Source organism: Solemya pervernicosa gill symbiont (assembly GCF_002020875.1).
GTDB lineage: Bacteria > Pseudomonadota > Gammaproteobacteria.
This window is the reverse complement of the sequence record NZ_MPRL01000026.1, coordinates 1-46,735: the sequence shown is the minus strand read 5'-3', so window position 1 is coordinate 46,735 and position 46,735 is coordinate 1. Positions and strand designations below refer to the sequence as shown.

The window sequence follows — 46,735 nt, the reverse complement described above, 5'->3', positions numbered from 1 at the left end:
TCGGGGCGCCGTAGGCATAAACGGTCGCGTTAAGTATTTGCCGCTTGCTTGGGCTTGGATGCCCAAAACATGCTTCCGCAAAAATAGCGACTCCCCGGGAAAGCTTGGTTGATCTTCTGCAGTCTGCTGTTGATCGATATTTAGCCGGGCTGGCAGCGTTGGAATGTCTGATCAACCTTAAGCTCTCTGCTGTCGGGTGGAAAAGGTGATGCGCCTCGCTCAATGCTTGGACAGTAGAGATCGTAAGTTAATTCGATCTCGTTGATCTCCATCTCCCGGATGCTGCGTTGAAGCAGCTCTCGATGATGCTGCGGGCGCTCACTGTTGGGATTGATATTCTCCATAGGCCTTCGGTATTCACCCTTATAACCAAGAAATTGACATACTTTGGTTGCGGCTGATTGATCTCGCACAAAGTTAACTACAAGAAGATCGGCGGGCCTGTCAGAAAAATATGAGAGGACAAACAGATGGTAATCATTTCTTTGTTCTATCCAGGATTTAATTGCCTCTTTTGATGTGTCCCATTTGGGGCCGGTATGGTAATTCTGGCGTGTCCTCTTTCTGTGTTCTATATGAGCTAAGCGACTGTAAATCCAGCTCTCGAGATCACGTACATTGAGGATGAATTTCGATTTTGGAAATAATTGATCAAGTGCGACCATGTCTATTGGAATGTCATCGCTAAAGCAGTCATATTTTTTCAGTACGGATTGGTTGTTGTGATCCCTCCACTTGTTGCCGTGATAGGAGGGGTGCCCAAGAGATTCAAAGAGTGTATGTAGTGACGTTGAAGCGCTCTTATTGAAGCCGATCGCAAAAACTTTTTTATTTCTGATGCCGTTTCGATTTAAAAAACGACGTATGGTGATAGTTGCCTTTCTGGCAACTTCCTGGAAGTTCATTTGTGTTCCTCTACAGCCGCTAAAGCTTTCATGAATATCTGCTTGTAATAGTTACAGTGAGTTATGGTTTGAGTGATGTATGTCTTGAAAGCGTGGTGGTTGGATGAGGATTGTTTGTGCTTTTTTCTCTGCGACGATTAGAGCGAAGCTGAATCGGCTTGGCAAGTCACCCTGATGTGCATGCAGGTGAGGATCAGCTATTGTTGGCGGATGTAGAGTGTGGCAGTAATGATGAGATAAGATCGCTCTTACCACCTTGCAGGACCTTGAGTAGCTCGGTGCGTGCAACCTCCCGGTTGACATCGTGACTGGCGACAAACGCAATCAGTGCTTCGAATTTATCTCTTTTATCTTCGCCACGCTCTGAGAGATCTCTACGATCACCAAAGAGGTCCATCAGGGTTGAGCCGCAGGGACAGTTCCTGAATACCTCGACGATCAGTGTACCGTCATCGTCCTGAGACTGTTTAAGGCCGGTTTTGGTTTTATGGATGCTCTCTGTCTCGGCGAGGAACTGTTCGGCCGACTCAAACACACGACCACAGGTCTCGCAACGCTTGGGAAATGAGGAGTCTGCGAGGGCCTGTAGTCCCTTGAACAGCTCGTGTGAAAATCGTTCGTCATCGACCATGGGCGCCTGGCTCTCTCACTGTGCATCCACTGAGTATATGCACGATAGCGTGGTTATCTAGTCGAATATTTATGGGTGTATTTTCAATCTTGGTATGAAATCAGCTGTCTGCTGTTGGGTCTACTTACAGCGAAAGGGCCAGATGCGTTTGGCCGTGGCGGGGACAAGAGTGTTGTCTCGCTTGAAATAGGCAACAGGAATCCGCTTTTGGCTGCTGGGTAGTTCGACCATTGAGGGAGTGTCGTAGGGTGGTTGGTCGCGGTAGAAAGCGACAGGATCCATGAAGTAACCATCTTTGGGGGTCACGACGACACCATCGTGTGCCCAATCTGGAGATTGGCTGTAGAGGATAGCGAAGTGGAGTGCGTCTCGGCGCACCCGGCGACCCATTTTTCCGCTGTTGGATATCATGCCGATATCATCGCCCATCTTGACCTTGGTGCCGACAGGCAGCGGCGACATATTGAGCAGGTGGGTGTATTGGGAATAGGTCCAGTAGGGGAGGCCGGTCTGCTCGGGTGTGTGACGAAGCATTACCTCAATCCCTTTGCGATTACCGTCGTTCATAAAGCGGCCAACCACCATGCCATTGGCCACCGCAATGACGAGTGTTCCTCTGGGCTGTGGTATGTCGATTCCTTTATGCAGTGCTGCTCTGCCACCTCGTTTGTAGGTGTAGTCGATTGCCCACTGCTCGCTGTCGATTTCGGGACAGTTACCGTTGTTAATGAAATCGGGTTGCAGCCCCGTCTCAACGACGCCGTGTCTTCTGTATGGCAACGTTCTTCTTGCCGCTGCCACCGCGATACTTACCAACCATCTTGCGAATATCGTCACTGATCTGACTGGCATCAACGTAACCAGGGAGGGATGGACAGATATCACAGGGCGTCAGCACGCGCTTCTTACCCTCTCGTTCGGCATGTACCTGAAATGCAGATGTCATGAGCGTGAGAGCAGCAAGAACAAGGAGGGTTCTCATGTTGCTTCTATGTGGTTCAATCGATCAAGTGCAGGGTATCAACCAGCTCATTGGTATCACCCTCCTTTACAGGAAAGTGCTCGGCGAGAAGTTCGCCGCCGCGAAGAATTCCGTCGCGCAGACCCTGCGCAGGCTGTTTGTTGCTAAAGCCACCGATGATCGTGTCGCATACCGCCTGCCAGTCACTCTGGTTGAGTTTGCTATTGATCGTATCGTCACCGACGACATGCACCATATGCTCGTAGAGTGAGACATAGATCAGAATGCCGGTGGCATCCTCGGTATTGCGAATCTTGAGTTGTTGGAAGCTCTCACGTGCACGCTTCTCGACCTCATCCTGCATCTCAGCTTTTGATATGAGTGGAAGACGCAAGATTGGGAAGTGGCTGGCGAGTGCAATACCGATAAAGAAGGTAACTATCAGTATGAGCAGCACGATGGGAAGGCTGACGATGAGCGCCGGTCCGCTGCTCCACGCCTGTGTCGAATCGCTTATCCCCTGAAATGCGTACCAGCAGCATGAAAGCGACAGAAGAGAGAAGAGGAAGGCGAAGAGATCCTCAGAGCGGTCATATCGACCGGAGACGGTGGCCACCACTGGCACGATCTCGCCGGAGGTCTTCGATTCGACCTCGGCGATGGTCGCCTCGATCTGGCCGATCTCATCCTGGGAGAAGAGTGTTTTTGCGCTTTTTATTGTCATTACCATGATCCTGTTGCTCCACCACCGCCTGAGGAACCGCCACCAAATCCGCCACCGCTGCCTGAACCGGCATTGCGCAGGATGAAGAAGAGCAGCAGGCCGAATGCGACGATCAGTGCCCAGGCCCACCCTTTACGACCGGTTTTAAACAGATTGATGATGAGTAGAACAAAGCCGATCAGACCGCCGATCACCAGCGGCCAGAAGTACCAGGGCGCCGTTGCTTTGGGTAGCCCGAGGCCACGCGCCATCGCATTGAGACCGCGAACGCCATCGGCGATGCCGGTCGGGAAGTCACCGCGTTTGAAGGCGGGAACGATCAGTTCGTCCATCACCTGTTCGGCCTCATAGTCGTGCTGGCCTCCCCAATCTTTTCCCAGTTCAATGCGTGCCTTGCGATCACCCTCGGAGATGAGCAGCAAGATGCCGTAGTTTCGATCCTGCCAGCCGATACCCCAGTGGTCGAAGAGGGCTGCGGCATACTCTTCAATAGTGTGGGTAATGGCATCTTGGGATGAGAGCGAGGCGATGGTGACGACATAGAGTGGTACCTGCTCTTCACTGAGCAGTGCCGAGGCGGTGGCATCGATACGTTCGCCGGTTGCCTGGTTGATCAGGCCTGCACCATCCACATAGTAGTGCTCAGAGGGTGGTTTATCGGGAAAGGTGATGGCCGAGGCGCCGAGCGGCGCGAGGAGTAGAAACAGTGAGGCGAGTGCTGAAACGATGTGCTTCATAGTAGTGATTCCGTTCTTTGCCTTATTGAAGTCGCAGAATTGGTTTTGCTGGGAGAAGCTCAGCTTTGGACGATAACACAACGCCAGAGAGTGGTGAGCCGCGATCTGCGCGGTGTAGGTGGTTACTTTTCAAGGGTGAGATAGAGCGCCTCAACCTTGGCACGAGCCCAGGGTGTTTTGCGTAAGAATTTCAGGCTCGATTTGACCGAAGGATCGCTATTGAAACAGCGAATATCGATCTGTTTACCGAGCGACTCCCAGCCAAAGTGATCGACAAGGGCCGTGACGATCTGCTCGAGCTTGATGCCGTGCAGTGGGTTGTTTGGTTGCGGATGATTCATGACTCGATTGTACCCACAAACGGATGTTTGAGTGCGATATCCGCTAGTGGGTGGCTCGATCACCCCAGATCGACTTCAGAATTTGATCGCGACCGCAGTTCCAGCGGTAGTACTTGTAGCGAACGGGATTGTTCTTGTAGTAGTCCTGGTGGTAACTCTCATCTCCGGCGATGGGATAGAAGGTGGTGACGTCCAGGATTGGGGTGACAACCCTCTTATCGGGGAACTCGGCAATGACCTTCTGCTTTGACGCCACCGCAAGCTTCCGCTCCTCTGCATTGGCGACAAAGATCGCACTCAGGTAGCTCGGCCCCTTGTCGCAAAATTGTCCCCGAGCATCGAAGGGATCGATGTTGACCCAGTAGTGGTCGAGCAGCTGTTTGTAGCTGACCTTGTTCGGATCGTAGGTGATCTCCACCGCCTCGTAGTGGCCGGTGTGGTCGCCGTTGTAGGTCGGGTTCTTCAGCGTGCCGCCAGTAAAACCGGAGACGACATCAGTCACACCCTCCAACTTCTCGAAATCGGACTCCATGCACCAGAAGCAGCCGCCGGCGAGAATGGCCGTTTCCGAGGATGCAGGCAAGGTGAAAACCATGGTTAGGGTTAGCAGTATTGACGCTCTGAGGCTCATATGGTTCTCCTGAAGGTGCCGACAAACATGTGTGTCTCTCCGAAAAAATGGAGGTGTAAAAGATAGACCGCGCGATGCTGAAAAATATTTCACATAATCGACCGCCTATTTATAGATGCGGACGATTATGCGTGCCAGAGAAGCTTGGAAATAAGGGGTGTTCTGTGCTGGATAAGGTGTTCAAGAACCTGCCTTCTCTCATGAAGGTTAAATGCGAGTCGTGAGAAGCCAGAGTAATCGGTGCGGTTGCAGTTCTGGTTTAACCTGAAGCGGATGAATTGTTTACCTAATGCAAGCATCAGTAGGTCTGTGATGGCATCTATATTATTTTCGTGTGTGGGGTTTTGATGTATGGGCGAGCCATCCTTAGAAAGCACCTTGGTGAAATTATAGATGTTGTCGGTGCCGAGAATCTGTCTGCAATCTTCAAGTGCATCTGCGGAGTCGGTGGCAATAAAATAGGGAAGATGGTGCACATTTTGAATGCTCTTGAGTCCGTCAAGATAGTCGGTTGTATAGTCTGTATTGCGGATATGGATGGCAATATAGGGTTGTCCGATTTTTTCAATTCTCTGCGCAAGCTGGATGTTAATTGCGTCGTGAAGATTCAGTCTCAGAAGCGCGTAGATCGAGTCATCTCCACCACCACACTGATCATGAACCACGACCGCGTGTTTGTAGTCGCGATTAAAATCGAAACTAATTAGTGTGTTTGTATCGTCATAATACCCGGAACGAGGACATCTCTTTTCTTGTCTCCGATTGTAGTACCAGAATATGACGCTTTTTCGTTTACGTCGTCTGAACTTGGATGTGTAGTCGTTGATATGGCCAGATAGTGACTCCGGATACACATCGTTCGTGTCGATTTCCCTCGAGACGCTTTCAAAGTCAAGGATCAGGTTTTCGTTTCGTGAGATAAAGTAGTTGGAGAGTCTGTCCTGGAAAGATGTAAGGGCATTGTGGTTAGTATCGACAACGACTTTTCGATTGTATCTCTGGCCATATTCACAGCACTTTTCGATCTGGCACAGCATGTCGTTGAGTCCGCCCTGTGGGCGGCAAAGAACGTATCTTGATTCCATTCTTGTAGTCAGTCTCTATATGGGGTTTTTGTCGTACGAAATTATCACAGGGAGAGGCGCGATTGATGTTTGAAACGCAAAAAAAGCGCCCTTGAAAGTTCAGGGGCGCTTCCTGTGCGGTCTGTGGCCGCTCGTGAGCGGATTAGAGACTACTTGTCGTTGGCGAAGTCGAACGAGTCTGAGAAGAGGTTATCGAGAGAGAGCCCCTTGGCGACGAATGTGTCCTTGGCAGCGTGAATCATTGCCGGTGGTCCGCTCATGTAGACGTCGTGGCCTGAGAGATCGGGGTAGGTCTCAGCGACGGCCTCGTGAACAAAACCGGTCTTGCCTTCCCAGTTGTCTTCGGCCTTCGGCTCGGAGAGAACCGAGGTGAAGGTGAGGAATGCGTACTCATTCGCCCACTTCTCAGCCACATCGTTCATGTAGAGATCTTCTTTGGCGCGCACACCCCAGAAGAGGTGGACCGGACGGCTGTTACTGCTATCGAAGCAGTGCTCAAGGATGCCCTTGAGGGGTGCAAAGCCGGTACCGCCGCCCATCAGGACGATCGGACGCTCATTATCTTCACGCAGGAAGAAGGTGCCGTGTGGGCCCTCAATGCGGATGATCTCCTTCTCTTTCATCTCGTTGAAGATGTAACCGGTGTAGTCACCGCCCTCGACGTGGCGAATGTGCAGCTCAATGCGGCTGTCGTTACGTGGTGCGTTGGCGATGGAGAAGGCGCGACGACGACCATCTTCGAGCAGGATGTCGATGTACTGACCGGGCAGGAACTGCATCTCGTCGGCATCGGGCATCTTCAGGATCATGCGGATGACGTCGTGGGAGAGCTTGTCGAGTGATTCAACACGGCAGGGAACATTCTTAACCTCGATCTCCTTGTTGCTGGTGATCTCCTTCACCTCAAGTACCATGTCGGAGCGCGGTATGGCCTGGCAGGTGAGGATAATGCCGTCAGCCTGCTCGTCGGGGGTGATGGCCATCGGTTCGTTCTCACCGTAGTCGTAATCACCGGAGAGCTTCTTGCACTTGCAGGCACCGCAGGCGCCGTTACGGCAGCCGTAGGGGAAGGCGAGGCCGTTGTTCAGTGCAGCATCGAGGATCGCCTCATCGGCACCGGGAGTGAATTCATGACCGCTGGGTTCGACTGTAACCTTGAAGCTCATCGCAATTCCTTAAATTGGTCTTAGTATGGATTGGCGCGGAATTATCCACCATTACGCTCAGGAATCAAAATGGAGAAGTGTGTCTTTATAGTTGGCTGTGGTTATGTCGGGCGTCGAGTCGCCTCCGCATGGCGTACAGAGAGTGTACATGTGGGCGCACTTACCCACACCGAATGTCGTGTTGATGAGCTTAAAGTGCATGGAATTGCGCCAATTGTCGGCGATCTCGACTCGAGTGCGAGCTTGGAAGAGCTGCCGGTGGAGGATTCACTGCTCTACCATTTGGCACCGCCGCCGCAGATGGGTGAAATCGATAATCGTGTCGGGAATCTGCTGAGCGCAATGGTTGAGAGGTGCCCTGCACGCATCGTCTATCTCAGTACCACCGGCGTCTATGGCGACTGCGGAGGTGTCTGGATTGATGAGCAGCAGCCACTGAATCCTGTGGCTGCCCGTGCAAAACGGCGTGTCGATGCCGAGCAGCGTTATCGGGAGTGGTGTGAAGCGAGAGGTGTGGAGCTGGTGATACTGCGGGTGTCGGGAATCTACGGGCCCGGCAAGTTGCCGGAAGCAAGGATCAGACGTGGAGACCCGGTGCTGGAGGAGGCGAGCTCCCCCTATACCAACCGAATCCACATCGATGATCTGGTGGCGGCTGCAGTGGCGGCAGGTAGAGAGGGTGCATCGGGAATCTACAATGTGGCCGATGGTCATCCCACCACCATGACCGACTACTTCTGTCGGGTGGCGGACCATCTGGGGCTACCGCAACCTGAGCAGCTGACACCCGAAGCGGCAGAGGCGGTGCTGGGAGAGGGTATGAAGAGTTATCTGGCCGAGTCGCGGCGTATCGACAATTCTCGTCTGAAGGATCTGCTAGGCGGCAAGCTCCGTTTTCCCGATCTGGAGCATGGTCTGGCGGGTTGTTGAGGCGGATTCACGGAGTGCGCGATGCTTTATCTGGGCTACGACTGATCGTAGTTGGACCGCTCTACTTCTTACTCTTTTTCGGGCGGCTCTCTTTCGAGTCGAGCCAGTCGATGATCGGCTGCCACTGCTCGCGGTCGTGGCCGGTGTGGGAGGCGGGAAGCTCGAAGATGCCAACGCCCTGTTCAGCGGCACGGATGTAGTTCTGGGTGTCACGCAGTACACCGATGAAGGGAATGCCGAGCCGATCGAGAAAACGGTGCAGGCTCTGGTAGACACGGGTCCGTTCGCGAACCCGGTTGGCGACCACCGCGATGCGGGTGCGAGAGCGAGAGACACGTCCCATCGTTAATAGCTCGGCGATGTAATCGGCGGTGGCGCGGATATCGAACGGTGAAGGTAACACCGGAATCAGGATCGTCTGGGCGAGTTTTACATGGTTTTTCAGCTGCTTGTCACGTACCGAGGCGGGCGAATCCATGATCAGTGCCCCCTTGCCGTGGGGCAGCATCAGTTCACCGACCTTCTCGGGTGCGCAGCGCTGAATCTTCGGCAGCTTCTTGCTGCGTGCCTTGAGCCACGCCTTGCTGCTTCCCTGTGGATCGAAGTCAGCGAGTATCACCGGCTCACCTTGGCTGGCGTAATAGCTGGCAAGATTGGTGGCGATGGTGCTTTTTCCGCACCCACCCTTGGGGTTGAGGACCATAATTCTGCGCATTGGTGCTCTGAATTCCTTGTGGCTGATTAGGGGGGGCTAGTCGTCGAGGATGTCGAGCTCGTCCCAGAGTTGGTCAACCCGCGATTTTACCGCCTCATCCATGACAATGGTGCTGCCCCACTCGCGGTTGGTCTCGCCCTGCCACTTATTAGTAGCATCAAAGCCCATCTTCGAGCCCAGGCCTGAAACCGGCGATGCAAAGTCGAGGTAGTCGATCGGTGTGTTCTCGATCATGGTGGTGTCCCGCGCCGGATCCATGCGGGTGGTCATGGCCCAGATGACGTCGTTCCAGTCTCGCACGTTCACGTCATCATCGGTGACGATCACGAATTTTGTGTACATAAACTGGCGCAGGAAGGACCAGACGCCGAGCATCACCCGCTTCGCGTGGCCAGGGTACTGCTTCTTCATGCTGACTACCGCCATGCGGTAGGAGCACCCCTCGGGCGGCAGGTAGAAGTCGACTATCTCTGGGAACTGCTTCTGCAGGATCGGCACAAAGACCTCATTGAGTGCCACGCTGAGAACTGCCGGTTCATCGGGCGGACGCCCGGTGTAGGTGGAGTGGTAGATCGGGTCTTGGCGCTGGGTGATGCGCTCAATGGTGAAGACGGGGAACGACTCCACCTCGTTGTAGTAGCCGGTGTGGTCGCCAAATGGCCCTTCGTCGGCCATGTCCTCGGGGTAGATGAAACCCTCCAACACAAACTCAGCACTGGCGGGTACCTGCAACTCGGAACCGATGCAGTTGGTGACCTCGGTCTTGGCGCCGCGCAGTAACCCGGCGAAGGCGTATTCGCTAAGTGAGTCGGGCACCGGGGTAACGGCACCGAGAATGGTGGCCGGATCGGCGCCGAGTGCCACGGCGATCGGGAAGGGTTCACCGGGATGTTCCTGCTGCCACTCACGGAAATCGAGTGCGCCGCCACGGTGTGAGAGCCAGCGCATGATGACGCGGTTCTTACCGATCACCTGCTGGCGATAGATGCCGAGATTCTGTCGCTCTTTGTGTGGTCCCCTGGTGACCACCAGTCCCCAGGTGATCAGCGGTCCGGCATCGCCCGGCCAGCAGGTCTGCACCGGAAGCTTGCCAAGATCGACCTCGTCACCCTCCAGTACCACCGCCTGGCAGGGTGCGCCCTTGACCACCTTGGGTGCCATGTTGAGCACCTGCTTGAAGACCGGCAGCTTCTCCCAGGCATCCTTCATCCCCTTGGGTGGCTCTGGCTCCTTGAGGTAGGCGAGTAGTTTGCCGACCTCGCGAAGTGCCTCGACCGACTCCTCACCCATACCGTAGGCGACCCGCTCCGGGGTGCCGAAGAGGTTGGCCAGCACCGGTACGTCGGATCCCTTCGGATTCTCGAACAGCAGCGCCGGGCCACCAGCACGCAGGGTGCGGTCGCAGATCTCGGTCATCTCCAGATTGGGGTCGATCTCAGTGGTGATGCGCTTGAGCTCGCCCTTCTGCTCAAGCTGCGCGATGAAGTCTCGCAGGTCTCTGTATTTCATTCTTTTATATGCCCGTTGTCTGCTGAACGATTATGCGGTGTGGTGGTAGGGCAGGCAAATGGAACGATAGCTGTAGGGGTTATTACCGCTTCAAATTTGTGGGATCTGGTAGTAGGGTTCAAAACCATAATTTCTGGCTGGAGATTGAGAATGGCGATTACCTGGGACGATACCTACAGTGTGGGTATCGAAGAGATCGATAATCAGCACAAGGTGCTGGTAGGTCTGATCAATGAGCTTGATGATGCGCTGCGGGTGCATAGCAATCGTGAGATGGTGCAGGGGGTGATCGATCAGCTGATCGACTACACCAAGCTCCATTTTGCGGTGGAAGAGAGCATTATGCGGTTGTTCAAATATAAGGAGTATGAGCCGCACAAGGCGGTTCATGACGGCATTATCGATAAACTGAATGGGATGAATGAGAAGTTTTCGGGGAGTCGCTATTTTTGCGGAAGCTTGTTTTCGTCGTTCGCTCGCGCTCTCAACTACGAATATGCAGACGGCGTCGACTATCGCGGACTAACCGCCTTCGCTTCGCTATCCATGGCGGTCAGCGATGGCGGGGGATCGTTCGGTGGGTACCGAACTGCTCTTCTTCCTGCAGGAGTGGCTCTTTGACCACATACAGAAGGTCGACAAACAGTACTCAAAACGCTTCCAGAAAATTCTTGGTGGTGGGGTGCTGGGTAAGCTCTTCTAATAAGCTCAGGATCAGACGATATGGCGAGTGATGAACAGTGCGGCCTGGGTGTAGAGCCCGACTACTCCAAGGTGACGATGGTTACCCTTGAGCCGCAGCCTTCGCCTCAGGACTACATCGCTGCGATGGCGCTGGCCGATAGTGAGGCCGAATCGCGTCTTGGTGAGGTGATGTTGATCTCATGGTACGACCGCGATCGCGATTACGAGTCGCCACAGCACAGCAGTGAGTGTCATATGGATAGCGCGGTACCGGGCTATGTCGACTATGGGCTTAACCACGGTGCCACCCTGAAGATCGATATCGAGCAGGGGCGTTTCATCTTTTTCTACCTTGCGCTCGACCTCTAATTCACGCTAATGGCACTGCTCTGGTATAGAAAAGAGGGTGAGTCACGCTATGAGGTGCGTAGCGCAGGTGCCACGCGCCGTCTCTATACCAACGGCGTCTTCCACAGTCAGTACAACCCCAATCGCCCCATCAGTGGCAGTGTCTGGGGCCTGCTGATGTTGCCCGCGCTCTACTACCCCCCGTGGCTCGATAAAACGGGTGCTGCTGCTAGGTGTCGGTGGCGGTTCGGTGATTCGTTTACTTCACCACTACCTGCAACCGGAATCTGTGGTTGGCGTTGAACTCAATCCGATCCATCTGCAGGTGGCACGTGACTTCTTCGAAGCCGAGCAGCCTGGGGTTACATTGGTTGAGGGAGATGCCCGGGCCTGGGTTGAGAGCTATCGCGGCGAACCGTTCGATATGGTGATCGACGACCTGTTTGGTGATACCGATGGGGAGGCGGAGCGTGCTATTACCGCATCGGGTGTGTGGATGGGCAGCTTGGCCAGGCTACTTACCCCTGAGGGCGCACTGGTGATCAACTTCGGCTCGCGTGAGGAGCTGCGCGGCAGTGGTTACTTCACCAACCAGCGTGTAACGCGGCGATTCAACGCCGTACATGAGCTGACACTGCCGCTGTTCGAGAATGCGATTGGGGTGTTTCTCGGTGAGGCGTTGCAGCCCAGTGAGCTGCATACTAGTCTGCAGGAGTTAAGCGGTGTGGGGGCGCTCTATGTAGATGGTCGTCCTAAATATCGTCTGCGCAGAATCGAATAATAAAACTGGGGTCACAATGGATAAACAATCGGGAAATAACCAGATACCACTGCCAACCACCACGCTGTGGGCAATACTGTTTGCCTCCTTCTTCATCATGCTGGGAATGCTCTTCTACCTCTTCGCCAACGTGATTGAGATTGCGCCGATCCCATCGCTGCAGCCGACGCTTTTTTATGGCGGTCTGGCGGTAGCGGCTGTGGTGCTGTTGGTCAGCAAAAGCCTGGCAAATCGGAGTCGACTCGAGGCAGAGGGGCGTCAGGGGAGTGGTAACCCGCTCTCGGCACTGATGTTGCCGATTGCACTGGCCGAGGCGCCGGCGATGATCGGCGCACTGCATTTTCTGCTCGGTGGTGATCTGATGCGATCGCTGTTGCTGGTGGCGGCATCGGTTATCCTCTTTTTGGTGAATAAACCGTAACGCCCTGTTGGTATTGGTGATTTGAACCTGTCTAAAGTTTGCTGGCAGCGCTTCTCCATATCGGTTATTACTAACGCGGTGCGGATTTAACAATCCGTCCCTTTGCATGAGAGGTATGGCAATGGCTGATGAGAACGGAGCGGAGCGGCGCAGGGACGAGCGACATGGGCGGGTCGATCGGGTGACGTTGCGCCCACTTGAATCACCCGAGGGTGCTGAGATTGAGGTTGCGCAGGTCAGTTGTATGACGGTCGACATCTCGGCCGGTGGTTTCTGTCTGCGCTCCAATGAGGCGGTAGAAACCGATCAGCAGGTTGAGATCTGTGCACAGGTATTGGGCAATCCAATTAAGTACTATCTTAAAGGGACCGTACTGCGCTGCACCGCCTTTGAGGATGGCTACGCGCTTGGTATCGAGCTCGAGGAGCGACCGGGAGCCGATCTACGTGGCTGGCAGGCGCTGTTCGAAGAGTAAATGGTGATTGGAAAGGGATGAGACAGAGAGAGCATGGCTGAACCCACTTTCGAGGTTATCTTTCGCGGCAGACGTGTCGAGGGCACCGATCTAATCGAGGTGAAGCAGCGCGTTGCGGCGCTGTTCAAGACCGAGGTTGAGAAGATCAACCATCTCTTCTCCGGTAAGGCGATCGCGATCAAGCGCGGTATCGATCAGCAGACGGCGCAGAAATATCAGGTGGCCATGCGCCAGGCGGGTGCCGAATGTGAGGTTGTGGTCTCAGGCGGTGCAGCGAACAGCCAGCCACAGTCTCCCGCCACCCCGTCCACTCAGGAGCCGGCAGCAGCGAACAGAACCACCAGCCAGCCAGCGGCTGGGCTTGATAGCGCAGAACTGGCCGCCTTTGGCGCGACGCTCTCCGAGAAGGAGCGGGGAGAGACACCGCAGATAGATACCAGTGCCTTCTCGGTGGCTGATGTTGGTGAGACGATTGCCGAGGTGGTCAGGGGTGAAGCACCCGACATCGACACCAGTGCGCTGAGTGTCGGCAGTGTCGGTGAGACCCTGGGCGAGGTGGTCAAGGGTGAGGCACCTGATATCGATACCAGTGCATTGAGTGTCAGTGAGGCCGGTGAGACGTTGACGGAGTTCGAGCGGGGCGAGACGCCACAGATCGATACCAGCTCACTGAGTGTCGCCGAGGTCGGTGAGGTACTGGGCGAGAAGAAAAAGGGCGAGGCACCCGATATCGATACCAGCGCACTGAGCATCGATTCTGACGAGTAGAGACTGCCGAACTCTTTTAGATCGAGTATAATCTGCATCAATCTGACGTGCTGTTCAGAGACAATCCCAGAGCAAGTAACCCACCGGATACCCTATTTTGTACCCCACGATTGAGAAAAACCTGGCCCGTTTTATCGCCTCGGCCAGTGCGGAACTATTGAATAACGGCTCGATCGGGGTGGAGAAGGAGTGCCTGCGGGTTAATGAGAAGGGCAGCATCTCGCAAAAGCCGCATCCGATGGTGCTCGGTTCGGCACTGACCAACCCCTATATCACTACCGACTACTCCGAGGCGCTGCTGGAGCTAATAACCCCACCCGTTGGCGAGATGCAGGCGGTGTTCAAGTTTCTTTGTGATACGCAGCAGTATGTCTATCGCCACCTGGGCGATGAGCTGCTCTGGTCGACCAGCATGCCGTGCGTGGTCGCGGGTGAGTCGAGTATTCCACTGGCGAGATACGGCAGCTCCAACGCTGGTCAGATGAAGAATATCTACCGTCGAGGACTTGGCTACCGTTACGGTCGGGTGATGCAGGTGATCGCTGGCGTCCACTTCAACTACTCATTCTCAGATGCATTCTGGCAGGCGCTACATCGACTCGAGGGCGATAACCAGCCGCTGCAGAACTTTATCTCAGAGCGCTACATGGGGCTGATCCGGAGCCTGCAGCGTGTCGGTTGGCTGATCCCCTATCTGTTTGGAGCCTCACCGGCGATCTGCAAGTCATTCCTCGGTACTGAGCCGACCGAGCTCGAGTCGTTCGATGAGTTTAGCTACTATGGCCCCTACGCAACCTCGCTGCGCATGGGTGATATCGGCTACCAGAACAATAAGGAGAGCGAGAGTGGCATAAAGGCGTGTTACGACTCGCTCGACGCCTATGTTGAGAGTCTCAACTGTGCGATCGACACTCCCTGCCCCGACTACGAAAAGATCGGGGTGAAGGTCGATGGAGAGTATCGCCAGCTCAATGCCAATATTCTGCAGATTGAGAATGAGTACTACAGTACGGTACGTCCCAAGCAGATTCTGAAGGGGAATGAGAAGCCGACCGTGGCGCTTAAGCGTCGTGGTGTGCGATATGTGGAGCTACGCTCGCTTGATGTGAACGCCTTCGATCCTCTGGGTATTAACGCTGAACAGCTTCGATTTCTTGAGATGTTGATGATCTTCTGTCTGTTTGAAGAGTCACCCTCGCTCGCTGCGGGCGAGGCCCAGGAGATCGATGCCAATGAGATGACGGTCGCTCATCGCGGACGCGAACCGGGGCTGACACTTAACCGTTGTGGCGAGTCAGTTAGCCTGAAGCAGTGGGCCGGTGCGGTGTGCGATGCGCTACTGCCAATCTCAGAACTGCTCGATCGCGATGAAGGTGGTCGACCCTACAGCGCGGCTCTGGCAGAGCAGGTTGAAGCGGTTGCCGATCCTGAAAAGACCCCGTCGGCACGCATGCTCAACGAGATGCGCGATAATGGTGAGGCGTTTTTCCACTTCGCCAATCGCATGTCGCAGCAGCATCGAAGATATTTCATGGAGCGTGCCGTTGATGATGTACAGATGGCACTGTTCGATGAGCAGGCGAAGCAGTCGTTGCGCCATCAGCGCGAGATTGAAGAGTCGGACGGTGAGGATTTCGACGCATTTCTAGCGGACTATTTCGCACAGCGCTGATCTTCATATGGGTGGGATCGTAGACGCACAGCGATCCTGATCCCTGTTTGTTGCAGTGCGAACCGGCTAGCTATTAGCCGCGAGTGAAGACCCAATCACTCTCATTCGAGAGCGATTCGTTGAACAGGTAATCCTCCTGTGCAAAGTCACGCAGCGCCTCGGTTTCGCTCAGACGGTTCTGGATAATAAAGCGACTCATCAGACCACGCGCCTTCTTGGCGTGCACACCGATTACCTTGTAACCGTCACCCTTACGCTCCTTGAAATGGGGTGTGATGATTCGGCCTTCGAGCCTCTTCGGTCGAACTGCCTTGAAGTACTCGTTGGAGGCAAGGTTGATCAAGGTCTCGTCACCCTGCTTTTTCAACGCTTTGCTCAGCTCGTTGGTGATGGTGTCGCCCCAGAACTGGTAGAGGTTCTTGCCACGTGAGGTGTCGAGTGAGCGGCCCATCTCGAGTCGGTAGGGCTGCATCAGGTCGAGCGGGCGCAGTAGGCCGTAGAGACCAGAGAGGATACGCAGGTGCTTCTGGGCGAATTTGAAATCGGCCGCTTTGAAACTCTCGGCATCAAGCCCGGTATAGACGTCACCCTTGAAAGCGAGCAGCGCCTGCTTGGCATTCTCCGCAGTGAAGGGGGTGTGCCAGTCGTGAAAGCGCTCGAAGTTGAGATCGGCCAGCTTCATACTTACCTTCATCAATTCTGCGATATCGAGTTCCGAGAGGTTGCGGGCGCGATCGATCAATAGCTGCGAGTCGTCGAGCAGATCGGGGGTGGTGAAGGTTTTGGTCTTCGGCGCGGTCTCATAATCGAGGGTCTTGGCCGGTGAGATGACGATCAACATCGTGTCTGGTTCTCGTTAATTGCAGAGCGGGAATTATACTATTGGCTACTATGCGCGGCGAAGTTCCCGTGACTTCGATGTGGCTATCTTGATGAGTGTGGTGGAGTGCCAGATGGGTGATGTAGTTAAATTCAAGAAACCGAAGCTGTCAGAAAAGCATCGCGGCAAGAGCCTTTGTAAGGATGGTCATCACAAGTGGCAGGTGGATAAGGCGCAGCAGTTTGATGTGAAGCAGGGTCGGTTGGTGACGCTGCTTCGTTGCGCGCGTTGTGGTGTAACACGCTCTAAGGCGCTATAACTCCATTTGTCCGTGGTAGCGATCCTCGTCAAATATTGGTTCCGGTTTGCCAATGCCGAAGCCCTGTGCAAAGTCGACCCCGATGTCGCGCAGGGTGTAGAAGATATCCTCATTCTCGACATACTCCGCGATAGTGCGAATTCCCATGACCTGACCGATCTTGTTAATCGCATCGACCATGGCGTGGTCGACCGGGTCGGTGACGATGTCCTTCACAAAACTACCGTCGATCTTCAGATAGTCGACCGGTAGATTCTTCAGGTAGGCGAATGAGGAGAGGCCGCTGCCGAAGTCATCGAGTGCGAAGTGACAGCCGATGGCGCGCATCTCCTTGATGAAATGAGTGGCGTTGGCCAGGTTGGCGATGGCAGCCGTTTCGGTGATCTCAAAGCTGATGTTCTGTGGTGGGATGTTGTGGTCACGCAGCTTCTGGTGGATATAACCGAGCAGAGAGGGGTCACCGATCGAGTTACCTGAGAGGTTGATTGCCAGGTATACGTAACCGTTGCTGACTCCCTCATCATGTTTCCTTTCGGAGAACTCAAAGAAAGAGCTAAAGGCGTTCTCGATAACCCAGCGGTCGATATCACCCATCAGGTCGTACCGTTCGGCGGCCGGGAGGAAAAAACCGGGTGGGATCAGCTTGCCCTCGCTGACCGCCACGGGGCGCCGTAGGCATAAATGGTCGCGTTAAGTTTTTGCTGTTTGCTTGGGCTTGGATGCCCAAAACAAACTTTCGCAAAAATAGCGACTCCCCGGCTTCATCAACCATTCTGACCAGTAGCTCATAGTGTGGCACCAGCCCATCTTCGATATTGACCGGTGTAATAACCTGTGAATAGAGGCGGAAGCGGTTTTCCTTGAGGGCCTGTGCGATACGCGAGGCCCACTGCATCTCGCTTTGGCGATTCTCAAGCTCGGTGTCGCCCTCGACATAGACGTGTACGCGGTTGCGCCCATTCTCTTTGGCGGCGTAACAGGCGATATCAGCGGCACTGAGCACCTTGGAGAGCCCCTGGCTCTCGTCGGTGATGGCGGTGAGCCCAATGCTGGCACCGATTTCGAAATATTTCCCCTCCCAGGCGAAGCGGTACTCTTTGACCGCCAGGCGCAGGTTGTCAGCTGTGCGGTGGGCGTGGTTGATGTCGCAGGCCTCTAGCAGAATGCCAAATTCATCACCGCCAAGGCGTGCAACGGTGTCGGCCTCGCGTACATACTTGGCGAAGATGTTGCTGAGCTGACGCAGCAGCTCATCACCGGCGATGTGGCCGCAGGTATCGTTGACGATCTTAAACTGGTCGAGATCGATATAGAGCAGCGCGTGCTCTTTGTGATCCTCGCGGGCGCTCAGTAACAGGTCGGTCAGTCGACGTTCAAACTCCTGACGATTGAACAATCCCGTGAGGCCGTCGTGGGAGGCCTGATGGGTGAGCTTGTTGCTTAATTCACGCTCATGGCTGACGTCGTGGAAGACCATTACCACGCCAATCACGTCACCACGTCGGTCGCGAATCGGTGCAGCTGAGTCCTCAATAGAGATCTCGCTGCTGTCACGACGAATCAGTGCGGTATGGTTGGCCAGACCCACAATGGCACCCTCACGAAGACACTTCTCAACCGGATTCTCAACCCGGCTGCGGGTGAATTCATTGACGATATTGAACACCTCGGTCACCGGTTTGCCGATCGCTTCACTGCTCTCCCAGCCGGTGAGGTTTTCAGCAATAGGGTTGAGGTAATCGATTGTGCCGAGGGCGTCAGTTGTAATAACCGCATCACCAATAGAGTGGAGAGTGACCTGAGCGCGCTCCTTCTCATCGTGGATCAGCTCCTCGGCAAGCTTGCGTTCGGTGATGTCCTGAACCAGTGAAGCGACACCGATTACTTCGCCCTGCTCATCGATCAGAGGTGTGTTGTACCAGTCGCAGCTGATGGTTCGACCATCCTTGGTCAGGTTCTCATTGGTGCTACTGAGGCCGCCGCGATTGTCGATCAGTTCAGCCCAGACGTTGTTGACGTGGTCTTTGGCCCAATCGGGCAGTATTAGCCCGGCCGCGTGTCTGCCAAACGCCTCATCGGCGGAGAAGCCGAAGATCTTCGCTGCTGCAGGGTTCCACTCGACGACCTCAAAGTCGCGATTCCACTCGATAACGGCTAATGGTGTGCGCAGGACATGCAGTGCCAATTTTTGCCGAGACTGGCGTAGCGCCTCCTCCATCTGTCTGCGACGGGTGGTATCGATGGCAACATGCACCATCCCCTCAAGAATGCCGCTATCGACTGGAGTGAGCGAGTAGAGGTGCCAGCGCGACTGCTCGTGGTTTTCGAGTTCAAGGTTGCTGACTGATTCACCCTTGGTGATCATGTCGCAAAGCGGGCAGGATTCACTGTTTTTTACAGTAGGGTGGAAGAGATCGTGGCAGTGGTGGTTGATGAGTGATTCAGCAGGCTGCCCCGCCATCTCGCAGGCAGCCTTATTAACCTGGTGGATATAGCCATGGCGATCGACAACGATGGTTGGGTCGGGTATCGCATCGTAGGTACTAGAGACGCGAGACATGACCTGAAACGGTTCGGTCAGGGTGGTGCGCACGATCGCGGCAAAAATGAACCAGAAGGAGAAGAGTTTGAAGATGTGTCCGACCAGGTTTGAGAGACCATAGACGCTGATATAGAAGGTGAAGGCGAGCTCGGCAAAGATGGTGAGGCTGATAGAGGCGAGCATCAGCTTGAGAATGAAAGGGTCGATCATGGTGCGCTTGGAGTAGGTGAAGCCGATCGCACCGAGCATGATGATCACGATGAGGTACTCACTATTGACCTTGAAGGGTGTCAGGCCGCTGCCATCAATAAATGCGTCGGGGAAGTGGCCGGCATTGATCAAGGCAAAGGTGGAAATTACAATCGCACCGAAGAGGGTAAAGAGTGGCAGCCGCACGACCGGTTTTTTCATGAATAGGGGTGCGCTAATTAGCAGGCATGCCTCAAAAAAACGTGTGATGACCCAGAGCTGGATGGAGAGGTTGGCTGAATCGATGGCCTGAAATCCCATGCCTTTGTAGTAGAGGGCGTGTGCCAGGTCGAGCATGGCGATCCAGAAATAACCGCAGCCGAGATACATCAGGAAGTGGTTGCGGGAGAATTCGTAGGTGTGCCAGACCACCACTGCCATGATAACGGCGACCATGATCGGGAAGAGTTCCGCCAGAGTATGGAACAGCAGGTAGTTGTGCAGACTGATGGCGTAGAGCAGCGCGGCGATCGCAATCGGTACCAACCAGCCGCGACCAGCGACCGAATTGAAAAGCAGACGGTTTGAAGAAGAAGTTTTCATATAATGCGCCCGCCCATGAGGCGATGACCCGCTATTTATTTTAATTATGATTAGATTAGTTACATTAACGTCTCTTCAAGCATAGCTCAATTGGACGAAGTGTGATTGTGGTCACAGTGCGGCGTTGTTGTCGCTAAGTTGCTGTATTGATTGACTGAATTGTGCGCAGAATTAGTGATTGCGTAGTGCGTTGTCTGTCTCTGTCTGATGGTGTTCGTCATGACAGTTGAGCGTCGATTTGATGGTGTTTCTTCGAGCGCGAGTAGTGTCCTATGAAGCGCCTCAAATCAGGGTGCTTGAATCGGGCATTGGCAAGATAGTTCGGTTATTATGACGCGCAACAGCCTGTCTATATAAAAAGAGTGAAATTGGGAAGGATGTCTGAGAAAAGCAGTAATACGGTTTGGCACAACGCAGCGGTGTCGCGTGAGATGCGCGCAGCGGTCAATGGGCATAAAAGCACTATCCTCTGGTTTACCGGCCTCTCAGGTTCGGGAAAGTCCACACTGGCGCACGCCATTGAAGAGCGGCTCTTCGAAATGGGTATGCGTACCTTCGTCTTTGATGGCGACAATGTTCGTCACGGCCTCTGTGGTGACCTCGGTTTTTCGGTAGATGATCGCAGTGAGAATATCCGCCGTATTGGTGAGATGTGTAAGCTCTTTCTCGAGGCGGGTGTGATATCGCTCACGGCTTTTATCTCCCCAATGCGCGAGGATCGTCACCGTGTACGCTCACTGGTACCACACGGCGATTTTCTTGAGATCTACTGCCGAGCTTCGGTCGATGTGTGTGAGTCGCGCGATGTTAAGGGGCTCTACAAGCGAGCACGTGCGGGTGAGATCGGTGACTTTACTGGCATCTCATCGCCCTATGAAGAGCCAGAGGCGGCAGAGCTGATTGTCGATACCGGGTCGCTTTCACTGGAAGATTCAGTCGATCAGGTGCTACAGCTACTGCTTCAGCGTGGTGTCATAACCGTCCCCGAGATGACGGATGGGGCAGATATGTCATAGGTGATCGGTAAAGCGGTCGCTTGTTAATAATTATTACTAGTCGGCACCGGAAGAAAGTTCTGGTTGCGATGGAAAAATGATGTTTGATATTGATGGTGTAAAGATAGGGATGGTGGGGCTTGGCTATGTCGGGCTTCCACTCGCGGTGGAGTTTGGCAAGCGTTGGCCGACCGTGGGATACGACACCAATAGTGTACGGATCGAAGAGCTGAAGAGTGGCCATGATGGCACCCTGGAGGTTGAACCAGAGCTTCTGGCTGCAGCTGAGCAACTTAGCTATTCAGATCAGCTCGATTCACTGCAGAGCTGTAACTTCTATGTCATCACCGTTCCCACGCCGATTGATGAGAGCAAGCAGCCAGACCTCTCGCCTTTGATCAGCGCCAGCCGCGCCATCGGCTCAGTGATATTGGCGGGAGATGTTGTCGTCTACGAATCGACCGTCTACCCGGGCGCAACCGAGGAGGTCTGCGTACCGATCCTCGAAGAGGTTTCCGGACTTCGCTTCAACTCCGATTTCTTTGTCGGCTATAGCCCGGAGCGTATCAATCCGGGTGACAAGGAGCATCGAGTTACCACCATCAAGAAGGTGACGTCTGGCTCGACGCCAGAGGTGGCGGCCTATGTTGATGCGGTCTACCGTGAAGTTATTGAGGCTGGCACCCATTTGGCACCCAGTGTGCGCGTTGCTGAGGCCGCCAAGGTGATCGAGAATACACAGCGCGACGTCAACATCGCGTTAATTAACGAGTTGGCCCTGATTTTCAATCGACTCGATATCGATACAGAGGCGGTGCTTGAGGCGGCGGGTACCAAATGGAACTTTCTACCATTTCGTCCGGGTCTGGTCGGTGGTCATTGCATCGGTGTTGATCCCTACTATCTGACCCACAAGGCGCAGGCGATCGGCTACCAGCCCGAGGTGATCCTCGCTGGGCGGCGAATCAACGACGGCATGGGTGCCTATGTGGCCAGCCAGGTGGTCAAGTTGATGATCCAGAACGGAGCGAGGGTGGCTGGCTCTCGGGTGTTGGTGCTTGGTTTTGCCTTCAAGGAGAATTGTCCTGATCTACGCAATACGCGAGTGGTCGACATTCTTGAAGAGTTACATAGCTACCGGATCGATATCGATCTCTATGATCCCTGGGTCAATCCGGACGAGGCTCGTCATGAATATGGCGTTGATCTGATCCAAACCCTGCCGACTGGTGGTGAGTACGATGCGGTGATCATCGCTGTTGCACATGATCAATTCTCCGAGCTAGGCATTGAAGGTATCAATGCGCTGGTCAAAGAGGATGGTGTGGTCTACGACGTGAAGTATCTGCTGCCTGCCAACGCAGTGACGGCGCGTCTTTAAATTATTAATTTTCTAAGCGGAGAGTAGTTGATGAAGGTCCTGATTACAGGTGCGGCGGGTTTTATCGGTTCACAACTGGCGATGCGCCTGCTGGAGCGTGGTGATGAGGTGATCGGTATCGATAACCTCAACGACTACTACGACGTTAATCTGAAAAAGGCACGGCTGGCTCGGATCGAGCCCTATGATCGTTTTACCTTTATCCACATGGATATCGCAGATCGTGAGGGCGTCGCTGCACTCTTTGAGAAAGAGAAACCAAACAAGGTAGTAAATCTCGCCGCGCAGGCGGGTGTGCGTTACTCAATCGAAAATCCACTCTCCTATGTCGATAGCAACATGGTTGGCTTTGCACACTTGCTTGAGGGGTGCCGACACAACGGTGTTGAACATTTCGTCTACGCCTCGTCGAGTTCGGTCTACGGCGCAAATACCAGCATGCCCTTCTCGGTGCACGATAATGTTGATCATCCGCTCTCACTCTATGCGGCCTCGAAAAAGGCCAATGAGTTGATGGCACATACCTATAGCCACCTCTACAACCTGCCAACCACCGGGCTGCGCTTTTTCACGGTATATGGTCCTTGGGGTCGTCCCGATATGGCGCTGTTCAAGTTCACCAAGGCGATCCTCGCAGGCGAGCCGATCGATGTCTTCAACTACGGCAAGCACCGTCGCGACTTTACCTATATTGACGATATCGTTGAGGGTGTCATACGAACCCTTGATCGTGTTGCAGAACCGAATCCGGAGTGGTCAGGTGAGAAGCCGGATCCGGGTAGCAGTATGGCGCCGTGGCGTGTCTACAACATCGGCAACAATGAGCCAGTGGAGCTTCTGCACTACATTAAGGTGTTGGAGGATTGTCTCGGTAAAAAAGCAGAGATGAATATGCTGCCACTACAGCCGGGCGATGTGCCAGATACCTATGCCAATGTTGAAGACCTGGTGCGTGATGTCGACTATAAACCGGCCACCAGTGTTGAGACCGGTGTGGCCAATTTCGTTGAGTGGTACAACGATTATTTCAAGGTCTAGTCGTTTAGTTAGTCTGCCGATTAATCTAGGGATGTGACAGGTAGAGGGTATGCAGCAGCGATTAATTAAAGCATTTTCAATATTTCTAATATCGACAGGTCTCCCATTTATTCCGGCCTCCGCGAATGCGGCTGGAATCACCACTGACCAGCTTGAACAGCTGGGCAAGATGCTGCCGAATGATCGCAAGCAGCTGCTGGAGTCGGTCGGTGCAACGCCGAGTGCAGAGAAGAATGTCCCGCCCTTTCCCACGCTGGTCCTGCCTGAAGGTGAGTATCAGCAGGTGGATGATCTTGATCAAGAGATAGAGGAGAGGCTCGAGCGCGGGGATACCGTAATTGTTACGGTTGAAGAGATCGATGATGAACAACTGAAGCGTTATCTCGAGTCACAGCAGGAAGATAGTCGTGATGCGAGGGTGCCAGAACGTGAAGCGCCGCGCTACAAGCAGCAACTCCAGGAGGAGGAGCAGAGTCGGCTCGAGAAGATTTTTGAGAAGCGTGAGTCTAAACAGCTCCCCTACATGGGGCGTAACCTCTACCGTGTCGACGATCAGGGTTCTATTCGCATGCCGATTATTGGCCAGGTGGGAATGGCTGGTCTTAATGAGTCGCAAGCAGCGGTCAGACTCGGTGCAGAGCCACTACTAAAGGATTACTACATCAAAGTTGAGCGACTACCGGTCGAGAAGAGTGGAAAGGAAGCGTTAAAGCCGTATGGCTACGACCTCTTCGAGGGGGTGCCAACTACCTTTGCGCCAGCTACCGATGTGCCGGTACCGCATGACTATGTGATTGGGCCAGGTGACGTGATTCAACTACAACTCTTTGGCAAGGAGAACGAAGAGTACGAATTAGCGGTTAAAAGAAACGGTACGGTTGCTATTCCTAAAATCGGACCGGTTTCAGTGGCGGGACTGGGTTTCGAACAGCTGGAAAAAAAGATCCACCGCATGATCAAAAAGCAGTTCATTGGTGTTCGCGCCAATGTCACCATGGGTGAGTTGAGGTCGATTCGGATATTTGTGCTCGGAGAGGTCAATAAGCCAGGTAGCTATACTGTCAGCGCACTCTCAACCCTAACCAACGCGCTCTTCTTCAGTGGTGGTGTGCGGGAGATCGGTTCGCTACGCAACATAGAGTTGAAACGAGGTGGCAAGATCGTTTCCAAACTGGATCTCTACGACTTTTTAATGCGAGGTGATACCAGCGGTGATATTCGTCTCTTCCAGGGCGATGTGATATTCGTGCCCACAGTGGTTGCCACAGCCTCTATCGATGGTGAGGTGAGGCGCCCCGCAGTCTATGAGTTGAAGGGACAGCAGAGCCTCGGAGAGCTGGTCGCCATGGCAGGCGGTTTGAAGGCCGATGCCGACCGTAGCGCCATCCAACTCGAGCGCGTAGGGGGTGGTGGTAACAAGAGTCTGACCGACCTGGATATGATGAGCGAGGTTACCGCCAGCTATGCCCTTCAGCAGGGTGATCGAGTGACTATTTTCCCCGTCAGCAAACCGATGGAACAGGTGGTTAAGTTAAGTGGCTATGCCTACCGAACAGGCAGCTACCAATGGCGAGAGGGAATGCGTCTGGTCGACCTGATACCCTCAACTGATCTGCTCCGGCAGCAGGCGGATCTCGACTATGTACTGATCGGACGCGAGGAGGGTATCGACCGACGGCTGAAAATCATCTCCACCACACTCAGAGACGCATTGAATTCACCTGAGTCCGATGCGAACGTGCTGCTCAAGCCGCAGGACGAGATCGTTATCCTAAGTCTGGCAAATGACGGATCGAGGCAGAAGATGGTGCTGCCCTACCTGGAGCGTGTTGAGCAGCGTGCCTGGAGTGATCAGAGTGTCAGCTGGGTAGAGATTAATGGTGCAGTACGAGGAGCAGGCAGATATCCGTTCGAGGCCGGTATGCGTGTCAATGACGCGATACGCGCAGCAGGAAAGTTGAATGAGAAGGCCTATCGGCTTTCGGCAGAGATCACGCGTGTGATCAGGAGTGATGACGGCATTAATCGTGTTGTCCATCTAACTGTGAATCTGCAGGAGGCGTTGTCAGGGGTGACGGCAAAGAACTTAGAGCTCCATCCCTTCGATACGATCCACTTCAGAGAGATCCCGGAGTGGAGCAGAACACGGATGGTTAATGTTCAGGGCGAGGTGCGTTTCCCAGGTGAGTACAAGATTATTGCTGGCGAGAAGCTTAGTTCATTAATCAAGAGAATCGGCGGTCTTACCGAGAGCGCCTACCCAAAGGCGGTTGTCTTCCTGCGGGAAGAGTTGAGAGAGCGTGAGCAGCAAGAGCTCAATCGGCTTGCGACACAACTGGAGTCGGATATCGCATCGTCGGCATTGAGTGATAACAACGCGCGCGGCGGAAATGATGTCGAGATTGCAAAGCAGCTGGCAGAGCAGCTGCGTAGCACCAAGGCAGTAGGCCGGCTGGTGATTAATGTTCCAAGATTGCTCATCGACATGGAAGAGGGGCGCGCGAGTGAATTCGATGTGGTGCTGAAAAATGGTGACCGCATCTTTGTGCCGGAACAGATGCAGGAGGTCTCGATTATGGGAGAGGTCTTCCATCCCAGTACCCTGTTGTTTAGGAATAATAAGAATAGAGATGACTACATTGATGCCAGTGGTGGTGTTACACCAAAGGCCGACGATGAACATATCTATATTGTAAAGGCGGATGGCTCAGTAAGTCTGGGTAGAAACAGCTGGTTCGAAGTGACTTCAGAAGCCTCGATAGAACCAGGCGATACGATCGTAGTTCCACTCGATGTAGAACGCATCAGAACCCTTACGTTGTGGGTTGAGGTCAGTAAGATCCTGGCTCAGATCGGCGTGGCAGCAGCAAGTTGGCACAATATTGGAATCTTCTGATCCCTTTGAAAACAGGAAGGAACTGAGATTGGTTTGTAAGTTAAGGCGTACCCAAGACAGCTACACTTGTCTATTAATAGAGCCATACTAAAAACATGTCAGATAAAGAGCAGAATCCTGAAGAGGAGGCAGTGGAGAAGAGGGCTGTGAAAAAGGAGCAGCCCGTTTATGTGGTTCAGGCGGCGCAGAGTCACGAGCCAGAACTAGATTTGCTTGGTCTTCTATCGGTTTTCTGGGCATGGAAATGGTTTATTCTGCTTGTAACACTCCTTTTCGGTGGGGGTGCAGCCTACTACGCATACAGTCTTCCAAACTACTACAAAGCGACGGCAACACTGGCACCGCTTGATCAGCAGGGGAGTGGCCTGGCGGCGCTTTCGGGCCAACTGGGCGGATTGGCAAAACTTGCAGGTGTGCGCGTTAAAGGTCAGGCAGATCCCACAGATAGAATTATTGCAAAAATTGAATCGAGAGCATTCATTGAAGCCTTTATAAAAGGTGAGGGGTTGATGCCAGAGCTTTTTAAGGCGCAGTGGGACGAGAAAAATAAGAGTTGGAATCCACCTGCAGAGACATTCTTGCAGAGGATGAAAAGAGTATTTAATAAAGTTGATCTTGTTGAAGAACCGACATTAGCGATGGGATATAAGAGGTTTGTAGGCGGAAAGCTCAATATTAGTAAAAACAAGAAAAACGGGATGATCAACCTTTCGGTTGTTGATAGGGATCCGGCTCGTGCGGCTCAATGGGCTAATAAACTTGTTGCGAGAATCAATAAGCAGACAAAAGATGATGAAATTCGAGAGATAAAGAGGCACGTGAAGTATCTTGAGCACCAACTTTTAATTACGGAGGTGCTGGAAATTAAAGAGGTATTTTTCTCGCTGTTAACAGAGCAAAATAAGAAATTAATGCTTTCAAATTCGAAAAAGTTTTATGCATTTGAGGTTATTGATTCAGCAATTGAGACGACCTCGCCCTTTAAGCCAAAAAGATTGCTGATAGTTGCATTTGGTCTTGTCGCAGGTTTGTTGTTGTCGCTATTAATTTCCTTCCTGGTAAGTGTGGGCAGGAAAAAGCATGTCGAATAAGAAAATAGACTTTATTCCAGAGTGTTTGCATTTTATCCAAGATGCTTCATTCCTGTTTTAGTAAATCTGTCCCGATGAAAAATCCAATTCGCGATCTTCCACACTACTTAAAGATCTTCCAGACATATCTTGGTCGGCGGATGTACTATGTCTTCGCCCTTTCTCTGCTAGCAGGGCTGGCTGAAGGTGTGGGGATCTTGATGTTTCTGCCGTTGTTGCAGTCGCTGGATTCTGGTTCGTCGAGTGCTACGGGTGAAATGAGCATGGCGTCAGAGGGGGTTTCTGCACACGTGCATGATCTTTTTTCGCTGCTGGGCATACATGACTCCACCGTAGGGGTGTTGATCATTATTACTCTGGCATTCCTATTTAAGGGCGCGCTCACTTTTGGTGCGCTTGGATTTAGTGCCTATCTACGTGGTCAGCTACTACGTGAACTAAAAGGACGATTATTCGATCACTACAGCAATATGACCTACGGCTACTACAGTAGCCGAGACACTGGGTACTTCATTAATCTGATCAACGAACAGATCACACGCGCATTGCAGTCCTTTAACAGTACCGCACAGCTTGGTACCCAATCTGTCAATGCGCTGGTCTACCTTGCGCTGGCCTTCGTCGTCGCATGGCGTTTCGGCCTTATGGCACTGGGTGTAGGGATTCTTCTAGTAGTTTTGTTTAGGAAGCTTAACGGTTACGTTCGTAACCTCTCGAGGAAAACGGCTTCCGAAAACGGACATCTTGCCAAGCTGTTAATACAGGCATTACATGCGTTCAAATATCTGACTGCGACCGATCAGACCGCCGGGCTCAGACGAAGTATTACAGTCTCTATCCATCAGCTCACCGGATATCAAATGCGCACTGGCATCGCTGCAGGTTTCACCCAAGCCGCTCGTGAGCCAATTGCAGTTGTCTTCATTATGCTGATCGTTCTGATACAGATCGAGTTATTAAAGCAGCCACTCGCACCGATTCTGGTCTCTATCCTGCTTTTCTATCGAGGCCTTAATGCAATGCTAAGTATTCAGAGCTACTGGCAAGGTGCGCTGGAGCAGATTGGCAGTATGGAGTTGGTGCATCAAGAGTTTACCAAGCAGCGTCAGTATCAGGGTCGAGATGGGCCACATGTACTTGGTGCTCTAGACAAGGCGATCCGCCTGGATGACCTTCATTTCCGCTACGATCAGCAGCTGGATGATGTCATCAAAGGAGTTAATCTGGAAATCCCAGTGCGTACTACGGTAGCACTGGTTGGTGAGTCAGGTGCGGGAAAATCGACACTGGTGGATCTAATAACATTAATGCACAACCCGAACAGTGGGCAGGTATTAATCGATGGTTTCCCAGGCGAAAATATAAATCTATCGAGCTGGCGTCAACAGATTGGTTATGTATCGCAAGAGACTGTGGTTTTTGACGATACGATTGCGAACAATATATGCATGTGGGCAGATGATTCGGAGCAAGGTGTACAGCTCGACGATCGCATCCGAGAAGCAGCTCGGCAAGCGCATATCGCGCACTTTATCGAAAGTTTGCCTGATGGATATCAGACGCTTGTAGGTGATCGTGGGCTACGTCTCTCAGGTGGCCAGCGCCAGCGCTTATTCATAGCACGCGAACTCTACCGCAAACCTAATTTGCTGATATTGGATGAAGCGACTAGTGCGCTGGATTCCGAATCAGAGCGCGCCATCCAGAAAAGTATCGACGAACTTAAGGGGCATATCACCGTCATTATAATTGCTCATCGCCTGTCTACCATAAGAAATGTTGATAAGGTTTATGTGTTCGAACAGGGGCAGTTGGTTGAGGAGGGGGGGTACGAGAAACTGCGCGATACAAAGGATTCTCGTTTTGGTCGTCTGGTTGCAATGCAGGCGTTGTAATGCTCGGTTAACTGCTAAGTTGAATAACAATAACCAGCTAATCTCAAGCCATGTAAAACCACGCTTTTAGTAGATAGCACCACTGACAGGCAAAATTATCTAGTGACTCAAAAAGAGAAACCAATTTACGTTACCGAGCCCAACCTCCCACCACTGGATGAGCTAATTCCTTATCTTGAGCAGATTTGGAAAAACAAGCACTTAACTAATGGTGGACCGTTTCATCAACAGCTAGAAGACGCATTGTGTGACTATCTTGATGTTCCATATATTTCACTGTTTACAAATGGAACCATTGCGCTAATAACAGCTCTCAAGGCGCTAGGTGTTAGTGGTGAAGTCATCACTACACCGTACTCCTTTGTTGCAACATCACACTCACTGCTGTGGAATGACATCACACCGGTATTTGTCGATATCGATCCGGTGACACTCAATCTTGATCCTGACAAAATTGATGAAGCGATCACTTCACGAACTACGGCAATCATGCCGGTGCATGTGTATGGGCAGCCCTGTGAAGTCGAGGCAATTGATAAAATCGCTAAGCAGAACAACCTAAAGGTAATCTATGATGCTGCGCATGCCTTTGGCGTCAAGAATCATGACGTTGGGATTCTCAACTATGGTGATCTTTCGGTGCTCAGTTTTCACGCTACCAAAGTCTTCAACACCTTTGAAGGTGGTGCAATTGTCAGTCCCGACGAAGAGACTAAGTACTATATAGATCAACTTAAAAACTTTGGTTTTGTAAATGAAACCACTGTCGTCGAAACTGGTATAAACGGTAAGATGAACGAGTTTTCTGCCGCAGTCGGCCTGTTACAGCTTCAGTATATAGATGAGGCAATTGAAAAACGTAAAGCGATTGATGTGACCTATCGAGAAGGATTGAAAAACATAGCCGGAATTCGATGTCATTCACAGGCAGAGAAATGGCAGAGTAATTACAGTTATTTTCCGATCTTTGTGGAAGATAAATATCCACTAAGTCGCGATGACCTTTATGAGAAACTTAAGACAAACGGGATCAATGCGCGGAGGTATTTTTATCCATTGATTACGGAGTTTCCGATGTATCAAGAATTGGCTTCGATACAAGTGAACAACGTCAAGGTGGCTGAAGATGTGGCAGCAAACGTAATTTGTCTACCGATTTATCCGGAATTGTCAAAGCAAGATATTCTATCAGTGCTTGAACATATTTGTGTGGCGCCATGAAGCTGGGGATTATGCAGCCCTATTTATTTCCGTATATTGGCTATTTTCAGCTAATCCATGCAGTAGATACTTTTGTTGTTTTCGATGATGTAAATTTTATCAAGGGCGGATGGATTAATCGTAATTTGATCCTAGCGAGAACTCATAAACAACTTATAACACTGCCATTACACGGTGCAAGTTCAAGCAAGTTAATTAATGAGATTAATGTAGATAAGAAACATAAGATGCTGAAGAGTATCAGGCAGAATTACAGCAAAGCTCCATATTTCGAAGTCGTTTATGATCTTCTCGAAGAGATCATCACGAATCAAGAAAATAACCTCGCTCGTTACCTTGAGTACGGGTTAAATAAAATATGCGAATATCTGGCTCTTGATCCAGAATGGTATATTTCGTCAAAATTACAAAAAGACAATGGACTTCGTGGCCAAGCCAAAGTTCTTGCTATTTGTGAGGAGCTGGGTGCAACGCACTACATTAACCTGCCAGGCGGAAAATTACTTTACGAAGATGCAGTATTCGCCGATCGAGGTTTACAGCTCTCATTTATTCAGCCAAGAGAGGTGCGTTATAAGCAGTTCTCAAAAGAGTTCATCCCCAATCTATCCATCATCGACATTATTATGTTCAATAATAAAGAGCAATGCGAAAAAATCCTGGAGGCATATGATCTTGTCTGATGGAAAGGCATCGCATATAGGTGGCTACTTTGAATTGGAGCTCCCTTCAAGGAGGGAATTACCTCACGCTAATTTGAAAAGCTATCAGTCAGCTAGAGCAGCGTTTCTAGCATTGCTCCGTGCTGGGAGACCCAAAAAGGTATGGATGCCAAAATATATATGTAATGCAATGTTACAACCATTGAATGTTGCGGGCATAGAAATTGTTTGGTACGACTTAACAGAAGAATTGGAGGTGGGCCCTGATGTAAAGATTGGTACAGATGATTGGCTTTTATATGTGAATTACTTTGGAGTGTGTGGCGAAAAGGTTGAGTCTTTGCTGAAACGATTAGATGCTGAGCAGGTTATACTTGACTATTCTCAGGCATTCTTTAGTTCTCCACACAAACAGGCTCTGGCTACTATTTATTCACCAAGAAAATTCTTCGGGATTCCAGATGGTGGATTACTTTATAGTCAGATACCAGTGCCCAACTTAAAAGTGACAGACACCACTTCATTTTCTCGTATGGATCACCTTATACAGCGTTTGGGGGGGGCTCCCGAATCAGGCTATGCTTCCTACCAACATGCGGAAGCAACCCTGAGTGACTGTGAACCAAGAGGAATGTCGGAACTGAGTAGTCGTATTCTTGCCTCAATCGATTTTTCATCCGTTCTGGTAAGACGCAAAGCAAATTTCCATATACTTCATGCAGAACTAGGTTGTGATAATCGATTGTTATCCGGAATGAATAGAGATGAAGTTCCTTTGTGTTATCCGTTGATTTCACAAGATGGAGATATCCGTAGCCGTCTCATAAGTAATCAAATCTTTGTTGCAACATACTGGATCGATGCCCTGGAGAGATTGGGGGAGGATTGGGCAAACGGTATGATAAGAAGCATGCTGCCTTTACCCTTGGATCAAAGATATCGAGATTCGGATATGAAAAGAGTGTTAGCTGTAGTACTAGGTAAAAAATGAAAAAAAAAGAAAATATAGCAGCATGGAGAACTACGTCTTTCACAAGAAATACGGACTTGGAAGTCTTATTAAGTGATATCAATTCGACGCTATGGCTTTCGGAGAAGAAATTATTAGGGGATCAGGGGGCAGCGCAGTATCCATTGATTCTCGTAATGGGCCCAATGCGTAGTGGAACCACCCTGTTGATGCAGTGGCTTGCTGCTACTGGACTCGTTGCCTATCCAACCAATTTGCTATCACGTTTCTATCACGCTCCCATTATCGGGGCCAAGATACAATGCTTGCTGACGGACCCACGTTATAATTTTCGTGATGAATTGGGCGAATTCATTCAACAGTCTGAGTTCAAGTCAGAGAATGGCAAGACCAAAGGGGTGCTTGCGCCAAATGAATTCTGGTATTTCTGGCGGCGTTTTCTATCAAATTCTCGACGTGATGTATGGTCTAACGAGGAGCTGAGGCAAAGTATGGATACCGCAACTCTGAAATCAGAGTTGAGTGGAATTATGAATGTTTTTCAGAAGCCGTTTGCAGCGAAAGGGATGCTTTTTAACTATAATATAGACTTTCTTAATTCTATCTTTGATAAAATCTTGTTTGTCCATTTAAAGCGTGATTTGGCTACCAATGCTACTTCCGTACTGGCAGCACGAAAGCGACAGCTTGGTAGTGAAAATGAATGGTACTCATTTGATATACCCGAGAAAGAAGAGTTAATGAAACTGCCCCCTTTTGAGCAGGTAGTGAATCAGATACAGGCAATTAATAAGGCTGTTGAAATTGGTCTAAGGGGTGTTGATGAATCAAGGAAATTGATAGTGGAGTACGAAGATTTCTGCCAATCGCCAGAAAAATATTTTAAGGAATTAATAAGAAAAGTAGGATTGGTCGATGCTGCTTACCTCGGCCCAGATAAGTTTGATATCCAGCGCTCTGATTAAAATTCGACTCCTGGACAAGTTTGACTGTAGTTGTTTGGGCGAAATATATGTTTCGACTACTGTGGCAATAAGGAGATTATGATAAGTGAATAAGGTGGTTCTATTCGGTGTTACACAGTTTTCAAGTCTAGCTTGGTATGCGCTGAAACACGACAGTCCATATGATGTCGTCGGCTTTACGGTGGATCGCTCGTATTATCACGAGGAGTTCCATGAGGATTTGCCAGTGGCGCCCTTTGAAGATATCCAGGATGTTTATGCACCTGACAGTGTGTCGATGCTACTTCCGCTTGGATTTCACTCTATCAATGGACTGCGAAGGAAGAGATACGAGCAGGCTCTGGCCCAAGGCTATCTTATGACAAACTATGTCTCTAGTAGGGCGATCACCTGGCCTAGTTTAAATGTACAGAAAAACTGTCTGATCTATGAGGGTGCAGTGGTGCAGCCCTTTTCCCGAGTTGGCCAGAACGTAATTATTCGCAGCAACGCCCACATTTCCCATCATTGCGAGATCGGAGATCATGTATTCATAGCAGCAGGCGTAACACTAGGGGGCAATGTAGTAATCGGTGAGCAGTCTTTTGTTGGCTTGGGTGCTGTGGTTCGGGACGGTGTGACGATAGCAGAGCGGTGTTTTATTGGTGCGGGTGCAGTGGTGATTACCGATACTGAAGCAGATGGTGTGTACGTAGGGAATCCTGCAAGGAAGATTAAGCGTACCTCACTTGAGGTTACTACGGGTTTATTACGGGGATCTGATGAACAAAGTGGTCATAAATTTCACACCCACAGGTATGTTACCCACAAAGGCAATGACACCACATGTCCCTTTGGGAGCAAATGAGATCATTGAGGATGTACATCGTGCTCACGAGATTGGTATCACGATGGTCCACCTGCATGCACGTGATGAACCTACCTGGAGAGCTGAACAGTATGCTCGCATCATTGAAGGTATTCGTGATTTTGCGCCAGAGCTGATTCTTTGCGTATCTCTCAGTGGACGAAATCATAATTCACTTGAACGGCGCAGTGAGGTGCTGCAACTTGACGCTATGCATAAACCAGATATGGGAAGCCTTACACTTAGTTCACTTAACTTCAATCGTCAGGCTAATGTGAACGAACCCGATATGATTAAAGCATTGGCCTCGGCGATGTTTGAGCGTGGCATTATGCCTGAATTGGAGGTGTTTGATGCTGGTATGATCAACTATGCACGGTATCTGGAGCGAAAGGGCTATCTTCAGCCGCCACACTACTTCAATCTGATTGTTGGTAACGTTGCCTGCGCACAGGCGGATCTGCTACATGTTGGAGTGATGATAAATGATCTTCCATCAGAGGCTTTTTGGAGTATAGGTGGATTGGTGGTACACAGCTACAAATGAATATGCTTGGTATCGCCATGGGTGGTGGAGTGAGGGTTGGACTGGAAGATAATATCTGGTTTGACACTCAACGTAGCAGCCTTGCTACTAATTTCGATTGTCTGCAGCGTATTCATCGGATAATTGATGCCGCAGGGAATAAGATAGTGTCGTCAGGTGAAATGCGTGTAAACCTCAATCTTCTTCCTGGATATGGGGAGTATGGCCGATAGTATGCATATTGGCCTGAGTGCAGTATCGGCTTGATAGTTACTAATGAGAGTGATGATTTATAAACTGTAATAACGATGATTAATAGAAAAGTACTAAATATCGGAAAAGACTCAATACATTTTAAGGCTTTTGTGGATCAACAAAAGAAATATAATCTATGTGAGTATAAGAATGTAATAATTACAGAAAGAAACAATCTGGAATTCTTTGATAGTAATGACGATGAAGAAATTGTTGTTGTAAAAGAGAAGCAATTCCAGTTAGATAATTATATTTCTTGGGCTGATATAATAATTGTGCATTGTCTCGAAGATCATAAAATAAGAATAATAGAGTCTATTCCAGACAGTAAGATAGTTGTCTGGGCCGGTTGGGGTGCTGATTATTACAATAGGTTTATTGGTGGAGAATATAGATATTTTAATTGGCAAACACATAAGGCCATGCTGTTAAGTGATTATAAATACCCGCTAAGAGTTTTAAAAAAAACAATACTAAGTATACAGAGTTTATATAGACTCAAAAAAATCACTGTAAGAGTCGATGGTTTCAGTACGCCATGTAATACTGAATTTCAATACGTAAAAAATATACTAGGAAATAGTTTTAGGGCGAAAAGTGTACAAATTAGATACTCTAGCAATGAAAAATACCAGGAGAAAGGTGTAAGTTGCATTGGAAACAATATTATTATTGGGAACTCAGCTGACCCTACGAATAATCATATTTCCATAATTAACAGCTTATCTAATTGTTGCATTGACAATGAGCAGATAATATTTATACCTCTTTCATACGGAGGAACGAAAAGATATGTCTCTTTTGTTAAAGATTACGCAAAAAAGCATTTGGATAATAATGAAATAGTATTTTTAGAGGAAAGGCTTAGCAAGGAAGAATATTTTAGTATTATCAATACATGTAATATTGGGGTGTATGCGCACAGTAGACAGCAAGCTGTTGGAAATATACGAGCAATGATAGAACAAGGATCAAATGTATACTTGTCTGGAATTTCTCCATTGTATGTTTTTTTAAAGCGGAGTGGAATGCAGATAAAAACTATAAAAGAACTTCCTATGGATCTTTCGCGTGTTAAAAATAGAATGCACACAAATAATTTAAATATCCTAAATGACTTGTTCTCTAAACAAAGGATAATTAAAGAATTTGAAGAATTAATAAGCGGTGAGTATGGATAATAATATATGTCGAATGTTTAATAATTAATTGATTCTGATCTGAATCTTGGCTGGTTGAATATAGCCGTAGTTAGTGATGATGTAATTGTTAAATGCAATTTGTTGCTCGAATCTATTGGTAGAGAGTCGCTTGTCGGTGATATAAAATTAGAAATATTAAAATCTATAGAAGTCATCCGTGGTGTGATGCATCAAGGAGGGATGTCGCTGGTAGATTATAGTTTTATTGATCTATTATTAATATGTCGGATAAGCCATTATCCTTTTAAACATATTCCAATATTCTGGATATTTAAGGTAGATCAAAGCTTATAGGGTGACTGATTTGTTATGTTTCTTGATAAATTGAAAAAAAGTTTACCAGTGCCAGTTAAAGATTACATAAAGTACCTATACTGGCTTCCTAGAATAATAGGAAAACCAAAAATATTCTGTATCTCCATGCAAAGAAATGGTACCACATCTGTCGGAGTGTTCCTGAAGGAACATGGATATAGGGTGGCAAGTTATAGTGTACATCGAAAGTCCTGGAGCAGGTTATGGTTGAAGGGGGATTATGAGAGAATATTTGGTTCTTGCACGTTTAAATCATATCATGCTTATGAAGACTACCCACGGTGGTTTCCGGATTTTTATAGAGTATTGAACTGCAGATTCCCGAATGCGAAATTCATATTATTGTACAGAGATAGCAATAAATGGTTTGATTCCATGCTTAATCATAAGCTGATAAAGCAAACAGCGAATGATTATTTGCACAGCAAAATTTATAGAAATCTGGATTCGTATTATGATAAGAACGCGAAAAATTCGGATTATATTCCTGAAGTAGATGATAGTATCGACCATATGCCGCTTGAAGATAAACGTGATCATTACATCAAGGTGTATGAAGAATACAATAGGGAGGTTATAGAATATTTTAAGAAATATGCCCCAGAAAAACTGTTTATCACCAGTCTTTCAGATAATAATAAATGGTTAGATATTGGGGGTTTTCTTGGTATTAAAGTAAATGTCGATTATGAGTGTCACGCAAATAAAACTATAGGTGGTCCAAATTCATAGAATGACTGTTACAAAAGAATAGATGTCGTACAAGCTAAATAATTTATAGGAAAATTATAATATAAGTATAGATTATAAAGTTTCGTACAATAATGATGGCTTTAACATGGCCAACATAACTAATTGCATTGGTAGATTATGTTTGATGGAGCTTTGTCGTGAGCCGTGATTACTTGCTTTTTATCACTCAATTCGTGAGGCATGTTACCCAAGATAACCAAACTGGTGGTACGTTAAGTAATTATTTATTATTAAAAGCCCTTTCAAAGAATAGAAAGATAAAGATACTGTCATTTGACGACAATTATGACTCTGTTGAGGGTTTTGCAAGTGAAGGAATCGAAGTTTGTACGGTGGGGCATCCGTCATGGGGTGGGTTGAGTTTAACGGCAAATTGGAATCCATTTGTTCAGAGTAAAACACAGGAGTTTCTAACTGAATATGGGGTGCCAAGGGATGTTGTGGTGACAACCTCTTCTTTGCCTGCCCTGAAAGTGTTTGATCAAGTTCCAGATGTTAATAGAGCTGTGGTGGTTAGAGCCTTTGAAAATTATGGATTTAGGCCGCCAAAGGTTAGCGTCCGGTTAAGAATAAACTTGGCAAAATTAGCCGTTATTCGTAGATTTAGTGATGTGCGTATGATGAAACGTGCAGACATGGTTATAACGAACAGCGAATTCATGAGAAAAAGTATTAGAAAACGTTTTACGATCAACAAATCAAAGATTAACATTATTCCACCATTGTGTGATATCCAGTCATCTATTCACAAGTTTCATGAAGTGGGAAATATAATTGGATTTGTAACACGTGGTTCAGATAAAAATTATCCCTTTGTACTTGAATTAGCTAAGCGTGCTCCAGAATATCTGTTTCTCATATATGGACACACTAACAAAATAGATCCAGCAACACCTAAGAATGTCATTGTTAAAGGCTGGGAATCGGATCGGCAAGCAATGTTGTCTTCAGCCGCAGTATGGTTAATGCCTTCGCTATGGCCTGAACCTTTTGGTCGCGTATCAATGGAAGCCCAGGCCGCAGGACGTATCGCGCTAGTTATCAACGCTGGTGGCCTTCCAGAAACTGTGGCAGACAAAAGATTTGTTATTGATGGTTTTGAGTGTGAACAATGGTTGCGGGCAATTCATGAAGCATTCATGATGCATTCTTCTGTTATTGAAGATAATGGCGCTAAAATACGAGCAAAATTTTCACAAGAATCACATGATATGAAAATAGACGATCTATTCGCTAATAGTCATACTTGAATTATTATGAGGGTATATCGTTATGCTGACGAAAATCATTAACGCTCCAAAAAAGCTGGTCAACACAATCTTAACTGCATTAAATGATGATTACATCATAATGCAATGGGCAACAGAGGGTGTGGTCGCAGCCAATTGGGGTGATAAGTTAAACTCGTATCTGGCAAAACATGTCTCAGGTAAAACGATTGTGCATCGTGCAGACGTCTATCCTTGGCCACCAAAGCCTGTACATTATTGGATTGGTAGCCATCTTGCGACTGCATTGAGTGATTCTAATGCTATTGTCTGGGGTTCTGGTTGTATATCATACAACGTTCCGCTTGTAGGAATGCCTGGGGAGATTAGGGCTGTGCGAGGATGGCTTTCGTCTGATCGGCTGAAAAATGAAGGATATGACGAAGTAACTGTGGTTGGTGATGCTGCTTTATTACTGCCGCGTTTTTATACACCTAAAAAGTTACAAAAGCGTTTTTCTCTTGGCGTAATCCCACACTGCCATGAATGGAATGAACCATTCTTCGTGACTGCGAGAGAATGGCCTGATACGCATTTAATCGATATTACAGGCGATATTGAGGATGTTGTAGACCAGATTAATGCTTGTGATCGTATTGTCTCTTCTTCACTTCACGGATTAATTTGTGCTGATTCATACGGAGTACCGTCTCTATGGATGCGCGTCTCAGATAAGCTGGCTGGTGATGGATTCAAATTCAGGGATTATTTCACTTCAGTTGGAAGACCTGATTGGGATCCGATTAATGTGGATGTAAATACTCAGAGAGTAGACTTGGAAAGGAAATTCCATGATTACGTGATTGATATTGACCTGGATAGTCTTTGGAATGAGTGTCCAATGAGGCTTGATTAAAAAAGCATAGTGTTATGGGAGGACAAAGAATATCAATTGTACTGCCCAACTTGCGAGGCGGTGGTGCCGAGCGTGTTAGTGTTGATCTCGCGCGAGCCTTTGCGGAGTGCGGGCATGAAGTAGAATTCGTACTCATGACATCGTCCGGTGATTTTCTGCGCGAGGTGCAGAGGGATTTCCGAGTGATTGATCTTGGAGTCACACGTCTTCGGAATGTATTACGGCCTATGTATGGCTACTTACGCAACAAGCGACCAGATGCAGTTATTGCAATGATGTGGCCTTTAACCACAGTTGTTCCGCTTGCAGCAAGGTTGGCGCGGATTCAAGGATCTATCATGGTATGCGAGCATGGGATCCTATCTAGGCAGTACGATGAATGGGGCACTGCTCATAGGATATTGGTGAGACTAAGTACCTTTTTCGGATATCGGCTAGCTACCGCAAGGCTCGGGGTATCGGATGGCGTGGTAGCTGATATGGCCCGCCTCTCAGCGTTTCGCGAATCGAAGATTTCTACTATCTATAATCCCCTGCGACCAATGAATTACCCGAGTGTGGAGCAGAAGGCCACAGTCGATCCGCTTTGGAAAGCTGATGGACCACGCATCCTCAGTGTCGGAAAGCTTAAGTCCGTAAAGAACCACGCTTTTCTTCTTCATGCTTTTGCTGCTCTCTCGCACCCGAGGGCTTGCCTGACAATAGTTGGCCAGGGACAAACTGAGTCAATGCTGCGAACATTGGCAGTGGAGCTTGGAATTGAGGATCGGGTGCTGTTTGCCGGGTTTCATGAGGATCCATCACCTTTCTACGCGACTGCCAATCTTTTTGTCCTATCTTCAGACCATGAGGGCTTTGGCAATGTTATCGTCGAAGCGCTCTCTTTCGGTTTGCCCGTGGTATCGACTAATTGTCCCTCCGGACCGGCAGAAATCCTCGGAAATGGGTGTTGGGGAATGCTTGTGCCTGTGGGTGATGTTGCTGCGCTTTCAGATGCTATGGAGGAAGCATTAAATGCATCTGTGGATCACGAGGCCCTGAAGCGTCGTGCAGCTGAATTTTCTCCTGAGATCGCAGCTCAACAATATTTAGACCTACTGAGCCTTTCATGTACCAAACGCTCTATCTAACACGTAATGGCCTACTAGAACCACTCGGTCAAAGCCAAATAATGGCTTATCTGCGGGGATTGTCGCAGGAATACCGTATTACGCTCATCACCTATGAAAAGGACGATGACTGGTCAGATACGGAGAGGGTTGCACGAGTACGGACTGAGTGTGAAAGCCTGGGTATCCGCTGGCTGCCGCAGCGGTTCCGCCCTCGACCAAAGATTGTAGCGCCGCTTTTCAGCATGGTGCGTATGGTCTGGCTCGTGCGACGTGAAGTACAAAAGCATAACGTTCAATTAATTCATGCTCGCTCCTACATTCCGGCTGCAGTGGCGATGTTGGTTGGTCGGTTGGCTGGGATACCATTCATCTTCGATATGCGGGCGCTTTGGCCAGAGGAGTTGATCACTGCTGGAAGGCTGGGTAGAGGAAGTCTACTTCATCGTGCCATAGTCACGGCAGAACGAGTATGTATTAGTAGGGCGGCCGCAGTGGTGTCGTTGACACATGCGGCGCTTGCGCATTTGAATAGTGAGTACCCATACGGCATGGCCGAGCAGAAAGTAGTCGTAATTCCAACTTGTGCTGATCTTGAACGATTTGTTCCTGTCGAAGATGGGCCTGAGCGGCGGATCATTGGGTGTCTAGGTACAGTATTGAGCGGATGGTTCAGGCTCGACTGGCTTGTATCGTTTATGACAGTTGCTGCTGACCGTGATCCGGAGGCCTCATTCGAACTGACCACCCGGGATGATCCGGTGCAAATTAGAGCGGCAATCGAGAACAGCAGTTCATTGGTGAAGTCTAGGTTGGAGATTAGATCCTGTTCTTCTGACCTAGTACAAGAGGTGTTGCAGGGGCAGATGGCATCAGTAATGTTCTTCACTGAGGGCCTAAGCAAACTGGGTAGCAGTCCGACTCGTATGGCAGAGATTCTTGGTTGCGGTATTCCAGTGGTGGCCAACGATGGTGTTGGTGATGTTGCAGAAATCATCAAGCAGTACAATGTCGGTGTGCTTGTAGATAATTGTTCAGAAGAGGCGATGGTTAAGGCTCTTGATGAGCTAGATACGTTGCTGTCTGATCCCAAACTGAGCTCACGTTGCCGGAAGGCTGCAGAAGAGGTGTTTTCGTTGCAGGCTGGTACAGAATCTTATCGAGAAATCTATCGAGAATTATTGCCTCATTCGTAGCAGTGTGATCAACACGAATCACCATGAGACTGGTAATGTCTGAAGTCATTAAAGATATAGGTGGTAAAGAGAGTATTCGCATACTTGTTCTTTCAAAATACGCCCGTAATGGAGCGAGTAGTCGCTATCGTACTTACCAGTATCTGCCATTTTTTGAACAGCTCGACATAGAAGTTAAAGTGATGCCCCTTTTTGATGAGAGCTATATTGATCAGCTCTACAATTCGGGCAAGGTATCTCGAGTGGAATATTTTCGTGCGTTTTTACGACGTATCAGCTCATTAGTAACTGTCTATCACTACGATGTCGTATTAATAGAATACGAGGTTTTCCCCTATTTTCCGGCGCTATTCGAACGCTTACTAAGTTGGACCGGTATTAAATACCTGGTCGATTACGACGATGCCTTGTTTCATCAATATGACATGCATCCTAGCTGGCTTGTTAGAAGGCTACTGGGGAACAAGATTGCTACCGTGATGAAATTGTCGGAGGTGGTAATCGCAGGCAATGGTTACTTGATGGATTATGCCAAGTTGGCAGGATCAAAACGTGTCGAGGTAATACCTACTGTCGTCGATCTCGATAATTACCCATTAACTGTGAACAATAAACGGCACAATTCTAAATTCACTATTGGATGGATAGGATCGCCCACAACCGCACGTTATCTGCAGTTGATTTGCCCGGCATTGAGGGAGTTCTGTGAGGCGAGTGGTTCCCATGTCCGCATAGTTGGCTCCGGTGAGATTGAACTTCCTGGTGTTGATATTGAGATTGTAGAGTGGAGTGAGGAAGATGAAATCGAGATGCTTCACACCTTTGATGTCGGCATTATGCCTTTGCCCAATGAGTATTGGGCGCGTGGTAAGTGCGGGTTTAAATTGATCCAGTATATGGCATGTGGTTTGCCTGTGATCGCCTCTCCGGTGGGTGTAAATAGTGACATCGTTGAACACGGTGTGAATGGGTTCCTCGCGAAAACTACAGAGGAGTGGGTAGCGGCGCTGAACGCGCTCTTATCAGATTCTCTATTACGTCAAAATATGGGTGAGGCTGGTCGTTCAAAAGTAGAACGACAATACTCATTACAGGTTACGGCCCCTCATCTGGCCGGCATCCTCTCTTCTGTTGCCTAGGCGTTCTTGTAATGTGTGGTATTGCTGGTTTATTCGATTGTCGAGCAGTTGCAAGTACTGCTTTAGTGGGCACAGTGTCGCGGATGATTGCCACACTGGATCACCGTGGTCCCGATGATAGCGGGACATGGATTGATGAATCAGTTGGCTTGGCCCTTGGACATCGTAGACTTTCGATTCTTGATCTCTCTTCAGCAGGGCATCAGCCTATGCAGTCGGATTGTGGCCGCTATACCATCGTTTTTAATGGTGAGATCTACAACCATTTAAAACTCCGTGAGCAGCTAAAAGCAGAGCGGGTTGCGCCTGTCTGGCGTGGTCACGCCGACACAGAGAGCTTGCTTGCGTGTTTTGTCGCCTGGGGAATCGAGAAGACTCTTCAATCCATTGGCGGGATGTTTGCATTTGCCCTGTGGGATAGGAAAGAGAGGAAGTTGACGCTTGCGCGTGATCGCATGGGTGAGAAGCCGCTCTACTACGGATTTGCGGCTGATGATTTTCTTTTCGCGTCAGAGCTAAAAGCGTTACGTTGTCACCCAAAATGGCAAGGCAGTGTCGATAGGAGCGGTCTGGGGCTACTGCTGCGCTATAACTACATACCAGCACCGCATACCATCTACAAAGGAATCTCAAAGCTGGATGCTGGTTGTTATCTGACGGTCCGGAGTGGTGGAGAGCCAGAGGTGACTCGCTACTGGAGTGCAGAGCAGGTTGCATTTGATGGCGCTAGAAAGATGCGCTTTGAGGGTGACCCAGAGGATGCGGTACAGAGCCTTGAATCGAAGTTGATGCAATCGCTTTCTGGGCAAATGTTGTCGGATGTTTCATTAGGTGCTTTTCTGTCTGGTGGCGTCGATTCTTCGACGGTGGTTGCACTGATGCAGGCGTCAAGTTCGAGACCGATCAAGACGTTTACGATCGGATTCGATGTTCAAGGTTTCGATGAGGCGGCAGACGCAAGTCGGGTGGCAAGGCATTTAGGAACAGAGCACACAGAGCATTATGTGACGGGAAGAGAAGCGCTCGAAGTCGTACCGCAACTCCCAACCATCTACGATGAACCATTTGCTGATGTCTCGCAGATACCAACCTATCTCGTCTCCAGGCTCGCGAGCAGCAGTGTTACCGTGGCGCTTTCGGGGGATGGAGGTGATGAGCTGTTTGGCGGCTATAACCGGTACACGCAGGGCAAGCGGCTGTGGGAATTACTGCAGCGATTGCCGAGGGTAGGGCGGGGCTCACTAGAGGCCGTACTGAATGTTATGTCGCCGAAGCAGTGGGATTCGCTGTTTGCGTTTATTGCGCCGCTACTTCCCAAATCAAAACGCATCGGAAGTCTCGGTGATAAGATTCAGAAAATAACCTCGTTACTCTCCTGTCCAGATGCTAAATCATACTATCAGGACGTGGTCTCCTTCTGGCGGGAACCAGAGGCTGTCGTGGTCGGTTCAGAATATGTAGAGACTTTGGTTTTGACACCAGATCGTTGGCCAAAATTAGATGGAATAAGTTCGACCATGATGTATCTAGATATGGTGACCTACATGCCCGACGATATTCTGGTGAAGATGGATCGTGCGGCCATGTCAGTCGGCTTGGAAGGACGGATGCCGCTCCTTGATCATAGGTTGGTTGAGTTTGCTTGGTCGTTACCTCTTGAGATGAAGATCAAGGATGGGGTAGGAAAGTGGCCGCTGCGAGAGGTGCTCTACAAGTATGTTCCCAGAGAGTTGATAGAACGGCCTAAGATGGGATTCGGTGTCCCACTAGATAGCTGGTTGCGGGGTCCGCTACGAGAGTGGGCCGAAGATCTTCTAGATGAACAACGTTTGATTAATGAGGGATACTTTGATGCAGACCCGATACGAATGATGTGGCAGGAGCATATCAGTGGTAAAGCAAATAGGCAGCATCAACTGTGGAGTGTGCTGATGTTTCAGGCGTGGTTGGAAAATCAGTAGACAATGATCTCCTTCTGGCTCTCATTCTTATTTCCTGTTGCAGGTGTTTTTAGCCCATATAGAACAGGACAAGAGCTGCGAATAATCGCGTGGTTTAGTGTCGGATTATTCCTGACAATATTAATTGGTCTTCGTCATGAGGTGGGCGGTGACTGGGTGAATTATCTCCGTCATTATGATATTACCTTGGGGGAGTCATTCTCAGAGGCGGTCGTAACATCTGATCCCGCTTACGCATCGTTAAACTGGCTGATCGGCCTGTTTGATGGCGGTATCTATAGTGTAAATCTTGTCTGTGCAGTGATATTTGTTTTAGGTCTAATAAGGTTATGCCAAAAACAACCCTTGCCTTGGCTGGCTCTTGCAGTGGCCGCCCCCTATCTGGTTACTGTTGTAGCCATGGGTTATACACGCCAGGCAACTGCGCTTGGCATTATAATGTGGGCATTGGCGGGGCTGCGTGAAGGTAAATTAATACGGTACTCAATTCTGGTGGTTTTGGCCTGTACCTTTCATAAGACGGCAGTGATTATGTTTCTTCCCGTAATACTGCTCTCTAAGCGAGGCAAGGTAATTAAAGCCGTTGCAATATCGGCGTTGATGCTAGTCACTGCTGGCGCTCTGCTGGCAGAGCACTATGAAAGGTTGATGAGAAGTTACGTTGACAACCCGATGGTTTCGGAAGGTGGTGAAATAAGGGTGTTAATGAATGTGCTCCCCGCACTGCTGTTGATTATCTCATGGAAACGTTGGCAGATGGTTTGGGATGATAGCGCTGCGTGGGTGTTGATTGCGCTGATGGCGATAGCCTGTTTACCGCTGCTTTCAATAGCATCAACCGTTGCAGATAGATTGGCGCTCTATCTGATTCCACTGCAGCTGGTGGTCTACGCCAGAACGCCACTGTTAATTAATAATATGCAGATGCGTACAGGCTTTGTGCTTGGTGTGCTGGTGATGCATGCGGCCGTTCTATACGTCTGGTTGAATTATGCAGGCCACGCCCATCTTTGGGTGCCTTACAGGAATATTCTCTTTGAGTGATGTAAGCAAGAGAATATTGATCGTTTCCAATACTGCATGGTCGGTATCCAATTTTCGGTTGGGACTGATCAAACGATTACTTCGCGATGGTTGCAGTGTGATGGTGGCAGCCCCGCGTGATGATTCCTCAGTTAAATTGGTTGAGGCGGGTTGCGAGGTCGTGGATATCAAGCTCGACAATAAGGGGATGAACCCGGTGCGCGATGCAGGCGCACTGCTGCAGCTAATCCGACTCTATCGAAATCTCGCGCCATCCTTGGTTCTGCACTACACAATCAAACCGGTAATATACGGAGGGGTGGCTGCACGGTCATTGAAGATACCCTATATCAGTACAATTACCGGACTGGGTACAGTCTTCATCAAGGAAGGATGGGTTACGAGACTTGTCGAGTGGCTCTACCGAATCAGTCAGAAACGTGCTGCAAGGATCTTCTTCCAAAACAGCGACGATCGACTGCTCTTTCAACGCCGTAGACTGGTGCCGGAACAAGCGACGGAACTGGTGCCCGGTTCTGGTATAGATGTCGGCTATTTTGCACTGAACCGTTACCCGTCGAATGGCCGTGCCGTCCGCTTTCTGCTGATTGCTCGCATGCTGCGAGACAAGGGGGTGGTCGAATACGTTGAGGCCGCAAGAATAGTTAAGCAGCGCTACCCAGAGACACGCTTCCAACTGCTGGGTGAGGCGGGTGCCGAGAATCAAACTGCCATCCATCTGGAAGAGATCGAACAGTGGGTGGATGCTGGCTATGTTGAATATCTGGGAACGACTGACGATGTAAGGGGCTATATCACACAGGCAGACTGTGTGGTGCTCCCTTCATACCGCGAAGGGATGCCTCGAACTCTTCTCGAGGCCGCCAGTATGGGGCGTCCTATCGTGACGACCGATGTGCCCGGTTGCCGTGAGGTTGTCAGTGATGGAGTCAACGGTTATCTCTGCAAGGTAAAGAGTGCCGAAAGCCTGGCCGATAGCATCAAGCGCATGCTCAGTGCGAGTGAGACGGAACGGGAACAGATGGGGTTGCGTGGGCGTGAGCTTGTGTTGAGTCGGTTTGACGTGCGTATAGTCGTTAACCAATATATGGCTGTCATTCGCTGACCGCCATGGATAGCGAAGCGAAGGCGGTTAGTCCGCGATAGTCGACGCCGTCTGCATATTCGTAGTTGAGAGCGCGAGCGAACGACGA

General features: G+C 49.9%; 47 protein-coding genes and 1 pseudogene. 33 read left to right on the top strand and 15 right to left on the bottom strand.

Annotation, left to right across the window (positions count from 1 at the left end):
• Positions 1–140: 140 nt before the first annotated feature.
• From BOW52_RS08005 to BOW52_RS07960, 10 genes are all read right to left on the bottom strand, one after another.
• A complete protein-coding gene (locus BOW52_RS08005; protein WP_078483567.1) occupies positions 141–905 on the bottom strand; it encodes a sulfotransferase in 765 nt (254 codons plus the stop codon).
• 193 nt (positions 906–1,098) lie between these two features.
• Positions 1,099–1,536 (bottom strand): oxidoreductase, encoded by a 438-nt coding sequence (locus tag BOW52_RS08000; protein WP_078483566.1) that lies wholly within the window; start codon positions 1,534–1,536, stop codon positions 1,099–1,101.
• A gap of 120 nt (positions 1,537–1,656) precedes the next feature.
• Complete coding sequence (locus BOW52_RS07995; protein WP_172840254.1) at positions 1,657–2,316, bottom strand: M23 family metallopeptidase; 660 nt, start codon at positions 2,314–2,316, stop codon at positions 1,657–1,659.
• Complete coding sequence (locus tag BOW52_RS07990; RefSeq protein ID WP_172840252.1) at positions 2,288–2,482, bottom strand: hypothetical protein; 195 nt, start codon at positions 2,480–2,482, stop codon at positions 2,288–2,290. The genes BOW52_RS07995 and BOW52_RS07990 overlap by 29 nt, the downstream gene beginning before the upstream one ends.
• A 52-nt stretch (positions 2,483–2,534) precedes the next feature.
• Positions 2,535–3,221, bottom strand: a complete 687-nt coding sequence (locus BOW52_RS07985; RefSeq protein WP_172840250.1) for a TPM domain-containing protein — start codon at positions 3,219–3,221, stop codon at positions 2,535–2,537.
• Positions 3,221–3,958, bottom strand: coding sequence for a TPM domain-containing protein (locus BOW52_RS07980; protein WP_078483563.1), 738 nt, complete (start codon positions 3,956–3,958; stop codon positions 3,221–3,223). The genes BOW52_RS07985 and BOW52_RS07980 overlap by 1 nt, the downstream gene beginning before the upstream one ends.
• 122 nt (positions 3,959–4,080) lie before the next feature.
• Positions 4,081–4,299 carry a VF530 family protein gene (locus tag BOW52_RS07975; protein WP_078483562.1) on the bottom strand — a complete coding sequence of 73 codons (219 nt, stop codon included), beginning with the start codon at positions 4,297–4,299 and terminating at the stop codon, positions 4,081–4,083.
• A 43-nt stretch (positions 4,300–4,342) separates the two neighbouring features.
• Positions 4,343–4,930 carry a peptide-methionine (S)-S-oxide reductase MsrA gene (msrA, locus tag BOW52_RS07970; RefSeq protein ID WP_078483561.1) on the bottom strand — a complete coding sequence of 196 codons (588 nt, stop codon included), beginning with the start codon at positions 4,928–4,930 and terminating at the stop codon, positions 4,343–4,345.
• 125 nt (positions 4,931–5,055) lie between these two features.
• Positions 5,056–6,015, bottom strand: coding sequence for an O-fucosyltransferase family protein (locus BOW52_RS07965; protein WP_078483560.1), 960 nt, complete (start codon positions 6,013–6,015; stop codon positions 5,056–5,058).
• A gap of 149 nt (positions 6,016–6,164) precedes the next feature.
• Positions 6,165–7,181, bottom strand: a complete 1,017-nt coding sequence (locus tag BOW52_RS07960; protein ID WP_078483559.1) for a CDP-6-deoxy-delta-3,4-glucoseen reductase — start codon at positions 7,179–7,181, stop codon at positions 6,165–6,167.
• 69 nt (positions 7,182–7,250) lie between these two features.
• On the opposite strand from BOW52_RS07960, the gene BOW52_RS07955 reads away from it, so the two are divergent.
• Positions 7,251–8,111, top strand: coding sequence for an SDR family oxidoreductase (locus BOW52_RS07955; protein ID WP_078483558.1), 861 nt, complete (start codon positions 7,251–7,253; stop codon positions 8,109–8,111).
• A gap of 61 nt (positions 8,112–8,172) precedes the next feature.
• On the opposite strand, the gene BOW52_RS07950 is transcribed toward BOW52_RS07955, so the two are convergent.
• Together BOW52_RS07950 and ubiD are read right to left on the bottom strand one after the other, a co-directional pair.
• Positions 8,173–8,814 carry a nucleotide-binding protein gene (locus BOW52_RS07950; RefSeq protein ID WP_236725673.1) on the bottom strand — a complete coding sequence of 214 codons (642 nt, stop codon included), beginning with the start codon at positions 8,812–8,814 and terminating at the stop codon, positions 8,173–8,175.
• A 48-nt stretch (positions 8,815–8,862) separates the two neighbouring features.
• Positions 8,863–10,335 (bottom strand): 4-hydroxy-3-polyprenylbenzoate decarboxylase, encoded by a 1,473-nt coding sequence (gene ubiD / locus BOW52_RS07945; RefSeq protein WP_078483556.1) that lies wholly within the window; start codon positions 10,333–10,335, stop codon positions 8,863–8,865.
• Positions 10,336–10,485: 150 nt separating this feature from the next.
• On the opposite strand from ubiD, the gene BOW52_RS07940 reads away from it, so the two are divergent.
• From BOW52_RS07940 to gshA, 9 genes are all read left to right on the top strand, one after another.
• Positions 10,486–10,956 (top strand): bacteriohemerythrin, encoded by a 471-nt coding sequence (locus BOW52_RS07940; protein WP_078483555.1) that lies wholly within the window; start codon positions 10,486–10,488, stop codon positions 10,954–10,956.
• Complete coding sequence (locus tag BOW52_RS17730) at positions 10,913–11,038, top strand: hypothetical protein (protein ID WP_269087641.1); 126 nt, start codon at positions 10,913–10,915, stop codon at positions 11,036–11,038. The genes BOW52_RS07940 and BOW52_RS17730 overlap by 44 nt, the downstream gene beginning before the upstream one ends.
• Before the next feature lie 20 nt (positions 11,039–11,058).
• On the top strand, positions 11,059–11,388 hold the full coding sequence (locus tag BOW52_RS07935; RefSeq protein WP_078483554.1) for an AF1514 family protein: 330 nt from the start codon (positions 11,059–11,061) through the stop codon (positions 11,386–11,388).
• Between the two features lie 9 nt (positions 11,389–11,397).
• Positions 11,398–11,670 (top strand): hypothetical protein, encoded by a 273-nt coding sequence (locus tag BOW52_RS07930; protein WP_135622146.1) that lies wholly within the window; start codon positions 11,398–11,400, stop codon positions 11,668–11,670.
• Positions 11,618–12,148: a polyamine aminopropyltransferase gene (locus tag BOW52_RS07925; RefSeq protein ID WP_172840248.1), complete on the top strand. Its 531-nt coding sequence runs from the start codon at positions 11,618–11,620 to the stop codon at positions 12,146–12,148. Before BOW52_RS07930 ends, BOW52_RS07925 begins: the two co-directional genes overlap by 53 nt.
• A 16-nt stretch (positions 12,149–12,164) precedes the next feature.
• Positions 12,165–12,569: a hypothetical protein gene (locus BOW52_RS07920; protein WP_078483552.1), complete on the top strand. Its 405-nt coding sequence runs from the start codon at positions 12,165–12,167 to the stop codon at positions 12,567–12,569.
• A 121-nt stretch (positions 12,570–12,690) separates the two neighbouring features.
• Positions 12,691–13,044 carry a PilZ domain-containing protein gene (locus BOW52_RS07915; RefSeq protein WP_172840246.1) on the top strand — a complete coding sequence of 118 codons (354 nt, stop codon included), beginning with the start codon at positions 12,691–12,693 and terminating at the stop codon, positions 13,042–13,044.
• Between the two features lie 33 nt (positions 13,045–13,077).
• Positions 13,078–13,812: a hypothetical protein gene (locus tag BOW52_RS07910; RefSeq protein ID WP_078483550.1), complete on the top strand. Its 735-nt coding sequence runs from the start codon at positions 13,078–13,080 to the stop codon at positions 13,810–13,812.
• Between the two features lie 97 nt (positions 13,813–13,909).
• Positions 13,910–15,484, top strand: a complete 1,575-nt coding sequence (gene gshA, locus BOW52_RS07905) for a glutamate--cysteine ligase (RefSeq protein ID WP_078483549.1) — start codon at positions 13,910–13,912, stop codon at positions 15,482–15,484.
• A gap of 73 nt (positions 15,485–15,557) precedes the next feature.
• Here gshA and yaaA read toward each other — a convergent pair whose 3' ends face one another.
• Positions 15,558–16,325 (bottom strand): peroxide stress protein YaaA, encoded by a 768-nt coding sequence (gene yaaA / locus BOW52_RS07900; RefSeq protein ID WP_078483548.1) that lies wholly within the window; start codon positions 16,323–16,325, stop codon positions 15,558–15,560.
• 112 nt (positions 16,326–16,437) lie between these two features.
• On the opposite strand from yaaA, the gene BOW52_RS07895 reads away from it, so the two are divergent.
• Positions 16,438–16,623 carry a hypothetical protein gene (locus BOW52_RS07895; protein ID WP_078483570.1) on the top strand — a complete coding sequence of 62 codons (186 nt, stop codon included), beginning with the start codon at positions 16,438–16,440 and terminating at the stop codon, positions 16,621–16,623.
• Here BOW52_RS07895 and BOW52_RS07890 read toward each other — a convergent pair.
• Both BOW52_RS07890 and BOW52_RS07885 read right to left on the bottom strand, forming a co-directional pair.
• Positions 16,618–17,286, bottom strand: coding sequence for an EAL domain-containing protein (locus tag BOW52_RS07890; RefSeq protein ID WP_078483547.1), 669 nt, complete (start codon positions 17,284–17,286; stop codon positions 16,618–16,620). The two genes, BOW52_RS07895 and BOW52_RS07890, sit on opposite strands and share 6 nt — an antisense overlap.
• Positions 17,210–19,957, bottom strand: coding sequence for an MASE3 domain-containing protein (locus tag BOW52_RS07885; protein WP_078483546.1), 2,748 nt, complete (start codon positions 19,955–19,957; stop codon positions 17,210–17,212). The genes BOW52_RS07890 and BOW52_RS07885 overlap by 77 nt, the downstream gene beginning before the upstream one ends.
• Before the next feature lie 377 nt (positions 19,958–20,334).
• On the opposite strand from BOW52_RS07885, the gene cysC reads away from it, so the two are divergent.
• The 22 genes and pseudogenes from cysC (at position 20,335) to BOW52_RS07775 (ending at position 46,647) form a co-directional block, all read left to right on the top strand.
• Positions 20,335–20,973 (top strand): adenylyl-sulfate kinase, encoded by a 639-nt coding sequence (cysC, locus tag BOW52_RS07880; protein WP_078483545.1) that lies wholly within the window; start codon positions 20,335–20,337, stop codon positions 20,971–20,973.
• Positions 20,974–21,052: 79 nt separating this feature from the next.
• Positions 21,053–22,333, top strand: a complete 1,281-nt coding sequence (gene tviB / locus BOW52_RS07875; protein WP_078483569.1) for a Vi polysaccharide biosynthesis UDP-N-acetylglucosamine C-6 dehydrogenase TviB — start codon at positions 21,053–21,055, stop codon at positions 22,331–22,333.
• Positions 22,334–22,363: 30 nt separating this feature from the next.
• Complete coding sequence (locus BOW52_RS07870) at positions 22,364–23,371, top strand: NAD-dependent epimerase (RefSeq protein WP_078483544.1); 1,008 nt, start codon at positions 22,364–22,366, stop codon at positions 23,369–23,371.
• Positions 23,372–23,540: 169 nt separating this feature from the next.
• Positions 23,541–26,267: an SLBB domain-containing protein gene (locus BOW52_RS07865; protein ID WP_172840244.1), complete on the top strand. Its 2,727-nt coding sequence runs from the start codon at positions 23,541–23,543 to the stop codon at positions 26,265–26,267.
• A 95-nt stretch (positions 26,268–26,362) separates the two neighbouring features.
• A complete protein-coding gene (locus BOW52_RS07860; protein WP_078483542.1) occupies positions 26,363–27,358 on the top strand; it encodes a Wzz/FepE/Etk N-terminal domain-containing protein in 996 nt (331 codons plus the stop codon).
• A gap of 74 nt (positions 27,359–27,432) precedes the next feature.
• Positions 27,433–29,253, top strand: a complete 1,821-nt coding sequence (locus BOW52_RS07855; RefSeq protein WP_078483541.1) for an ABC transporter ATP-binding protein — start codon at positions 27,433–27,435, stop codon at positions 29,251–29,253.
• A gap of 102 nt (positions 29,254–29,355) precedes the next feature.
• Complete coding sequence (locus BOW52_RS07850; protein ID WP_078483540.1) at positions 29,356–30,474, top strand: DegT/DnrJ/EryC1/StrS family aminotransferase; 1,119 nt, start codon at positions 29,356–29,358, stop codon at positions 30,472–30,474.
• Entirely contained in the window at positions 30,471–31,157 is a 687-nt protein-coding gene (locus BOW52_RS07845) for a WbqC family protein (protein WP_078483539.1), read from the top strand. The genes BOW52_RS07850 and BOW52_RS07845 overlap by 4 nt, the downstream gene beginning before the upstream one ends.
• Positions 31,144–32,127 (top strand): hypothetical protein, encoded by a 984-nt coding sequence (locus BOW52_RS07840; RefSeq protein WP_078483538.1) that lies wholly within the window; start codon positions 31,144–31,146, stop codon positions 32,125–32,127. The genes BOW52_RS07845 and BOW52_RS07840 overlap by 14 nt, the downstream gene beginning before the upstream one ends.
• Entirely contained in the window at positions 32,124–33,071 is a 948-nt protein-coding gene (locus BOW52_RS07835) for a sulfotransferase (protein ID WP_078483537.1), read from the top strand. Before BOW52_RS07840 ends, BOW52_RS07835 begins: the two co-directional genes overlap by 4 nt.
• Before the next feature lie 85 nt (positions 33,072–33,156).
• Positions 33,157–33,918: an acetyltransferase gene (locus BOW52_RS07830; protein WP_078483536.1), complete on the top strand. Its 762-nt coding sequence runs from the start codon at positions 33,157–33,159 to the stop codon at positions 33,916–33,918.
• Positions 33,833–34,677 (top strand): annotated as a pseudogene (locus BOW52_RS07825) (3-keto-5-aminohexanoate cleavage protein). Before BOW52_RS07830 ends, BOW52_RS07825 begins: the two are co-directional and overlap by 86 nt.
• Before the next feature lie 75 nt (positions 34,678–34,752).
• The gene (locus BOW52_RS07820) at positions 34,753–35,880 is read left to right on the top strand and encodes a TDP-N-acetylfucosamine:lipid II N-acetylfucosaminyltransferase (RefSeq protein ID WP_078483535.1); all 1,128 of its coding nucleotides are present in this window, start codon (positions 34,753–34,755) and stop codon (positions 35,878–35,880) included.
• A gap of 330 nt (positions 35,881–36,210) precedes the next feature.
• The gene (locus BOW52_RS07815; RefSeq protein ID WP_135622144.1) at positions 36,211–36,948 is read left to right on the top strand and encodes a sulfotransferase; all 738 of its coding nucleotides are present in this window, start codon (positions 36,211–36,213) and stop codon (positions 36,946–36,948) included.
• A 158-nt stretch (positions 36,949–37,106) separates the two neighbouring features.
• A complete protein-coding gene (locus BOW52_RS07810) occupies positions 37,107–38,219 on the top strand; it encodes a glycosyltransferase family 4 protein (protein ID WP_078483533.1) in 1,113 nt (370 codons plus the stop codon).
• Between the two features lie 22 nt (positions 38,220–38,241).
• A complete protein-coding gene (locus tag BOW52_RS07805) occupies positions 38,242–39,093 on the top strand; it encodes a polysaccharide pyruvyl transferase family protein (protein WP_078483532.1) in 852 nt (283 codons plus the stop codon).
• A gap of 14 nt (positions 39,094–39,107) precedes the next feature.
• A complete protein-coding gene (locus BOW52_RS17725) occupies positions 39,108–40,223 on the top strand; it encodes a glycosyltransferase (RefSeq protein ID WP_078483531.1) in 1,116 nt (371 codons plus the stop codon).
• Positions 40,202–41,398 carry a glycosyltransferase gene (locus BOW52_RS07795; protein WP_078483530.1) on the top strand — a complete coding sequence of 399 codons (1,197 nt, stop codon included), beginning with the start codon at positions 40,202–40,204 and terminating at the stop codon, positions 41,396–41,398. Before BOW52_RS17725 ends, BOW52_RS07795 begins: the two co-directional genes overlap by 22 nt.
• Positions 41,399–41,433: 35 nt before the next feature.
• Positions 41,434–42,537 carry a glycosyltransferase family 4 protein gene (locus BOW52_RS07790; RefSeq protein WP_236725670.1) on the top strand — a complete coding sequence of 368 codons (1,104 nt, stop codon included), beginning with the start codon at positions 41,434–41,436 and terminating at the stop codon, positions 42,535–42,537.
• Between the two features lie 11 nt (positions 42,538–42,548).
• Complete coding sequence (asnB, locus tag BOW52_RS07785) at positions 42,549–44,498, top strand: asparagine synthase (glutamine-hydrolyzing) (protein WP_078483529.1); 1,950 nt, start codon at positions 42,549–42,551, stop codon at positions 44,496–44,498.
• Positions 44,499–44,501: 3 nt separating this feature from the next.
• Positions 44,502–45,542 carry an EpsG family protein gene (locus BOW52_RS07780; RefSeq protein WP_078483528.1) on the top strand — a complete coding sequence of 347 codons (1,041 nt, stop codon included), beginning with the start codon at positions 44,502–44,504 and terminating at the stop codon, positions 45,540–45,542.
• Positions 45,535–46,647 (top strand): glycosyltransferase family 4 protein, encoded by a 1,113-nt coding sequence (locus BOW52_RS07775; protein WP_236725669.1) that lies wholly within the window; start codon positions 45,535–45,537, stop codon positions 46,645–46,647. The genes BOW52_RS07780 and BOW52_RS07775 overlap by 8 nt, the downstream gene beginning before the upstream one ends.
• The last annotated feature ends 88 nt before the right edge of the window (positions 46,648–46,735 follow it).

Coding starts and splice junctions, on each gene's coding strand:
- BOW52_RS08005 (WP_078483567.1), bottom strand. CDS start 905: ATGAACTTCCAGGAAGTTGCCAGAAAGGCAACTATCACCATACGTCGT.
- BOW52_RS08000 (WP_078483566.1), bottom strand. CDS start 1,536: ATGGTCGATGACGAACGATTTTCACACGAGCTGTTCAAGGGACTACAG.
- BOW52_RS07990 (WP_172840252.1), bottom strand. CDS start 2,482: ATGACATCTGCATTTCAGGTACATGCCGAACGAGAGGGTAAGAAGCGC.
- BOW52_RS07985 (WP_172840250.1), bottom strand. CDS start 3,221: ATGACAATAAAAAGCGCAAAAACACTCTTCTCCCAGGATGAGATCGGC.
- BOW52_RS07980 (WP_078483563.1), bottom strand. CDS start 3,958: ATGAAGCACATCGTTTCAGCACTCGCCTCACTGTTTCTACTCCTCGCG.
- BOW52_RS07975 (WP_078483562.1), bottom strand. CDS start 4,299: ATGAATCATCCGCAACCAAACAACCCACTGCACGGCATCAAGCTCGAG.
- msrA (WP_078483561.1), bottom strand. CDS start 4,930: ATGAGCCTCAGAGCGTCAATACTGCTAACCCTAACCATGGTTTTCACC.
- BOW52_RS07965 (WP_078483560.1), bottom strand. CDS start 6,015: ATGGAATCAAGATACGTTCTTTGCCGCCCACAGGGCGGACTCAACGAC.
- BOW52_RS07960 (WP_078483559.1), bottom strand. CDS start 7,181: ATGAGCTTCAAGGTTACAGTCGAACCCAGCGGTCATGAATTCACTCCC.
- BOW52_RS07955 (WP_078483558.1), top strand. CDS start 7,251: ATGGAGAAGTGTGTCTTTATAGTTGGCTGTGGTTATGTCGGGCGTCGA.
- BOW52_RS07950 (WP_236725673.1), bottom strand. CDS start 8,814: ATGGTCCTCAACCCCAAGGGTGGGTGCGGAAAAAGCACCATCGCCACC.
- ubiD (WP_078483556.1), bottom strand. CDS start 10,335: ATGAAATACAGAGACCTGCGAGACTTCATCGCGCAGCTTGAGCAGAAG.
- BOW52_RS07940 (WP_078483555.1), top strand. CDS start 10,486: ATGGCGATTACCTGGGACGATACCTACAGTGTGGGTATCGAAGAGATC.
- BOW52_RS07935 (WP_078483554.1), top strand. CDS start 11,059: ATGGCGAGTGATGAACAGTGCGGCCTGGGTGTAGAGCCCGACTACTCC.
- BOW52_RS07930 (WP_135622146.1), top strand. CDS start 11,398: ATGGCACTGCTCTGGTATAGAAAAGAGGGTGAGTCACGCTATGAGGTG.
- BOW52_RS07920 (WP_078483552.1), top strand. CDS start 12,165: ATGGATAAACAATCGGGAAATAACCAGATACCACTGCCAACCACCACG.
- BOW52_RS07915 (WP_172840246.1), top strand. CDS start 12,691: ATGGCTGATGAGAACGGAGCGGAGCGGCGCAGGGACGAGCGACATGGG.
- BOW52_RS07910 (WP_078483550.1), top strand. CDS start 13,078: ATGGCTGAACCCACTTTCGAGGTTATCTTTCGCGGCAGACGTGTCGAG.
- yaaA (WP_078483548.1), bottom strand. CDS start 16,325: ATGTTGATCGTCATCTCACCGGCCAAGACCCTCGATTATGAGACCGCG.
- BOW52_RS07895 (WP_078483570.1), top strand. CDS start 16,438: ATGGGTGATGTAGTTAAATTCAAGAAACCGAAGCTGTCAGAAAAGCAT.
- BOW52_RS07885 (WP_078483546.1), bottom strand. CDS start 19,957: ATGAAAACTTCTTCTTCAAACCGTCTGCTTTTCAATTCGGTCGCTGGT.
- cysC (WP_078483545.1), top strand. CDS start 20,335: ATGTCTGAGAAAAGCAGTAATACGGTTTGGCACAACGCAGCGGTGTCG.
- tviB (WP_078483569.1), top strand. CDS start 21,053: ATGTTTGATATTGATGGTGTAAAGATAGGGATGGTGGGGCTTGGCTAT.
- BOW52_RS07870 (WP_078483544.1), top strand. CDS start 22,364: ATGAAGGTCCTGATTACAGGTGCGGCGGGTTTTATCGGTTCACAACTG.
- BOW52_RS07865 (WP_172840244.1), top strand. CDS start 23,541: ATGCTGCCGAATGATCGCAAGCAGCTGCTGGAGTCGGTCGGTGCAACG.
- BOW52_RS07860 (WP_078483542.1), top strand. CDS start 26,363: ATGTCAGATAAAGAGCAGAATCCTGAAGAGGAGGCAGTGGAGAAGAGG.
- BOW52_RS07855 (WP_078483541.1), top strand. CDS start 27,433: ATGAAAAATCCAATTCGCGATCTTCCACACTACTTAAAGATCTTCCAG.
- BOW52_RS07845 (WP_078483539.1), top strand. CDS start 30,471: ATGAAGCTGGGGATTATGCAGCCCTATTTATTTCCGTATATTGGCTAT.
- BOW52_RS07840 (WP_078483538.1), top strand. CDS start 31,144: ATGATCTTGTCTGATGGAAAGGCATCGCATATAGGTGGCTACTTTGAA.
- BOW52_RS07835 (WP_078483537.1), top strand. CDS start 32,124: ATGAAAAAAAAAGAAAATATAGCAGCATGGAGAACTACGTCTTTCACA.
- BOW52_RS07820 (WP_078483535.1), top strand. CDS start 34,753: ATGATTAATAGAAAAGTACTAAATATCGGAAAAGACTCAATACATTTT.
- BOW52_RS07815 (WP_135622144.1), top strand. CDS start 36,211: ATGTTTCTTGATAAATTGAAAAAAAGTTTACCAGTGCCAGTTAAAGAT.
- BOW52_RS07805 (WP_078483532.1), top strand. CDS start 38,242: ATGCTGACGAAAATCATTAACGCTCCAAAAAAGCTGGTCAACACAATC.
- BOW52_RS17725 (WP_078483531.1), top strand. CDS start 39,108: ATGGGAGGACAAAGAATATCAATTGTACTGCCCAACTTGCGAGGCGGT.
- BOW52_RS07795 (WP_078483530.1), top strand. CDS start 40,202: ATGTACCAAACGCTCTATCTAACACGTAATGGCCTACTAGAACCACTC.
- BOW52_RS07790 (WP_236725670.1), top strand. CDS start 41,434: ATGTCTGAAGTCATTAAAGATATAGGTGGTAAAGAGAGTATTCGCATA.
- asnB (WP_078483529.1), top strand. CDS start 42,549: ATGTGTGGTATTGCTGGTTTATTCGATTGTCGAGCAGTTGCAAGTACT.
- BOW52_RS07780 (WP_078483528.1), top strand. CDS start 44,502: ATGATCTCCTTCTGGCTCTCATTCTTATTTCCTGTTGCAGGTGTTTTT.